Here is a 55844-nt window from a genome sequence, read left to right on the forward strand (position 1 = left end):
CGGCACGCCTACCACAACGACCCCACGAGCCTCCACGTCCAGTACGCCTACACCGAGATCGCCGACGAGTGCCGCCACACGGTCATGTTCGCGAAGATGGTGCAGAAGCTCGGCTGGGAGGCGCACCGTCTCGACCCGGTCACCTTCCACCTCGGCCGCGTGTTCAAGGCGATCGCGCACGGACCGTTGATCTTCGCGGGCGCGCTCTTCGTGGAGGAGGTCCTGGACCAGCTCCAGCGCGAGGCGGTCCCGGACGAGCAGATCCTCCCCCTGGTGCGTTCCGTGGCCCGCATCCACGTCACCGAGGAGGCGCGCCACATGCGCTACGCCCGCGAGGAGTTCCAGCGCGACTGGCCCGAGCGCGGCGCCCTGAACAAGGCCTACAGCCGGATCGTGCTGGGGCTGGTCACGTACTACTCCGCGACCCGGCTCATCAATCCGAAGGTCTACGAGCAGGTCGGGCTGGACCCGAAGGAGGCCTCCCGGGTCGCGAAGAACAACCCGTACTGGGTGGAGACCAAGACGTGGGCCGCCCGCAAGGTGGTCGACACGCTGGACACCGCGGGTGCGATCACGGGCCTGGGCCGGTACTTCTGGAAGAAGGCCGGGCTGCTCGGCCGCTAGTACCGTCCCACCGTGGCACCCGTGCCACGACCCACGAGAGGACCACCTCTCCCCCGAACACCGTCGTCGGAAGGCGCAACGCGCCACGTCTTCCGGCGGCGGCCCTGACGTCGGGGGCTGAGAGCGAACGCGCCACGCGCTCAGCCCCCGACCCCCTCCCCCCGGGGAACGTAACGCGCCACGTTCCCCGGGGGCCCATACTTACCGGTCGGTACACCAGCGTCCAGGGCCGCACCGAGCCCGTACGAAGGGAACAGCATCGTGACCGAAACAGTGCCGCACCACCGGGTCGCCATCATCGGCTCCGGGTTCGCCGGGATCGGCATGGCTGTGCGCCTCACGCAGGCCGGACTCCGGGACTTCGTCATCCTCGAACGGGCCGACGGGATCGGTGGGACCTGGCGCGACAACTCCTATCCGGGAGCCGCCTGCGACGTCCCCTCGCACCTGTACTCCTTCTCCTTCGCGCTCAACCCCGACTGGAGCCGCACCTTCTCCCCGCAGCCGGAGATCTGGGAGTACATGAAGCGGGTCGCCGGTGAACACGGTGTGGACCGGCACGTGCGCTACGACAGCGACGTCCGGGCCGCCCGCTGGGAGCCCGAGGCCAACCGCTGGCGGATCGAGACCTCCAGCGGCACCGTCACCGCCCAGTTCCTGGTCAGTGGCGCTGGACCGCTCGCCGACCCCACCTACCCGGACATCAAGGGCCTCGACTCCTTCGAGGGCAGGCTCTTCCACTCCGCCGAGTGGGACCACGACCACGACCTCACCGGGCGCAAGGTGGCGGTGATCGGCACGGGTGCGTCCGCGATCCAGTTCGTACCGAGGATCCAGCCGCTCGTGGGGAAGCTGTCGCTGTTCCAGCGCACCGCCCCGTGGGTGATGTTCCGCCACGACCGGGACATCACCAAGGCCGAGAGCTGGCTGTACCGGAACGTCCCCGGCGCCCAGCAGGTCGCCCGCAAGAGCATCTACTGGGGTCGTGAGACCTACATCCTCGGGTTCGCGAAGAACCCCAGGCTGCTCGGGGTGGTGGAGCGGCTCGGCCGGGCCAACATCAACCGGAGTGTGAGGGACCCCGAACTCCGGCGCAAGCTCACCCCGACCTTCCGCGCCGGGTGCAAGCGCATCCTGATGTCCAACGACTACTACCCAGCGCTGGCGCGGCCCAACGTGGACGTGGTCACCGACGGGATCACCGAGGTCCGGGCGAACTCCGTGGTCACCCGGGACTCCTCCGGCCGGGAGACCGAGCACGAGGTGGACACGATCATCCTCGGCACCGGCTTCCAGGTCACCGACCCGCCCATCGCGCACCGCGTGTACGACTCCTCGGGGCGCTCCCTCGCCGAGCACTGGGGATCCGACGTCCAGGCCTTCCGGGGAACCACCGTCAACGGCTTCCCCAACGCGTTCGTGCTGGCCGGGCCCAACACAGGCCTGGGGCACACCTCGCAGGTGTTCATGATCGAGGCGCAGATCCGCTACACCATGCAGGCGCTCAAGTTCGCCTGCAAGAACCGGGTCGACCGCCTGGAGCCCCGGCCCGAGGCCCAGCGCGCCTACAACGAGATGGTCCACAGATCCATGCGGGGAACCGTGTGGGTGACCGGCGGATGCGACAGCTGGTACCTGAACGAGCAGGGCCGCAACACGACGCTGTGGCCCACCTTCACCTGGAACTTCGCGCTGCGTACCCGCTGGTTCGACCCGCACAACTACAACCTGCGCCGCGCCCCCGGCGGACGGCGCCCGAGCCGGGTCCCGGAAGGAGCGGCCACATGAGCGGATTCGACGACGAGGAAGAGGAGTACCAGGGCACCGTCACGGTCCGACTGCTCCAGGAGACCTCCGACGCCCCGGACGCGGGGAGCTTCGAGGTCCGCGCGCACTTCGCCGGGCACTTCTCCCCGCTGACCGGCGACTACCGGTGGAAGGGACGCCTCTCCCCGGAGCCGGGCCTCACCAGGGCCTACGAGCAGGGTGCGCGTACAGTCGTCGTGCGCACCCCCGACGGACACGAGGGTGTCGGCAGGCTGGACACCCCCAACCTGTGGGGCGGGCACCCCGTGAACGGGTCGGGCACGCCGCCCTTCGCCGTCCCCCGCATCGACCTCGACGACGACTGAGGCCCCGCGCCCACCCGACCTGACTTCCCCCGAGTGAGAGGCAGACCCCCATGGCGATACGACACGTGGGACAGGCACAGGAACTCCGGGTGCGCTCCGCGGACGGCACCCGACTGCACGTGGAGGTGCGCGGTCCCTCGGACGGACCGACCGTGGTGCTCTCCCACTGCTGGTCGACGTCCCTGGCCTCCTGGGGCCCCGTGGTACGGGACCTCGACCCCGACCTCCGGGTGGTGCTGTACGACCAGCGCGGGCACGGCCGCAGTCAGACCCCCCTCACCCGGGCGGGGTACGGGCCGGAGAAACTGGCCGACGACCTGTGCGCGGTCCTGGAGGCGACCGTTCCCTCCGGCCGGAAAGCGGTGGTCGCCGGACACAGCATGGGCGGGATGACCATCATGGCCTCCGGGCCGCGTGCGACCTTCAAGGAGAAGGTGGGGGCGGTGCTCCTCACCAACACCGGGTGCACGGAGCTCGCCGACCGGGCCACCGCGATCCCGCTGCCCGGGGCGCTCGGCAGACTCGGTTCGAGGGCCTTCCTGACCACTCCGCTCCCCCTCGGGCCGGCCAACGCCGGGAGCGCCAACGTGCTCCGGTTCCTGGTCATGGGGAAGAGGAGCAGCCCGGCCGCCAAACGGCTCTGCGCCCGGCTCGTCCACGGGTGCGCCAGTGTTCCCCGCAGTGAGTGGGGCCGCGTCATCACCCAGCTCCACCTGGACGATTCCGTGCGGGAGATCGCGGTGCCCACCGTCGTGGTGGGCGGTGAGGAGGACAAGCTGACTCCCCCGTGGCACGCGCGGCACATCGGTGGTCTGGTCCAGAACCCGGTGGAGGTCCGGATCATCCCGGGGCTCGGCCACATGGGTCCGCTGGAGGCCCCCGGCACCCTGGCTGACCTGCTCGGGAAGCTGGTCGCCGGCCACATCAGCTCGGAGGCCTAGGGCTGCCCGCATACCGGGGCGCGGTGCAGAGGTGGCACCGCGCCCCTTCCTGTTCAGTGCTCGCGGCCGCCGGTGGGGATCACGTGCTCCGACACCTCGGAGTGCACCTGGTGGAGGCGGGCCTGGACCGACCGGCGCAGTTTGGCCAGGCACTCGACCAGCGTGATGTCGTCCCCCACCAGGCCGCCCTTGGCCACGACGGGGGTTCCGTCGAGCGGGCCTCCGCTGAGGTGGCCGTGGACGGCCAGCGGGACGATCTCCCCGCCCACGTCGAAGGCGTGCACGTCGAGTTCGTCCAGCAGGCTGGCGGTCAGATCGCCACCGGTCAGGTAGAGGCCGCTGGGCAGTGCCTGGGGCCCCACTGTGTCGGCGAGCTCGTTGACGACGTCGGCCACCATGCGGGCGACGCGGCCGGGCAGCTCGGCCCGGGCGTGGGCGGGTAGTTCGCGGACTCCTTCGGCGGTGGTGACCACTCTCAGCACGCAGAGTTCGGGGAAGCCGGAAGAGGACAGGTGGTCGGTGAGCTCGCGCGCCACCTGGTCGGCGTGCTCGCTGTCGGGATCGCTGAGCGCCACGGCGTCCAGGTCCACGAAGCGGACGGCTCCGGTGCGGGCCACCGTGGCGAGCTGGCGGCGGGTGAGGTCGGTGGTGCTCCCCGCCACGGCGAGGAGGGGCCCCCGCGAACCGGCCTGGCCGCGCAGGCGCAGGGCGTAGGCGAGCAGCGCCCCGGTGGGGCCGGGGTCCACTGCCACCCAGACGATCCCCTCGGCGTGGTGGGCGGCGGCAGCGGCCTCGGCGATGTCGGTGAGGTGCTGCTCGGTGCTGGCGTCGCAGAGCACGATCGGCTCGTCCCCGGCGAGGAGCTCTGCTGTGAGCATCTCCTGGGTGATCCGTCTCAGCGGCACGTGGCGCACGGCGAGGTCGCTCTGGGACCGGAGGATGTCCGAGACCACGCTGGTGGTCATCGGGCAGAGGGGATCGAGGGCCAGTTCGCTGCGTTCCAGCGGCACCCCGTCGAGCAGTTGCACGCCGTCCTCGGTGATGCGCCCGGAGCCGGGGAAGGCCGGGGCGAACAGCACCCGGACGCGGGTCCCGGCGGGCAGGCGCTCGCGGACGGCCGTGTAGGTGGCCTCGATCTCCGCGCCGACGTTGCCGCGCAGCGTGGTGTCGGTGCGCTTGACCACCAGACCCACGGGCCACACGGCTTCGACGACGTCGGTGACGAGGTCCGCCGCCTGCTCGGCGGGGACGTGTCTGCTGTCGAGGTTGGCGACCACCACGTCGTAGTCCCCGGCGACCCGGCTGACGTGCTCGGGTGTCACCGTGGCCACACGCATACCGGTGCGGGCGAACCGTGCGCCGGTGGCGTTGGCTCCGGTGAGGTCATCGGCGACCACGAGGACCTGGGCCACGGCGCTGCTCCTTCGATGTGGAAAACCCTGCACTCCAACATAGGGCCAAGGTGAGGGTTCGGGGGCCGGTCAGGTGGCTGGCAGGCGCACCACCGAGCCGGTCCGGGCGGCGCGGCGGGCCGCCTCGATGACCTCCAGTCCGTGGATGACCTCGTGCAGGTCGACCGGCAGTGGCTCGCCCTCGCCCACGGCGTCACGCACCCCGGCGTAGAACTCCGGGTAGGCGCCGCGTGCGCTGGGCACCGGTTCGGTCCGGCCGTCGCTGCCGAGGAGGCCCCAGTCCTCCCGGGGCACCACGCCCCAGTCGGCGGCGTCCGGGCGCTCACCCGCGGTCAGCCGGGCCTCCTGGCCGTCCAGTCCGCGGCTGGTGAAGGCGGCCTCGTCGCCGAGGACCCTGAACCGGGGGCCGGTCTGCGCGCTGAGGGCGCTCATCCACAGGTGGGAGCGGGTCCCCCGCTCGTGCCCCAGGGACAGGAACACGTCGTCGTCGGCGTTCACACCCGTGCGGCGGGCGTCGATCTCCGCGTAGACGGTGGACACCGGGCCGAACAGGTTGACCGCCTGGTCGATCAGGTGCGGGCCGAGGTCGTACAGCAGCCCCGCTCCCGCGTCCACGCCGCCGGTCTCGCGCCAGCTTCCCTTGGGTTCGGGCCGCCAGCGCTCGAACCGCGACTCGAAGCGGTGCACCCGCCCCAGGCTTCCCTCCTCGATCAGCTGCCACAGGGTGAGGAAGTCCGCGTCCCAGCGGCGGTTCTGGTAGACGGTGAGCACGTGGCCGAGCTTGTCTGCGAGGTCGGTGAGTTCCCGGGCCTGGTGTGCGGTGAGCGCGAAGGGCTTGTCCACGACCACGGCCAGCCCCGCCTCCAGCGCGGCCCGCGCGAGCGGCGCGTGGGTGTCGTTGGGGGTGCTGACGACCGCCACCTCGTAGCTCCCGGCGTCGGCCCACAGGTCGGCGGCGGTGGGGTACACGGTGATCCACGGGTAGCGCTCCCGTGCGGCCCGCGCGCGGTCGGCGGAGCCGGTGACCACGGCGGACAGGCGCAGTCCGGGTACGGCGTCGATGAGCGGCGCGTGGAAGACCTCACCGCCCTTGCCGTAGCCGACCAGGGCCACGTGCAGCTCGGGTCCGTCGTGTCCGGAGGCGCCCTGATCAGGGCTGGTGGGTGTGTCAGCCATGCCCCCAATGTACGGCTCCGTCGAACCCGCCGGGCGATCGGACCCGCCCGCCGGGCGACGGTGAGGACCGGCGCACCGCCCACGTGCGTCAGGTGGAGCGGAAGGCGGTCCGCGCGGCCTCCAGGGCGGTGGTCCGGTAGGCGGCGCCGAAGAGGCACACGTGCACGAGGAGCGGGTGCAGCTGGTGCAGGGCCACCCGGCCGCGCCAGCCCGCGGAGAGCGGGGCGACCTCGTTGTACGCGTCGCGGACCCGGTCCAGGTGGGGCAGGCCGAACAGCGCCAGCATCGCCAGGTCGGCCTCACGGTGGCCGCCGTGCGCCGCCGGGTCGATGAGCACCGCGTCGCGGGCACGCCACAGCACGTTGCCGCTCCACAGGTCCCCGTGGATGCGCGCGGGCGGTTCGGGTTCCCCTCCCAGCTCCTCGACGGAGTCGACCACCCGCTCGATCGCCCGGGCGTCGGTGGGCGTGAGCGCCCCCTGGTCCAGTGCCTGGCGCAGGTAGGGGCGCAACCGTTGTTCGGCGTAGAAGCGCGGCCAGTGCCGGGCGGGCGTGTTGTCCAACGGGAGCGGACCGATGTAGCCGGGCCAGTCCGCGCCGAAGGCGTCCGCCCCGGTCAGGTGGGTTCCGGCGAGTTGCCGGCCGAGCCGTTCGGCCGCGGCGGGCGTGGGCTCGTCCTGCTCCACCAGCGGCAGCACGAGCAGGCGTTCGTCCCAGCCCAGGGGCTGGAGCACCGGGGAGCCGAAGCACCGGCCGAGCCACTCCAGACCGCGCGCCTCGGCGGCCAGTGCGCCGGCCGGTTCGGGCCCGCGTGACTGGGACTTCACGAACAGCCGGGTGCCGTCGGCCAGTTCGACGTAGGACAGGGTCCAGTCATGACTGGTCCCCGCCTTGGCGGCGCGGCGGACCTCGGTGTCCAGCAGCGCCGCGACCCGGTCGGCGAGGGTGCCGGTCTGCGGGTCACGGCCCGGTCGGCCCGGCCCGTCTCCGGTACCCCCGAAGGACCGCACGATCGGCTCCCTGTCCATGCGACTAGCCCCGCAACCGGGTGACGAGTTCCCCTGTGAGGCCCTTGGACGAGGCCTCGACCATGTTCAGCACGGCGGTGAACCCGTCGTCCCCCCCGTAGTAGGGGTCGGGGACCTCCGGGTTGGGGCCGCCGCCGGGCGCGAAGGAGCGGAACAGGCGGAGCCGGTCCGGGTCGAAGCCCAGTTCGGCTCCGCGTTCCTCGACGACCCGGCTCAGGTCCCCGAGATTGTCCAGGTCCATGGCCAGGACGAGGTCCCGGGTGGCCAGGTCCTCGGGGTCGAACTGACGGGCGGTGTGGTGGGTGAGGTACCCGTGCACACGCAGGGTCGCCGAGGCGCGGGAGTCCATCCCGTCGCCGATGTGCCAGTGGCCCGTGCCGGAGCTGTCGACCCGTACGAGGTCGTTCATTCCGGCGCGTTCGAGGTCGGCGGTGAGCACCTTCTCGGCCATGGGCGATCGGCAGATGTTGCCCAGGCACACGACGCTGACACGGTAGGGACCAGTGGGGTCACGCGGTTCCGGCAGGCTCATGCCCCTAACCGTAACGAAAAACCGCCACACCCACCCGATCCGGCGCGGTGAGTGCCGGTTCCGTCCCCGGTCCGTTCACGGTTCAGCCCTTGGGCAGCCTCACCACGGTCACGAAGAAGTCGTCGATCTGCCGCACGACCCGGATGAACTGCTCGAAGTCCACGGGCTTGGGGACGTAGGCGTTGGCGTGCAGGCGGTAGCTGCGCAGCACGTCCTCCTCGGCCTCCGAGGTCGTGAGCACGACGACGGGGATGTGCGCCAGGTCGTCGTCGTTCTTGACCTCCTCCAGGACCTCCCGGCCGTCCTTGCGCGGCAGGTTGAGGTCGAGAAGGATCAGGTGGGGGCGGGGGGCGTCGGCGAACTCGCCCTCGCGACGCAGGAAGCGGAGCGCCTCGACGCCGTCCGAGACCACGTGCAGCCGGTTGCCCAGCTTGTGTTCCTCGAAAGCCTCCTTGGTCATCAGGACGTCCCCGGGGTCGTCCTCGACCAGCAGCACCTCAATGGGATGCACCAACATGACCTCGCTCAAGCTTCCAGACCCCTATACGGGTCCCGCCCCGTGACCGGGTGGAACCGTACCGCCAGCGCCGCCGGGCAGGGGACGCGGTTCCCCCTCGGGTTCTTGGCCCGTGGGGGACTCGGTCTCCGGCTCGGTGCCGCCGGACTCTCGTGTGGCCGTCGGTGCCTCGTCCGTGGGGGCGGGCTCGGCGACCTCGGTGCCCTCGACTCCGTTATCGACGTCGTCGGTCGGTTCGGTTCCCTCCACGGGAACCGACTCTTCCTTCTCCGCCTCTGTGTCTACGGGCAGGGTCCAGCATATGCGGGTTCCGGTCCGTCCGGAGTCCGTGTCGCCGGTGGTTTCGGCCCCTTCGGGGTTCTCGGCGCCCGTGTCGAGCCACATGCGACCGCCGTGGAACTCCACGATCTTCTTGCACATCGCCAGGCCGATGCCGGTGCCGGTGTACTTCTCCCTGGTGTGCAGGCGCTGGAAGATGACGAAGATGCGCTCGGCGTACTGCGGTTCGATACCGATGCCGTTGTCCGCGCAGCAGAACACCCACTCGTCGCCCTGGCGTTCGACGCTCAGGCGCACCTTGGGCGCGTCCTCGCCCCGGAACTTGACGGCGTTGCCCACCAGGTTGAAGAACACCTGGGTGAGCAGGGTGCGGTCACCCTGGACGGTGGGCAGGGGATCGCCGGAGATCTCCGCGCCCGCCTCCTCCAGACGTGTCTCCAGACTGCTCAGGGCGTCGTCCAGGGCCACGTTGAGGTCGACCGGGGCGAAGTTCTTCGTGCGCCCGACCCGCGAGAAGGCCAGCAGGTCGTTGATGAGGGTCTGCATGCGCTTGGCGCCCTCGACCGCGAAGTCGATGTAGGAGTCGGCGCGCTCGTCCAGCTGGCCGTGGTAGCGGCGCTGGAGCAGCTGGCAGAAGCTGGCCACCTTGCGCAGCGGCTCCTGGAGGTCGTGCGAGGCGACGTAGGCGAACTGCTCCAGCTCCAGGTTGGACCGGCGCAGCTCCTCGGTCTGGTGCTCCAGCAGGGTGGACTGCTCCTGGAGCTTGCGGCGCGCGGAGGCGACCTCGTCCAGGTCCTGCACGATGCGCTCACGCATGGCGTCCACGTCCTGGCCGAGCTGGACGATCTCGGGCGGCCCGTGCAGGGAGATGCGGTGGGCGTAGTAGCCCTCGGAGACCTGGCGCATGTGCCCGGCCAGCTCCTCCAAGGGGCGCAGCACCCACTGCTGGAGCATGACCCACAGGAAGACCGACAGGAAGACCACGACCAGGCCGACCAGTACCAGCAGGGCCACGACCTGCTGGGTGGCCAGGGTCAGGCCGCTCTGGGCCTCCTGGATCTCGTTGGCGAGGTAGTTGGTCGTGGCGTCGGCGGCCCGGTTGAGCTCCAGGAAGAGCACGCGCCCGCGCTGGAGGTCCTCCTGGGTGGGGGTGTCTCCGCTGCGGACCTCCTCCAGGACGGGTTCGGCGAACTCCTCGCTCCAGACGTCACCGGCCTCGATGAGCTCGTTGACCTTGGGTGCTATGTCCGGGTTCTCCTCGGCCAGGGTGGCCAGGGCGCTCCGGTGCTCGGCGAGCGACATGCGCTGCTCGACGAAGGGCTGGAGGAAGTCCCGGTCCCCGGTGAGGATGTAGCCGCGCAGGGCGTGGTCCTGGCTGAGGTAGGCCGAGCGGGTCTGCTCGACGGTGCTCAGCCCGGGCGTCAGGGAGTCGACCTGGAGCACCAGGGAGTCCCTGGCCTGGAAGGCCGCGAGGGTGATGACCGAGACGGCCACCACGAGGACGACGGCGACCACCGTCAGGAGGCTGGTGACCCTGCGGCGCAGGCTCCAGGAGTGGCGGCTGGAGTGGACGCGCTCATGCGGGGAGGCGTTCACGAAGGGGGCGCCGCCGACGGACGTCCGGGCCCCCTCCCCGTGTTCCGGTCCCTCGTCCTGGGCGTCCGCGATCCGGGACTCGGTGTCCATGGCGTGGTGTTCCTCCCCGGTGGGGCTCACTCCGGCTCTCCGTGGTTGATGAGCAGCATCGCCACGTCGTCCTGGAGCGGGCCTCCGTTACTGCGTTCGGCCTCGTCCACCAGGTGTTCGGGCAGGTTGTACAGGGCCACGCCCTGGCTGAGGACCCCGTTCACCATCCGGCGCAGGCCCGCGACCTCCAGGCGGGCGGGCGGACCGCCGTCGTAGGCGTCGACCAGGCCGTCGGTGTAGAAGAGCATGCTGGAGCCCTTGGGCAGGACGACCTCGGTCGACTCGTCCTGGTCGACGGGGAAGACGCCCAGGGGCGGCTGCGGGGCGGCCTGGATCTCCTCGGCGACCCCGTCCGTGACGATCATGGGCGGCGGGTGTCCGAGGACGCGCACCCGGGCGCGGTCGCTGCCGGTGTCGAGGCTGATCATGCACAGCGTCGCGTACATCTCCTCCTGGGCGCGCTCGCTCACCAGGAGGTCCTCCAGGTTGGGCAGGACGCGCTCCTCTGCGACGCCGCTCATGACCAGGGTGCGCCAGGCGATGCGCAGGCTGACGCCGAGGGCGGCCTCGTCGGGTCCGTGGCCGCTGACGTCGCCGATGATGACGTGGGTGGTGCCGTCCTTCTCGACGGCGTCGTAGAAGTCGCCGCCGACCAGGGCGCGTTTACGGCCGGGCCGATAGTAGGCGCGGTGGCTCAGGGGCGAGGCGTCGAGCAGCACCTGGGGCAGCAGGCCGCGTTCCAGGCGCATGTTCTCGCGGGCACGCATGCGGGCCTCGCGCAGCTGGCGGGCGTTCTCGTCGGCGCGGCGCCGCTCCAGGGAGTAGCGCAGGCTGCGGGCCAGCAGGGAGCCGTCCACCTGGCCCTTGACCAGGTAGTCCTGGGCGCCCGCGGCGACCGCGGCGATGCCCTCGTGTTCGTCGTCGAGGCCGGTGAAGACCACGACCGCGGCGGAGGGAGCGCCTTCGAGGACCTCGCGCAGGAGGCCGAGGCCGTGCCCGTCGGGGAGGTTGAGGTCCAGCAGCACACAGCCACGGAAGCCGTTGAGGTGCTCTCGGGCGGCCGCGAGAGTGGAGACCCAGGTGATCCTGGTGGCCAGCGCGGTGTCCGCGAGGAGTTCCTCGGCGAGGAAGGCGTCGCCGGGGTCGTCTTCGATCAGCAGGACGTCAACTGATTCGACAGTAGCCTCCACCCGGTCGTCCAGGACTGTGTCGTCACCCAGGGCGGCGCTGCCGTCTGTCGCAGCGCCGTCGGCGGCTCGGGCCGCGTCGTCGCCGATCACCGTCGAGTGATCGTGCCCTGTTCTCCTGGTATCCACTCATCGCCTCAAGGTCCACTGTGCCGTGGGGGCCCGTCACTCCGGGTTCCGAGGCGGGCACCTCGGGTCCCACCAGTGGTTCGGACCGCACGACACCCAAACGATAAACGCCCCGGCGACCAGTTGACCAGCGGACGAGACGAGACACATCCAACGCCGAGGGACGGAACCTCCCTCGTCCGCGCGTGTCGGAAGGGTCGAGCGGGTGGGGCCGCCCGGCGTGGCTCGGGGGTCGCGCAGGTGGTCAGCGCGTGCGGGTGCGCGTGCGAAAGCACGTGAAGCCTGTGACGCAGGACACTTCGAGTGGGCGTTGTGTCACATTTTTTCTGACAGGGTGTCGTATCGATCTTGACAACCCGAGCCACCTAAATGACATCATGTCATAAAGATCCCGGAAAGAGAGGTGAAGGTGACGATGAGCGCCACGGTCGAGGCCCCCACGACGGCGGACCCCACAGCCGAACCGTTCTCCGCGAGGTTGAAGGCCGCCACCTGGAACGACCACGCGGCCGCCGAACACCACGGCTTCACCAAGGCCCTCACCGAGGGCGAACTCCCCCTCGACGGCTACACCGCGATGGTCGCCCAGCACTACTTCGCCTACGTCGCCCTGGAGCGGGTCGGCCGCGAGCTGGTCGGCGACCCCGTGGCGGGCCGGTTCCACTACCCCGAACTGGAACGCGTCCCCGCGCTGGAGACGGACCTCACGCACCTGCTCGGCGCCGACTGGCGCGACCGCGTCGCCCCGACCCCGGCCACCCGGACCTACGTGGCGCGCATCGAGCAGATGGCCGACCACCCAGCGGGCTTCGTCGCGCACCACTACACCCGCTACCTGGGCGACGTCTCCGGCGGACAGTTCATCCGGCGGATCGCGGCCGGGGCGTACGGCCTCACCGATGACGCGGGCGTGGCCTTCTACGTCTTCGACTCCCTCGGCAGCCTGCCCAGGTTCCGCACCGGGTACCGCGAGCGCCTCGACTCCCTGGACCTCGACGAACGCACCGCCGACTTCCTCGTCCGCGAGACCCGACTGGCCTACCAGCTCAACACCGAGGTCCTCGCCGACCTCGGCAGGCGGTACGCCTGACCCGCCCCCGCCTCCCCCGGCCGCGCCTCGGGGAACGTTCGGCACTCCCCTGGCGTGCCACCATAGGAGTCATGCCCAAGATCACGGCTCCGACCATCGCCGCTCACCGTGCCCGCACACGGGAGCGCATCATGGACGCCGTCGAGGAGCTGACCAGGTCACAGGGGATCGACCGCATCTCCATGACCGACGTGGCCAACGCGGCGGGTATCACCCGCACCGCGTTGTACAACTACTTCCCGGACAAGCCCGCGCTGCTCCTGGCCTTCACCGAGCAGGTCAGCACCGCGTTCGTCGAACGCTACAAACGCGAGCTCCCCTCGGGGGTCTCGGCCGCCCGCCGCCTGTCAGCCTTCGTCCGCCTCCAGCTGGAAGGCATCGTCGCGCACCCGCACCCGCCCGCCGCCGAACTGGGTGCCAGCCTGGGACCCGACGCCTACCAGGCACTGGCCGCGCACGTGGCTCCGATGCAGCGCCTGCTCACCGAGATCCTGGAGGAGGGCACCGCCGCGGGCGAGTTCGACCGCTTGCCCTCCGAACGCGTCGCGGGGCTCACGTTGTCCATGGTGGGCTCGCAGCGGCTGCCCCTGGTCAACGGTGAGGTCGACATCGACGGGACGCACGCTCTGGTGACCCGTTTCGTGCTCCGGGCCCTCGGCGTGAGGACCGAAACGGTGGACACGATCCTGCCCTCGACCACCCAGGAGAACACCCAGAGTTCCGACTGAAACACCCTCAGTAATAAGGGTCCGGTTCTAATCGGATGCTGGCCGTTAGCGGCCAACGCCCCACTGCATGAAGCGACGGAGGCGGGGAACGACCCGCACTGCCCGACCCCCACCCGGGCGTACCCATCCGACCGCCGCCGAGTTCAGTAAGGCCCTCCTCTCTCGTGTCCCTCACACTGATCGCCGTCGGCGCCACCCTGGTGTCGATCGCCCTCTTCAACAAGGTGCCCCGCTTCGTGCCCGGACGCCTCCCCGATCCACGCTCCGCCGGTGGGGTCGCCACCGCCCAGCGGACCAGCGTGCCCCCACGGGTGTGCCTGGTCTCCGCCCGACTGACCGAACAGGGGCGCGCCCTGTTCACCGCGGTGGGCGGAAGCGCGCTGATCGTCGCGTTCTTCCTCAGCCTGTCCGGACTCTGACCGAACCGGCCGGGCCCGGCCGGTTCAGTTCGCGCGACCTCCGAGGCCGCGACCTCCGGCCATGCGCACCAGCAGACCGCCCGCGACGGTGGCCGCGATCCCTCCGGTCACCGCCGCGACCGCGGCCACCCGGCTCCGCAGCCGGAACTCACGCCGTGCGGCGGACTCCGCGACCACGCGCTCCGTGGCGCGGAACGCGCCGCCGCACAGCGCCGCGTCCAGCTCGGAACCGCGCCAGCGCGCCTTCCACGTGTTGAGGGGGTCCAGGCCGCCGGGCGACGGGGTGGTCCGCGGCTTCCAGCGCACCGGCTCCTCCAGGAGCGCGTCCTCGTGCGGGGACACGTCGACCCGAAGGACGCGGGGCTCCGGGCCGGTGTAGCGCAGCTCGCCGGGGGCGTTCGCGATCATCTCCACGAGCAGTCGGGCGCACGCACGCGCGTCGCCGAGCGCCGTGTGCTGACCTGTGGGCCACTCCCCGCTCAGCAGGTGGGTGGCGCGCGGCAGCGAGTAGCGCGGCAGGTCCAGCTGGGAGCGCAGGGCACGCAGCGTGCACAGCCCCGAGAGCCCGCGCGGCAGCCCGGCGGGCACCAGCTCGGAGGAGAGGAAGCGCTCCTCGAAGTCCAGGTTGTGGCAGACCACCACGGCGCCGGAGAGCAGCTGGGCGATCCGGGGCACGATCGACTCCACGCGCGGGGCACCGACGACGTCGCCCTCCCCGATCCCGTGGAACTCCTGGCCGCTGACGGGTGCCCGCGGGTCCACGAGGGTGCTGAACTCCTCCACGAGGGTGCCGTCCCCACGCACCCGCACCACGGCGATCTCGACCAGCCGCGCGCCCTCGCGCGGGTCGAGCCCGGTCGTCTCGACGTCGAGTACCGCGTACTCCAGGTCCGCCGCTCGCGTGCCGACCCTTCTCCGGGTCAGTGCGCCCGTCCGCAGCGTTCCCATCGTCTGTCCCTACTCCCTGTGGTCGATCAACGTCGGTTCACGACCCTACTGCCCGTGCCCGACACCGACCGCCCCACGGCGTGGGGGTTCACGGACGGCACACCGGCGGACGGGAAGAAGGAGGGGGGTGTGTACGTTTTGACGCGTGTCCGGCACCAACGGGCACTCACCGCACAGCCTCAACGGCGAGGAGAAGCCGCATGAACCAGTCACCGCTGCCCAGCTACGCCCCCCTGGCCGAGGTCGTCCGGTCCGGGATGCGCGAGGGCGTGCACTACGGAGCGGTGATCGGTCTCTCCGCCGAAGGCGAGATCGCCTACGCGCGCGGCCCCGTGCACGACCCCATGTTCCCCCGTTCGTCCGCCAAGCCCTTCCAGGCGCTGGCCATGCTGCGCGCGGGCGCCGAACTGACCGGCCCCTCCCTCGCGATCGCGGCGGGCAGCCACGGCGGCGAGGAGTTCCACGCCGCCGAGGCCGAGCGGATCCTGACCTCCGTGGGGCTCACCACCGACGCCCTCCGGTGCCCGCCCGATGCCCCCGGCTCCCCCACCGCACGCCGGGCCTTCGTCGCCGCGGGGCGCGAGCCCGAGCCCCGGTACATGAACTGCTCCGGCAAGCACGCGGGCATGCTCGCCGCCTGTGTGGCCGGGGGTTGGAGCACCGACGACTACCTCGACCCGGAGCACCCCCTCCAGTTGCTGGTGCGCGAGGCCATCGAGGACATGTGCGGGGAGACGATCGCGCACACCGCCGTCGACGGCTGTGGCGCGCCCCAGCTGGCCGTGACCCTCGCCGGTCTGGCCCGGGGCGTCCAGGGGATGCGCCTGTCTCCGGAGGGCACGCACGAGCACGACATCATCGAGGCGATGAGCGCGCACCCCGAGTACGTGTCGGGCCCCGAGCGCGTCGACACCGACCTCATGACCCGGCTGCCCGGCCTGGTCTCCAAGATCGGCGCGGACGGCGTGCTCGTGCTCAACGCCCCCACCGGCGAGACCGTCGCCGTCAAGATCAGCGACGGTGACGCCCAGGAGCGTTCCCGCGTGGTGGTCGGGCTGACCGCCCTGCGTGCCCTGGGCGTGGACGTGAGCCCGGTGGTCGACCGTCTGACCACCCCCGTGAGCGGCGGCGGGGCGACCGTCGGTGAGGTGCGGGCCCTGTAGCTCCCGCTCCGATGGCGCCTCGGCCCGTGTTCGCCGCCCTTGGGCCTGGGACGGGCAGGAGGGCACCGGGTGGGACAGAGGGCGGACGTGCGTGCGGAGGACCCCGGGACAACGGGACGACTGGAGGAGAGATCGGTGTCGGACACCCTGAACGAGATCGTCATCGCCGGTGCGGGCATGGCTGGCCTGCACGCGGCCGAGGCCCTGCGTGAGCGGGGGTACGAGGGGCGTCTGACCCTGGTCGGGGAGGAGGCCCACCGGCCCTACTCCCGGCCCCCGCTGTCCAAGGAGGCCCTGACCGGTGTCGGTCTGGAACCGACCGGCGGCGACCCGGGCTGGCTGGTCGGGCACCGGGCGCTCCAACTGCGTGAGGACTCGGTCATCGACGGTCTCGACCTCGACTTCCGGCCCAGCACCCGGGTGGTCGGACTGGACGCCGCGGCACGGGAGGTTCGTGTGGAGGGCCCCGGCGAGCGGGGCGCGCTGCGTTACGACGGGCTGATCGTGGCCACCGGGGCGCGGGCGCGCCGCCCGGACACCGACCTGGCGGGCGTGCACGTCCTGCGCACCCTGGACGACGCCGAGGCGGTCCGGGCGGCCTTCGACTCCTCCGGGCACCTCGTGGTGGTCGGTGCCGGGTTCGTCGGCGCCGAGGTGGCCGCGAGCGCCCGCGCCGTGGGCATGGAGGTCACGCTCGTCGAGGCGGCGTCCACTCCGTTGACCCGGGTGGTCGACCCCCGGATCGGCGAGGTCCTCACCGACCTGCACAGGGAGAACGGCGTGGACGTGCGCCTCGGTGTGGGTGTGAGCGGGTTCGAGGGCGCTGGACGGGTGGAGCGGGTCCGGTTGGCGGACGGCTCCGCGATCGAAGCCTCCCTGGTGGTGGCCGGTGTGGGTGTGCACCTGAACACCGAGTGGCTTCGCGGTTCGGGGGTCGGGCTGTTCGACGACGGCTCGGTGGTGTGCGACGAGTACTCCGCGACCTCGGTGCCGAACGTGTACGCGGTCGGAGACCTGGCCAACTGGCCGCACCCGCGCTTCGGCGGTCGGATCCGGCTGGAGCACTGGACCAACGCGAGCGAGCAGGGCGAGGCGGCCGCCAGCAATCTGCTCGCCGGATCGGGGCGGACACCGTTCACCCCGGTGCCCTATTTCTGGTCGGACCAGTACCGGAAGAAGATTCAGCTCCTCGGGCAGGGCGCGCCCGCGGATCAGGTCAGCTTCGTGCACGGTTCGCCGGAGGACCGAAAGTTCGTCGCGTTCCTGGGGCGCGGGGGGATGCTCACCGGTGTGCTGGGGCTGCGCTCCACCCCACGCACCATGCGCTACCGCGGCCTGCTGGAGAAACCCACCACCTGGGACGAGGCGCTGGCCGCGGCGGGCGTCACCCCGTCACGGTGACGGCCTGCTTGGGGCACAGGCGCTCCGCCTTGAGGACCTTCTCGCGGAGTTCCGGGCCCGGCTCCTCGGTCAGGAGGTAGAGGAAGTCGTCATCCCTGACCTCGAACACCTCCGGGGCGGCGGCCATGCACAGGGCGTTGCTCTCGCACTGGTCGTAGTCGACCTCTACTCGCATGTCGTCCTTCTCTCCTGGGCCGTGGGCCCCTGGGGTCTGCGGGTGGCAACACCCTAACCACATCCCACCGCGTCGCCGATCGTCCGCCCGATCCCCGCTCCCGGCCGCCCCGCTGTGGCTGTCGGCGTGGGGTCGCGCCCGGCCGGGCGCGACCCCACCCGCTACTTGGCGAAGCGGTCGGTGGTCTCGATGAGGAGGTCGAGGATGCCGGGCTCACTGAAGGCGTGGCCCGCGTCGTCGACGATGTGGAAGTCCGCCTCCGGCCAGGCGCGGTGCAGGTCGTAGGCGGTACGCACCGGTGTGCACACGTCGTAGCGCCCCTGGATGATCACGCCGGGGATGTGCCGGATGATCTCGGCGCCCTTGATGAGCTGCTCGGGGCTGAGGAAACCCCTGTTGTGGAAGTAGTGGTTCTCGATCCGCGCGAAGGCCAGCGCGTAGTCCTCGTCGGCGTGGTGCTCCCGCAGCGTCGGGTTGGGCCGCAGCGTGATCGTCGACCCCTCCCACACGCTCCACGCACGGGCCGCCTCCAGGCGCACCTCGCGGTCCGGGGACTCCAGACGGCGGGCGTAGGCGCTGATCAGGTCATCCCGCTCCTCCTCCGGGATGGGCTCCAGGTAGGAGTCCCACAGGTCCGGGAAGAGGTTCGAGGCGCCCTCCTGGTAGAACCAGCGCAGTTCCTGGTCGCGCAGGGTGAAGATGCCGCGCACGATCAGCTCGGTGACGCGCTCGGGGTGCTTCTGGGCGTAGGCCAGGGCCAGGCAGCTGCCCCAGGAACCGCCGAAGACCTGCCAGGCGTCCACGCCGATCATCTCGCGCAGCCGCTCGATGTCCTCGACCAGCGACCAGGTGGTGTTGGTGGACAGGTCGGCGTCCATCCGGCTGGCGTGCGGGGTGGACCGGCCGCAGTTGCGCTGGTCGAACAGGAGGACGCGGTACCGCTCCGGGTCGAAGAGCCGTCGGTGGTCGGGGGTGCAGCCGCCGCCCGGGCCTCCGTGCAGGAACACCACAGGCTTACCCGTCGGGTTGCCGCACAGCTCCCAGTAGACGCGGTGTCCGTCGCCGACGTCGAGCGTGCCCGAGTCGTAGGGCTCGATGGGCGGGTACAAGGTGCGCAAGGCATGGCCCTTTCGTGGTGTTCGTGGCTGGGTGGTTCCCGGGTCAGAGCCGGTCGAGGAGTTCGGCCTTCTTGCTGCTGAACTCGCTGTCGGTCAGCAGCCCCTCGGCGTGGAGGCTGCCGAGCTCGCGGATCTTGGCGAAGATCTCGTCACTGCCCTCGGCGGGGGCCGCCGCCTCCAGCTCGGGGGCTCGGGCCGCCGGCTCTTCTGCGGTGTCCCCCCTGGCCAGGGCGATGTGGGTGTTGACGGTGGCGGCCATCAACAGGCTCTCCTCACTGCCCTTGAGGCCGTGCGAGGCGAGCGTGAAGAAGTCGTTCTCCAGCCCGGAGGCCTCGGGCATGGTCACCCCGCGCAGCACGACCCGGAGGAATCCCTCGTCGAAGTCGCGCTGGGGGAACCACTGGAGGGACTCGATCTCGGAGAGGGGGAACTCGCGCGACTTCTCCTGCCCCTTCGCGGTGCTGGCCATCCAGCCGTCCCACACGAGGCGCACCCGGTCCCCGTCGAAGGAGACCGCACCCTCCCCGGTACGGGCCTGGTAGGGCAGACCCACCACGAGGGCTCTGGCGACCTGTGCGAGGTCCAGCGGGCCGGTGAAGGTCTCGCGGGCGTAGCGGGCCGACTCGGTGATCCGGTCGGCACAGTACTCGGCGACCAGCTCCCGCTCGTGGGGGCCGGTCAGCACCAGCGGTGTCGCGGCTCCACCGGCACCCGCGGTCTCCAGGGGCGCGTAGGGGTCGGCCCCCTCCACCAGGCGCAGCCGGATCCGCCACCCGTGCTTGCGTTCGCCCGGATCGAACTCCACGTCGCGGACGGCGGCCAACGGGACGGAACAGTGTCCCAGCGCCTTGTACAGGGCCGGAACCCTGCGACCGGTACCGAAACCGATGCGCACCGTCTCCTCGTCGAAGCGCCAGATGGCGTGGTGTCCGTGCAGTTCCTCCATGGGACACCATCCTAGGGCGCCGGGTCGCGAACGGACATCCCCGCCTCCGGGAGCCCGGGCCGACCGGTCCGGACCGGAGCCGACGGTCGCGATGGGTCGGGATGTCCCGTTCCGGGTAGAACCGCAGGGGCACACCTCGTCCCGCCACCCTTCCGGTGGCCGGGAGCCCGTGGCGGTGCGCCCGGCGCGCCGCCCCCGAACCGGAGGCCTTCGATGTCGCACGAGATGACCGAGGGGGCACGGGAGTTCCGCGCCGCGCGGGACCTGCTCCTCGAGCACCGGGAGGACCAGGAGACGGCCCACCGGGAGTTCACCTGGCCCAGGCCGGAACGGTTCAACTGGGCGCTGGACCACTTCGACCACGTGGCCGCCACCCGACCGGACCGCACGGCGCTGTGGCTGGTGGAGGAGGACGGGACCGAGGCCCACCACACCTACCGTCAGCTGTCCGAACGCTCCAACCAGGTGGCGAACTGGCTGATCGGCCAGGGGGTGCACCCGGGCGACCGCATCATGCTCATGCTCGGCAACCAGGTCGAACTCTGGGAGATCCTGCTCGCCGCCGTGAAGCTGGGCGCGGTGATCACCCCGACCGCCACCAACCTGTCCGAGGCCGACCTCGTGGACCGGCTCGACCGCGGGGAGGTCGCGCACGTGGTCTGTTCGCCCGAGCAGACCGAGCGGTTCGAGCACCTGCGCGGCCACTGGACCCGGATCTGCGTGGGCTACATGGACGGATGGCTCAGCTACCCCGACTCGGAGCACTCTGGCCTGGAGTTCACCCAGCCCAGACCCACCGGCCCCGACGACCCCCTGCTGCTGTACTTCACCTCCGGCACCACGGCCCGGCCCAAGCTGGTCACCCACACCCAGAGCTCCTACCCGGTGGGGCACCTGTCCACCATGTACTGGCTGGGTGTCCGGCCCGGGGACGTGCACCTGAACGTGTCCGCGCCCGGCTGGGCCAAGCACGCCTACAGCAGCGTGTTCGCGCCGTGGAACGCGGAGGCCACGGTGCTGGTGGTCAACCAGGAGCGGTTCGATCCGGCGACCCTGCTGGACGCGGCGGTGCGGTGCGGGGCGCACACGATGTGCGCGCCGCCCACGGTCTGGCGGATGCTGGTCCAGGCGGACCTGGCGGCGTGGAAGGTACCGCTGCGCGAGGTGGTGGCGGCGGGGGAACCGCTCAATCCGCAGATCGTGGACTACGTCCGTGAGGCGTGGGGGCTCACGGTACGGGACGGGTTCGGGCAGACCGAGACCACCCTGCTCGTCGGCAACGGTCCCGGCCAGGAGGTGGCCCGCGGGTCCATGGGACGCCCCATGCCCGGCTACGACGTGGTCCTGGTCGACCCGGAGACGGCCCGGCCCTCCGACACCGGTGAGATCTGCGTGGACATGAGCGACGGTCCCGTGGGAGTGATGCGCGGCTACGCGGACGCCCCGGACACCACCCGGGACGTGACGCGGCTCGGGCTGTACCGCACCGGCGACATCGCCACGCGGGATTCGCGCGGTTCCATTACCTATATCGGCCGGTCCGACGACGTGTTCAAGGCCTCGGATTACCGCATCTCACCATTCGAGCTGGAAAGCGTTCTGGTCGAGCACGAATACGTGGCCGAGGCCGCGGTCGTGCCGTCACCGGACCCGCTCCGGCTCTCGGTGGCCAAGGCGTACGTGACCCTGGCCGAGGGCGTGGCACCGGACGCCCTGACCGCCCGCGCCATCATGGAGTACGCGCGGAGCCGTCTCTCTCCGCACAAGAGGGTCCGCCGCCTGGAGTTCGCCGACCTGCCCAAGACCGCCTCCGGCAAGATCAGGCGGGTCCGGCTGCGCCGCGCCGAGACCGAGCGCGGCACGGTCGCCGACGGGGTGCGCAACCCGCGCGAGTACTGGGAGGAGGACCTCCCCGGGCTGAAGGACTGATCCCCCGGGCGCTCGGGGCACCCGGCGGAATGGCGGCCGGGGGCCATTGTGTCTCGCTGGTTGGGACGGCTTCCCGCGAAATGCGCTGGTGTGGCCTTTCCCATCCCGGGTTCGCACGTCGAATTCCACCGCGACCGTGTCCGCCCCGCCGGACCGCGCTACGGTCAAGGTGCGGCACGAGCATCTGTCGCCAGGCGATCGACGTGATGGGACCAGGGGAGACGATGACGAGCACCAACGACACACGGGTGGCGAGCTACAAACCGCTCATCGCCCCCCAGGACCTGCTCGCCGAGCTCCCCATGAGCGAGGAGAGCACCGCCCTCGTGGAGAGCTCGCGCGCCGAGGTCAAGCGGGTGCTGGACGGCGCCGACGACCGCCTCCTGGTCGTCGTCGGCCCCTGCTCGGTGCACGACACCGAGTCCGCCCTGGACTACGCCCGTCGCCTACGCGACCTCGTCCCGTCGGTCAGCGACGAGCTGTGCGTGGTCATGCGCGTGTACTTCGAGAAGCCGCGCACCACGGTCGGCTGGAAGGGCCTGATCAACGACCCGGGCCTGGACGACACCTACGACGTGCACCGGGGCCTGCGCACCGCCCGTGAGCTGCTGATCGACATCAACGCCCTCGGTCTGCCCGCCGGAACCGAGTTCCTCGACCCGATCACCCCGCAGTACATCGCCGACGTGGTCTCCTGGGGCGCCATCGGCGCCCGCACCACGGAGAGCCAGGTGCACCGCCAGCTCAGCAGCGGCCTGAGCACCCCGGTCGGCTTCAAGAACGGCACCGACGGCGACGTGCAGGTGGCCGTGGACGCCGTCGGCGCGGCCGCCGCCTCCCACACGTTCTTCGGCGTGGACCCGGCCGGCGCCGGTTCGGTCGTGGTCACCGAGGGCAACCCGGACTGCCACGTGATCCTGCGCGGCGGGCGCAGCGGCCCCAACCACGACGCCGCGTCGGTGGCCTCCGCCCTGGATGTGATCGAGGGCTCCAAGCTGCCGCGCCGCCTGATGATCGACGCCAGCCACGCCAACAGCGGCAAGGACCATGTCCGCCAGGCGGGCGTGGCCCGGGAGATCGCCGCCCAGGTCGCCGAGGGTCAGAAGGGGATCGTCGGCGTCATGCTGGAGAGCTTCATCGTGGAGGGCGCCCAGAAGCTGGGTGACCCGGACCAGCTCACCTACGGCCAGTCCATCACCGACAAGTGCATGAGCTGGGAGACCACCGAGGGCGTCCTGGAGAACCTGGCCGAGGCGGTCCGCCAGCGCCGCAAGAACGCCGCCTGATCCCGGACACACGCGGGGCCCGGCGCGCGGACGACGTGCCGGGCCCCGCTCCTGTCCGCCCGGCCCCAGGGTCGGCGGACCGGGCCGGTCGGCGCCCGGTCAGGCCCGGGTGTCCTTGACGACCTCGCCGCCCTGGACGACCAGCACCACGTTGGCGCGGTCGCCCAGCAGTGAGACGTCGGCGAGGGGGTCGCCCTCGCACACCACGAGGTCGGCGAACTTCCCGGCCTCGACCGTGCCCGTCGTGTCGGCGGTGCCCACCAGCTCCGCGGCGTTGCTCGTGCCCGCCCTGATCGCCTCCATGGGCGAGAGCCCCACGGACACCAGCTGGGCGAGTTCGCGCAGGTTGCGGCCGTGCTCGGAGATACCGGCGTCCGTACCCATCGCGATCCGTACCCCGCGGCTGACCGCGTGGGAGATCCGGCGGTAGGTCTCCTCGGCCAGGGCCCGCTTGGTGTCGACCGCCTTCCGGGTCATCAGGTGGACCCGGTCCTCGAAGTCGAACGTGGTCAGGGTCGGCACGAGGAAGGTGCCGCGCTCCAGCATGAGGTCGATGCCCTCGTCGTCGATGAGGTAGCCGTGCTCGATGCTGGCCACCCCGCCGCGCACCGCGTTCCTGATCCCCGCCGCGCCCTGGGCGTGCGCCGCCACCGGCCGACCGCCGTGCTTGGCGGTCTCGGCCACGATCACGGCGATCTCCTCCTCCGTGACGCCCTCGTCGGTGGGGCCGTCCGAGGGGCTGGAGAGCCCGCCGGTGGCGCACACCTTGATGACGTCGGCGCCGTCCCGGACCAGCCTGCGAGTGGCCACCCGGGCCTCTTGCGGCGAGTCGACGATCTCGGCGGCGGTGTGCTCGCAGTCGTGCGGGTTGGCGCCGGAGGGCAGCGTGAAGTCGGCGTGGCCGCCGGTGTGACTCATCAGCCGCAGCGCCATGCTCAGGCGCGGCCCCCGGATCAGACCGCGTTCCCGCGCGATGCGGAAGCCGGTGTCGGCCCCGCCCAGGTCGCGGGCGCCGGTGACGCCCGCTTCCAGGGTGACCCGCATCCGCTCGGCGGACTCGAACGCGTGCAGGCTGCGGGAGACGTCGGCGTTGTTGGTGGCCAGGGCACGGCCGTCGGAGAACCCGAAGTGCACGTGGGTGTCGATGAATCCGGGCAGCAGGGTGCGCCCGCCCAGGCTCTCCACGGTGTCCTCGGGGCGGGGCGCGGGCGCGTCAGCGGCGGGCCCGGCGTAGGCAATCAGCCCGTCCTCGACCAGGACGGCGGCGTCGGCGACCGGGGCGGCTCCGGTGCCGTCGATGAGGGTGAGGTCCCGGTACAGGGTCCTGGCGCCGGTCATGGGTGGTCTCCTTACGTCGGTGTGCGTGCGGGGTGGCGGGCCCGGTTGCCCGGGCCCGTGGTCTACAGCCGCGGGTACATGCCGGGGCCGATGGGCAGGCCCCCGAAGTAGAACACCGCGAAGACGGCGACCCACATGACCAGGAAGACCAGAGAGAAGGGCAGGCAGCGCGCGATCACGGTGCCGATGCCCGCCTTGGGCTCGTAGGACTTGAGGAAGCCGAGGACGATGATCACGTACGGGTTGAGCGGCGAGAGCACGCTGGAGGTGGAGTCGCCGATCCGGTAGGCCGCCTGGACGAAGCCGGGCTCGTAGCCGAGCAGGGCGAACATCGGCACGAACACCACGGCGAACAGGGCCCACTGGGCGGAGCCGGAGATGATGAAGAAGTTGATCAGCCAGGCCAGCAGGATGAAGCAGAGGATGGCCCCGAACCCGGTGAACCCGGTGGCCTCCAGCGCCTCCGCGCCCTTGATCGCGATCCACGTGGACAGGCCGGTCCAGTTGAACAGCTCCAGGAACTGCGCCATCACGAAGGCCAGGACGACGAAACCGGACATCTCCTTGACGGTGTGGCCCATCATCCGCGCGACGTCGGCCCCGCCCCGGATCGCCCGGGTGGCCAGACCGTAGGCGACGCCGGGCACGGCCAGGGTGAGGAAGACCAGGAAGACCACGGAGCTGAGCAGCGGGGACTCGGGCAGGAACGCGCCGTCCTCGTTACGCATGGGCGCGCCCGGCGGGAGGGTGACCAGCAGGACCGCGACGACCGTGAGGACCAGGGCGATCCCGGCCCAGCGCATTCCGCCGCGCTCGCTCGGGGTGAGCTCGGCGTCCATCTTCAGGTCGGGGCGCTCCTCGGCGGTCCCGTTCGCGGCGGAACCGTCCTCGGCACCGGTCTGCTCGCGGCTGACCCCGCGCCGCACCAGGGCGGGTTCGAGGACGCGGTCGATGAGGAAACCGGCCACGACGCTCAGCACGATCGCGATCGTGAAGGTGAGGAAGTGGTTGGAGATCGGGCTGACGTGGGTGGTGCCCAGCCCCTCCACCGGCGCGGCGGCGGTGTTGGTGATGCCGGACAGCAGCGCGTCGGTGCTCGTGATGAAGGGGCTACAGCTGAACGCGGCCATGGCGGCGGCGAAGGAGCCGAGCAGACCGGCGACGGGATGGCGCCCGGCCGCCTTGAAGACCATCGCGGCCAGCGGCGGGATGACCACCATCGCGGCGTCGCTCATGATGCTGCCGGAGACCGCGACCAGGGCGGCCACGTACGGGAGCAGCCACTGGGGCGCACCGCTGAAGGCCCGGCGGACCAGGGTGTTGAGCAGACCGGTCCGCTGCGCGATGCCGACGCCCAGCAGGATGGTCAGCACCACGCCCAGGGGCGGGAAGCCGATGAAGTTGGGGACCAGGTTGGTGGTGAGCCAGGTGAGTCCCTCGGCGGTGAAGAAGCCCTTGATCTCCTGGGCTCCGTCCTCGCTGCCGGGCACCACGTAGGTGGCGCCCAGAGCCGACAGGGCCGAGGAGGCGACGGCGACGAGCGCGAAGAGCAGCAGGAAGAGGACGAACGGGTCGGGGATCTTGTTACCGAGGCGCTCGATGTTGTCGAGGGAGCGGGTGAGGAAGCCGGGGCGCGTCTCGACCGCGCCTCCCTGCTGGGAGCGTGGGGTGCTCATGGGTCACCTCCGGGACGAAGGGGTGGCGGGTGGGGCCTGGTCAGTGCGCGGTGCCCGGTCGGGTTCCGGTGGTGTCCTTGTGGACCGCACCGTCCTTGATGACCACGGTGACGTTGTCGGGCTCGCCGAGCAGGGTGATGTCGGCGAGGGGGTCCCCCGAACAGACGACGACGTCGGCGCGCTTGCCGGGTTCGAGGGTGCCGATCTCCTCGCTCCGCCCAAGGAGCGCGGCGGCGTCGCGGGTTCCGGTGAGCAGGGCCCCCATGGGACTCATGCCGTGCTCCACCAGCAGGGCGAGTTCGCGCAGGTTGCGGCCGTGCGGACAGATACCCGAGTCGGTGCCGAGGGCCACACGGACCCCGGCCCGGACGGCGGCGGTGATGTTCTCGCTGAGGTGTTCCTGGAGCCTGAGCTTCTTGGCCACCGCGTAGTCGGCCGACTTCGCGGGGTCGGGCGGGGTGGTGGCGGTGGAGAGGGTGGGCACCAGGAAGGCGCCGCCGTCCAGCATGAGCTGGATGCCCCGCTCGTCGATCTCGTAGCCGTGCTCCACGCTGGTGACCCCGGCGGTGAGGGCGTTGCGGATGCTGCGGGCGCTCTGCGCGTGGGCGGCCACGGGGATGTCGTGGCTGGCGGCCTCGCGCACGATCACGGACATCTCCTCCACGTTGAGCCCGTCGTGCCAGGGGGTGTCCTGGGGGCTCCACACGCCTCCGCTGGCCATCACCTTGATGACCTTGGCGCCCTTGCGCATGACCTCACGGGTGGCGCGCAGGGCCTCGGCGGGGCCGTCGGTGTTGACTGAGACGGCGCCGTCGGGCCCCAGGATCGCGCCGTAGTCGAAGCCGCAGCAGGTGCGGAAGTCGCCGTGGCCTCCGGTGGGGCCGAGAGCCCGGTAGGCGGTGGTGAGGCGGGGGCCGGGGATGATGCCCTCGTCGACGGCGCGGACCACGGCCTGGTCGAGCCCGGCCAGGTCGCGAACGCTGGTGACCCCGGCGTCGAGGGTGGCCCTCAGGCGCGGGATGGCGGTGAAGTAGCCGTAGTGGGGAGGCTGGTTGATCAGGTCGGCGGGGTTCATGCCGTCGCCGGACATGGTCATGTGCACGTGGGTGTCGACGAACCCCGGCAGGATCGTGCCCCCGGCCGCGTCGACCACCCGGTGCGGCTCGCCGATGTGCGGCGTCTGGTCGGCGGGGCCGATCCAGTCGATCCGGCCGTCGCGCAGGACGAGGGACCGGTCGCGCTGGGGGCCCTCCCCGGTCCCGTCGATCACGGTTCCGTCGCGGACCACGAGGGTCCTGCCAGCCGAGGTCATCGACGCCACCTTTCTCACCGCACCCGGTCCCTGGTTCCGCGAGGCGGACACCCGGACGCGACGGTGCGCAATCCAACGGAGACTCGCAGCTCAGGGCCGCGCTTCTGATCTTGCGGAAACCTACGTGGACCCTCCGGTAACCTGCGGGAATCGCCGGGAACCGCCATGAGGGAGGTGGATTTTGCCGGAATCGAGCATGCCCAACGAGTTCGACCTGACCCTGATCAACGCGCTCCAGCTGGCTCCCAGGGCCACCTGGGCCGAGCTCGGGCCGGTCCTGGACGCGGACCCCACCACGCTGGCCCGCCGGTGGAAGCGGTTGGAGGACGAGGGGCTGGCGCGCATAGCCGCGTTCCCACGCCGCCGGGTGATGGCCCGCCGGTACCTCAGCTACGTGGAGCTGAGCTGCCGCAACGGGTCGGTGGAGCGGGTCGCGGCGGCCCTGGCCGAGGACCGCGACACCCTGAGCATCCAGTTCGTGGCCGGGTCCCACCAGCTCATGCTCACCGTGGTGCCCGGCGGAGGGCTGGCGGACTACCTGCTCAACTGGGTGGGCGGCATCCCCGACGTGGTCTCCTACCGGGTGCACGTGGTCACCGAGGTCCCCCGGGAGGCCTACCTGTGGCAGGTCCGCGCCCTGTCACCCGGGCAGCGGCGCCGGCTCCGCGCCCTCTCCCCCACGCTGCGCGCCCCGGTGGGCAACGAACGCGTCACCGAACTGGACCAGAGCATCGTGGATTTGCTGTGCGCGGACGCGCGGCTGGGTTACCAGACCATCGCCGAACGACTGGACATCGCGCCCACCACCGCCGCGCGCCGAATCAACCGGCTGCTGCGCGACGGGCTCCTCGGGCTGCGTTGCGACATCTCACGCGCGCACATGGGCTGGCCGAGCGCCGCCACCCTGTGGGGAACGGTGGACCCCGAGGTTCTGGACGGCGTGCCCGACCTGGGGGAACGCATCCCCGAGGTCCGGTTGTGCACGACCATCGCGGGTCCGGAGAACACCCTGTTCATCCTGTGGCTGCGCGACGCCCCCGACCTCACCCGTGTGGAGCGCAGGCTGTTGGAGGAGCTGCCGGGGCTGCGCATCGCCGACCGCCGGATGACGCTGCGCACGTTCAAGTTCATGGGCGGGGTGACCGACTCCGAACAGCGCTTCGTGCGTTCGGTCCCGATCCAGCTCCGCTCCCCCGACGATCCCTAGGCGGCCTGGCGGGGGACGCGGAGCGGACGCGTCAGGCTGCGGGAAGGACGTCGAGGGCGACCAGCAGTTCACGGCCCAGCGACTCGCGCAGCTCCGCGTCCTCCTGGTCCTCGACCTCCAGACGCAGCGCGAACGTGTGCAGGTCGGAGCCCTGCTCGACCCAGCCCACCCACCAGCCGGGCACCGGGTCCACGTCCACACCCAGGCCGGTCCGGGCGAACAGCTGGTGCCCGGGCCCCTCCTCGACCAGCAGCAGGTCACGCAGGGCGCGCTGGTGCTCGACGTCCACGGGCAGTTCCTCGCGGGCGAGTTCGGCGACGAAGGTGGCCTGTTCCATGGCGGAGATCTCCAGGGGACCCTCCAGCCAGAACCGGTCCATCGCCCCCTCCTCGCCGACGTTCCGGTTGCCGTAGTCGAACCGGTCCACCCAAGTGGACATCCGGTCGAACCCGATCCGGTCGGCGACCTCCTGGTGCACCGGGACGTCGGAGGTGGGCAGGGCCTCGCGCAGACTCAGGTCGTCGCCGGACTCGGGGGAGATCACGTCGTCCACGTCGGACACCTCACCGGTCTGGAGGGCGATCAGCGTGTTCGGCAGCTTGAAGGTGGACGCGGGCACGGCGCGCTCGCTCGCCTCGTCCAGATTCACCACGACGGCGGACCGGTCACCGGCGTCGAAGAGCACGAACGTCCCGTTCACCCCGACCTCGGCGAAGACCGCCTCGAGGTCGTGGCGCTCCACGGTCTGCACGTCGCCCAGTTGGACGGGGTTGCCGACCGTGCCCTGCGCGGGCTCGGGTTCGTCCGTCGTCGCGCAGGCGGCCCCGCTGAACAGGGTGATGGCACAACCGGCGGCTCCGAGGGCGAAGCGGCCGGGGGCGCGCCCGGACCTCCCGGGAGCGTGTTCGGTGTCGGTACGCACTCGTCTCCTCCACAGGCTGTCCGCGGGAACGTCCACCCACAAAGCTAGGGCATGCCCGGTGGTCACACACCCCGCTCGGCCGCCTCCGACGACCGTGTCGCGAAGGTCGTCCCCAAGCGTCCGGGCATGGGCGTCCTGGTCGTCCACAAGCGCCCGGGCTGTCTTGGGCGCCCCAGGTCGCCGCTGCTAGGCTGAGCGTGTTGCTGACCCCGTACGGGAGAGTGTCCGCGTATCCAGCGTGGGCCGCCGAAGGAGCAATCCCTCCCCGAAGACAACCTCTCAGGCACAGCGGACCGTACGGGCGAGACCACTCTGGAAAGCAGGGACGCGTTCCCTCGCCGAAGGTGCAAACCACGCCGAGCGCGCGGTGAAGCTCTCAGGCACCCATGACAGAGGGGGAGGATGGCAACGCCTTACGCACGACACCCATCCTCTCGGGAGTGCCCATGTCAGACTCCGCGACCGCGCCGCGCCTCACCGCGCTGCACAAGACCCACGAAGAGGCCGGGGCGACGCTCGTCGACTTCGCCGGATGGCTGATGCCCCTCCGCTACAGCAGCGAGACCGCGGAGCACACCGCCGTCCGTGAGGCCGCCGGGCTCTTCGACCTCTCCCACATGGGCGAGATCCGGCTGACCGGCCCGCAGGCCGCAGAGGCCCTCGACCACGCGCTGGTCGGCTTCCTGTCCAAGGTCAAGGTGGGCCGCGCCCGCTACACCATGATCACCGCCGAGGACGGCGGCGTCCTGGACGACCTCATCGTCTACCGGCTCGGTGAGCAGGAGTACCTGGTCGTGGCCAACGCGGCCAACGTGCCCGTGGTCGCCTCCGCCCTGGCCGAGCGGGCCTCCGGCTTCGACGTCGAGGTCGCCGACGAGTCCGCCGACTACTCGCTCATCGCGATCCAGGGCCCGCGCGCGGTGGAGATCCTCGCACCGCTCACCGACGCCGACCTGGACGACATCCGCTACTACGCGGGCTACGAGCACACCGTCGCCGGGGTCCCGGTCCTGCTCGCCCGCACCGGCTACACCGGCGAGGACGGGTTCGAGATCTTCGTCCGGCCCGCCGACCGCGCGCCCGAGGTCTGGGCCGCCCTCATGGCCGAGGGAGCGCCGCACGGGCTGGTCCCGGCCGGGCTCTCCTCCCGCGACACCCTCCGTATGGAGGCCGGCATGCCGCTCTACGGCCAGGAGCTCAACGCCGGGCTCACGCCGTTCGACGCCGGCCTGGGCCGCGTGGTCAAGCTCGACAAACCCGGTGACTTCGTGGGCCGCGCCGCGCTCGAGGAGGCCTCGCGCACCGCTCGCGAACGGCGCCTGATCGGCCTCGTCTCCCGTGGCCGCCGCCCTCTCCGCAAGGGCCAGGACGTGCTGCGCGACGGCACGGTCATCGGAGTCACCAGCAGTGGCGCCCCCTCCCCCACCCTGGGCCGCCCCATCGCCATGGCCTACGTGGACGGCGACCTCGACACCGCGACCGGCACGTTCACCGTGGACGTGCGCGGGCGGGGCGAGGAAGTCGACGTGGTCGAGCTGCCGTTCTACAAGCGGCAGTCGTAGGAAGCGGGTACGCCCCCGGGCGGACCCGAGAACCTGCACGTCCCGCACGGCCGGATCCCCACGAGGGACCGGCACGGACGGGGCGTGGCCAGGCGTAGGCCGGGCCGGGTCGCCGTACGGGCGCACGGCAGACAAATGGAACACCTCCAAGGAGAGTTGAAGTGAGCGTTCCCACGGAGCTGGGTTACACCGCCAAACACGAGTGGATCGCGGTCAGGGACGGGATCGCCACCGTCGGGATCACGGCGTACGCGGCCGAGTCGCTGGGTGACATCGTCTTCGTCGAGACCCCCTCGGTCGGCGACGACGTCACCGCCGGTGAGACTGCGGGCGAGGTGGAGTCCACCAAGTCCGTCAGCGACATCTACTCCCCCGTCACCGGAGAGGTCGTGGAGGTCAACGAGGCGCTTGAGGACGCCCCGGAGACCATCAACTCCGACCCCTTCGAGGGTGGCTGGCTGTTCAGGGTGCGCGTGTCCGAGGAGCCCGCGGACCTGCTCTCCGCCGAGGAGTACACCAAGCTGACCGAAGGCGAGAACTAGCATGACCAGCGACAACCTTCTCAACCAGACTCTGGGCGAGCTGGACCCCGAGGTGTCGGCCGCGGTCGACGCCGAACTGGCGCGCCAGCGCGACACCCTGGAGATGATCGCCTCCGAGAACTTCGCCCCCCAGGCGGTTCTGGAGGCCCAGGGCACCGTCCTGACCAACAAGTACGCCGAGGGCTACCCCGGCCGCCGCTACTACGGCGGCTGCGAGCACGTCGACGTCGTCGAGCAGCTGGCGATCGACCGCGCCAAGGAGCTGTTCGGCGCCGAGCACGCGAACGTGCAGCCGCACTCGGGCGCGCAGGCCAACACGGCCGTGTACTTCGCGCTGCTCAAGCCGGGTGACACCATCCTGGGCCTGGACCTGGCCCACGGCGGTCACCTGACCCACGGCATGCGGATCAACTACTCCGGCAAGATCCTGAACGCCGTGGCCTACCACGTGCGCGACGAGGACGGCACCGTCGACTACGACGAGGTCGCCGCCCTGGCCAAGGAGCACCAGCCGAAGATGATCGTCGCGGGCTGGTCCGCCTACCCGCGCCACCTCGACTTCGCGAAGTTCCGCGAGATCGCCGACGAGGTCGGCGCGCTGCTCATGGTGGACATGGCGCACTTCGCCGGTCTGGTCGCTGCCGGACTGCACCCCAACCCGGTGCCGTTCGCCGACGTGGTCACCACCACGACCCACAAGACCCTCGGCGGTCCGCGCGGCGGCATGATCCTGTCCAAGGCCGAGCTGGCCAAGAAGATCAACTCCGCGGTCTTCCCGGGCATGCAGGGCGGCCCGCTGGAGCACGTGATCGCGGCCAAGGCGGTCTCGTTCAAGGTCGCCGCGAGCGAGGAGTTCGCCGAGCGCCAGCGCCGCACGGTGGCGGGTGCCCGTATCCTCGCCGAGCGGCTCACGCAGCCGGACTCGGCGAAGGTCGGGGTCAAGGTCCTGACCGGCGGCACCGACGTCCACCTGGTCCTGGTGGACCTGGTCGACTCCCAGCTCAACGGCCAGGAGGCCGAGGACCGGCTGCACTCGGTCGGGATCACGGTCAACCGCAACGCGGTCCCGAACGACCCCAGGCCGCCGATGGTGACCTCGGGTCTGCGGATCGGCACGCCGGCCCTGGCCACGCGCGGATTCGACGAGGGTGACTTCACCGAGGTCGCCGACGTCATCGCCGAGGCGCTCAAGCCCGAGTTCGACGAGGCCGCCCTGCGCGACCGGGTCAGCGCTCTGGCCGCCAAGCGTCCGCTCTACCCGAACCTGTAGCAGTCTCCGCCGTGTGGGCCGCGCGGGCCCACACGGCGCCGGTCACCACGGCCCCATCCCTGTGCTCAACGAGGAGGACAGCCATGGCCATCAGTGTCTTCGACCTGTTCAAGATCGGTATCGGACCGTCGAGTTCCCACACCGTCGGCCCGATGAAGGCGGCCCGGACGTTCGTGTCCGGTCTGCGCTCCGAGGAACTCCTCTCGCGTGTGACCCACGTGCGGGTGGAGCTGTACGGCTCACTGGCACTCACCGGCAAGGGGCACGGCAGTGACACCGCCGTGGTCCTGGGGCTGATGGGGCACACCCCGGAGGGTGTGGACGTGGACGCCGTCCCCCACCTGGTTGAGGGGGTCCGGTCGGACCGAAGTCTCCTCCTTGGCGGCGCGGACGGTCCGGCGGTGGACTTCGACCCCGCCGTCGACGTCGACTTCCGCCGCAAGGAGAGCCTGCCCGACCACCCCAACGGGATGCGCTTCCTGGCGTTCGACCACGCGGGTACCGAGGTGGCCGCGAAGGTGTACTACTCGGTGGGCGGCGGCTTCGTCGTGGACGAGAGAGCCGCGGGCGCCGACCGGATCAAAGCCGACGACACCGTCCTGCCCCACCCCTTCTCCTCCGCGGAGGAGCTGCTGGAGCTGTGTGAACAGACCGGCATGTCCATCAGCGCGCTGATGCTCGCCAACGAGCAGGCCTTCGGGCGTACCCCGGACCAGATCCGCGAGGAGCTGCTGGAGATCTGGGCGGCGATGCGCCAGTGCGTGCGTCGCGGTGTGTCCACCGAGGGCAGTCTGCCCGGGGGGCTGAAGGTGCCGCGCCGGGCCCACCGGCTCTACCGCCAGCTGGGCGGCAACTGCGACGAGCACGGCCTGCTCGCCCCCACCCACGTGGACCCGGACCCGATGCGCGGCAGTGACTGGATCACGCTGTACGCACTCGCGGTGAACGAGGAGAACGCGGCCGGGGGCCGAGTGGTGACCGCGCCGACCAACGGCGCGGCCGGTATCGTCCCGGCGGTCCTGCACTACTACCTGCACTTCAGCCCGGGCGCGGGCGACGACGGCGTGGTCCGCTTCATGCTGACGGCGGCGGCCATCGGCATACTGTTCAAGCAGAACGCGTCGATCTCGGGCGCCGAGGTGGGCTGCCAGGGCGAGGTGGGTTCGGCCTCCTCCATGGCGGCGGCCGGCCTGGCCGAGGTCCTGGGCGGTTCGCCGGCGCAGGTCGAGAACGCCGCCGAGATCGCCATGGAACACAACCTGGGACTGACCTGCGACCCCATCGGCGGCCTCGTCCAGATCCCCTGCATCGAACGCAACGCGCTCGCCTCGGTCAAGGCGATCAGCGCCACCCGCATGGCCCTGCGCGGCGACGGCAGCCACTTCGTGAGCCTGGACAAGGTCATCAGGACCATGCGCGACACCGGCCGCGACATGCACGACAAGTACAAGGAGACCAGCCGCGGCGGCCTCGCCGTCAACGTCATCGAGTGCTGACCCGATGCCGGGAATGTCCCGGTTAATCCCTTGGTTGTACCGAGTGCACGGCCGATGACCGGGCTCGAGCTCCCACCCGCTCGCCCTCGTCGGTCGTCACCCCGGGTCTGGTGGCTTGAGCTCTGCTCGCCACCAGACTCGCCCCTTCCTCCCCCGCCCGTCGGTTCCGGGCTCAGGCCAGGCTGCGGCGGGGGTTCTTGGCGGGGGCGGTCATGGACATCCGGATGACCGCGGGCACCTGGTCGAGTTCGAGGGCGCCGCGCAGGTTGGTGATGGCCTCCGAACGCACGCGCCGCCAGATCCCGGCCACGTCGGCGTCCTCCTCCAGTGTCAGCGCCAGCCGCAGGTGCGGGCGGTCGCCGGACTCGGTGAGACGCGCACGGGCACGGCGCACCCCGGGGTAGTCGGTGACCTCCTGCTCCAGGGCACCCCTGGCCGCGCTCTCCGAGATCTCCACGTTGCCCGCGTCGTCGCGCGCCAGGTGCATACGGCCCACGGTGTCGTTCATGCCCTGCACCATCAGCCACCGCAGGGCCAGGTAACCGGCCACGAACGCGACGGCCACCGCCACGTACGGGACCCACTGCTGGGCGAGCACCTCGTTGACCCGGTCCCCGAGCAACGGCGTGGCGGCGAGTTCGCCGCCGAGGAGGCCCTGCCCCGTGGCCAGGGCCGCCACGCCCGCCACGAGCAGCACGATCCCCACGATCACCAGGCCCAGGCGGTTGCCCCGGGCCGACCTTCGAGACCTCTCGCGTGCCATGGTCAACCCTCCGCGTATCGAACGTGCGTGGCGATCCGCATGCTGCGCAGCGGGGCCAGCTCCTCCAGTCGGGTCTCCACGGCCGAGGTGACCTCGGCGGGCAGCCCGTGCGACTCACGCATCCCGGTGCGCACGTGGACCCGGATCCGGTTCCCACGCACGACCACGTGCACGTGGTCCACGCCGCTCACGTCCTGCGCGGCGGCCGCCACGGCCCGCCGCAGAGCGGGCCGGGTCAGTCCCACCACCAGGGCCGGGTCGTCGGTGCGCAGCGCCGTCCACCGGCTCCGCCCCGGGGCCAGCGCCACCACGATCAGGGCCAGTCCAATCAGCGCCAGAACCGCCGAGGCGATCTGCACCGAGGGCTCCGACCAGGTCGTGGCGGCGGCGTAGTCCGTGGCAGGGCCGACCGGGATCAGCCGCAACGGGTTGCCCGCGAGGGCGGCGATGACCTCGGCGGCCGCGACCACGGCCACCACCAGGATCAGCAGTCCGACGAGTACCGCGGGCCACGACCTGCGTGGGCGGAACGTGTGGACGGCGACGCGCTTGGCGCGGCGGTCGATCCCCTGGCTCGGACGGCCGAGCGCCTCTTCCACGGTGGTCATGTCAGCGCACCAGCTCCGCGATCTCGATGTCGATGTGGTGGACCTGTTTGCCGGTGATCCGCTCGACCCGGTCCCTGACGTGGCCGCGCACCTCCTCGGCGACCTGGCGCGCGGGCCTCGGGTAGCGCACCCCGACGCGCAGGCGCAGGATGACGATCTCCCCGCTCACCCGGGCGCGGGCGGTCCTCGACCGCACGGCCCGGGCCCCGGAGACCTCTCCGACAGCCCTGGCCGCCACCTTCTCGATGACGGCCCCGGGGATGTCCGTGCGGCCCCCGGGGTCCCGTCCGCGGGTGTGCCCTGTGGCCTCACCCTCCGGAACGGGACCCCTCTGACGAGGGACGGTGTCCGTGCGAACCCCGACCACGACCTCACCCCTGTCTACGCCGACCGCCGTGTGAACATCTCGGCCAGGTCGATCTCACCCTCCATCGCCCGGCCCGCGACGAACCCGACGAGTCCGAGGACCAGTACCAGCGCGAAGGCGGGGAACCCGCCGAACGCCGCCGCGAGCCCGAGCACCGTCCCGTAGGACAGTCCAACGATGGGCCACATGGCTACCCCCTCTGATCAGAACGCCCCTGCTTGTAGGTCTAGCTGACGGTGCGTGCGCCGTCACCGAGTCCGGCGACCACGTCCTCCACTGACACGTGGACGGCGCGGCCGCCGGACAACGGGGCCAGGCCCCGCCGGATCTCGGCGGCGATCTCCGGCAGCGGACGCCCGTAGCGGAGCACCACGCCGACCTCGACCTGGTCCTCGCGCACCGCGACCCCCCGGACACGTCCCCCGGGCACAGCGGTGCTCAGGGTTCCGAAGGAGCCGGAGGACAGTTCCACCACGTCGGAGAAGCGCAGCGCGCCCTCCGCGATGGCTCGTGCGGTCGCTCCAGGATCGCCGCCGACCACGGCTACTGGACCCTGGGTTCGGAGTCGCGGTCGTCGGCGGACTCGTCGTCCTCGGGCAGGTGGATGTCGTCCACCCGGATGTTGATCTCGGTGACCTCCAGGCCCGTCATCCGCTCGACCGCCTGGGTGACGTTGCGTCGTACGGCGGAGGCGAGGTCCTGGATGGCGGCCCCGTAGTCGACGACCAGGTCGATGTCGACCGCCGCCTGGCGTTCCCCCACCTCGACGGAGACGCCCTGCGCCACCGACCCGGAGGAACCGCCGCCGCTCACGGCGTCGCGTACCGCGCCGACCATGCGGGCGGCCCCGCCGCCCATGGCGTGGACGCCACCGATCTCGCGGGCCGCCTTGCCCGCGATCTTGGCCACGACGCCGTCGGCGATCTGGGTGTGTCCCTGTTCGTTCGTGCTCGCGGAGTCACGTCCGCCCCTGGACTCACGGGCGCTCGGTACCGCGGATTCGGTCTTCAAGTCCGACACTGGTCCCCCTACACAGTGCGCAATCCGTCCTGGACGCTCTACTTCTTCTTGAAGACGCCCTTGATCTTGTCCTCGGCCTTGTCCTTGAGGTCCTCGGCCTTGTCCTTGGCCTTGTCGGCCTTGTCCTTGGCCCCGGCCTTGGTCTGGTCGAGTTTGCCCTCGGCCTCGGTGCGCTTGTCGCCGGTGGCCTTGCCGAAGGCTTCCTTGCCCTTGCCGGCGGCGTCGTCGAAGTGCTTGCCCATTTGTGCCCCCTGATCAGAGCCTGTGCGGCTCAGGGTTGATGGTCCGAAACCCGTGTCGCCCCGGGTCGGGACGACCGGAGCGGTTTGGACCTCATCACACCTTATACGCACTCTATGTAGCCAACAAGACACTTCTGGTCATGATTTGCAGGTCAGAAGGGTCACGGTCATACCATCCGTGCCCCAAAAACACATCCGGAACCCCGGCTGCGCAGGAAAAACGTCAGGGGTGCCCGTGGGCACCCCTGCGCGTCCGAAATCGTGTTGTGCCTGCCCGCGTCGCGCGAGCCAGGCGGTTCGCCCTAGCCGAAGATGACCGTCCTGTCCCCATTGAGCAGGACCCGGCGCTGGGCGTGCCAGTTCACGGCGCGTGCCAGGGCCACGGACTCCAGGTCCCGGCCGATCGCGGTGAGCTGCTCCGGGCTGTGGGTGTGGTCGACCCGGGAGACCTCCTGCTCGATGATCGGGCCCTCGTCCAGGTCCGCCGTGACGTAGTGGGCGGTGGCGCCGATCAGCTTCACACCGCGCGCGTGCGCCTGGTGGTAGGGGCGGGCGCCCTTGAAGCTGGGGAGGAAGGAATGGTGGATGTTGATGATGCGTCCGGACATCTTGGTGCACAGCTGCTCGGAGAGCACCTGCATGTACCGGGCCAGCACGACCAGGTCCACGTCGTAGGAGTCGACCAGCTCCAGGACGCGCCCCTCCTGCTCGCCCTTGCTCTCGGGGGTGAGGGGCAGGTGGTGGAAGTCCACGCCATAGGAGTCGGCCAGGAACTCCAGGTCGGCGTGGTTGGAGATCACCGCCGCGATGTCGATGTCCAGCAGGCCGCTGCGCTGGCGGTAGAGGAGGTCGTTGAGGCAGTGTCCGAACCGGGACACCATCACGATCATGCGCGGGCGCACGTCCCGCGCCTGGAGGTCCCACTCCACGAACGAGCCCTCGGAGCCGCCGCCGAACCCACCGGCCAGAGCGGCGAAGGCTCCGCGCAGAGCGTCCTCGCCGACCACGCCCGTGGGTCCCGCCTCCGCGACGAACTGCGTCCGGAGGAAGAAGCGACCGGAGAAGTGGTCACCGTACTGCTGACTCTCGGTGATGTTGCAACCGTGGTCGGCCAACAGGTTGGCGACGGCGGCCACGATGCCCCGGCTGTCGGGGCAGGAGAGGGTCAGGACGTACTCGCGCTCGTTCATGAAAGGAACAACTCCCGGGGTCGACCGGCTGATCAGCCGTGACGCCCCAGGATATCCAGCGGGCGCGACCGGCGGGGCCGCTCCCCGCGTATCCCGCGTCACCCGCGACCGACCCGAAAGGCACGAGATCGGACCCCCGGGCAATATGAAGCACATTCATGTTCTGGCATCCTCAGGAACATGACGAGACTGCGTGAGAAGTACGAGTCCGCGACGCGCGACATCCAGGCCCCCTTCGCCATGGTCGATCTGGCCGCCTTCCGCGCCAACGCCGCCGACCTGACCCGCCGCGCCCACGGACGTCCCATCCGCGTGGCCAGCAAGTCCGTGCGCTCCAGGGACCTCCTTCGCACGGTGCTCGACCTGCCCGGATACGCGGGCGTCATGGCCTTCACCCTCCCCGAGGCACTCTGGCTGGCCACCGGCGACCCGGAACCGCTCAGCGACGACATCCTCGTCGCCTACCCCACGGCGGACACCGACGCCCTCGCTGAACTCGCCGCCTCCCCCACCGCCGCCCGCGTCATCACCCTGATGGTCGACGACCCCGCCCACCTCGACCTCGTGAGCGCCGCCGTCGCCCGGGCCGACCGCGCCCCCGACGCACCCCCCATCCGGGTCTGCCTGGACATCGACACCAGCTGGCAGCCGCTCGGCTCCGGCATGCGCGTGGGCGCCTACCGCTCCCCCGTCCGCACCCCGGCACAGGCGGCGGCTCTGGCCCGCGCCGTCGTGCGCCGCCCCGAGCTGGAACTGGACGGAATCATGGCCTACGAGGGACAGATCGCCGGAGTGGGAGACGCGCCGCCCGGCCGTCCGCTCTACGGTCGGATCCTGCGGGCCGTGCAGCGCCGCTCGGCCGTCGAGCTGGCCAGACGCAGAGCCGCGATCACCAGAGCCGTCCGGGACGTCGCCGACCTGCGCTTCGTCAACGGCGGCGGCACCGGCAGCCTGCACACCACCGGACGCGAACGCGCCGTGACCGAACTGGCCGCCGGTTCCGGCCTCTACCAACCGCACCTGTTCGACCAGTACCGGTCGTTCCGTGGCCGTCCCGCCGCCCTGTTCGCCCTTCCGGTCGTCCGCCGCCCCGCCCCGAACGTGGCCACCGTCCTCGGCGGCGGCTACCCGGCCTCCGGCCCCGCCGACGCGCACCGCCCGCCGGTCCCCCACCTGCCCGGGGGCCTGACCTACAGCCCCACCGAGGGCGCGGGCGAGGTCCAGACCCCCCTGATCGGCGAGGCCGCGCGCGGGCTCGCCGTCGGCGACCGCGTGTGGATGCGCCACGCCAAGGCCGGGGAGCTCTGCGAGCGGTTCGACACCCTGCACCTGATCGACTCCGAAACCGGCACCTACGAGGGCGCCGTACCCACCTACCGGGGCGAGGGCCGAACCTTCCTCTGACTCCCGGGGACACGGCACCACGCCGACATGACGACGGGGCCCGCGCGAGTGTTCGCGCGGGCCCCGTCGTCGTCGCTCGGTGCGGCTACTTCCGTCTGCGGCGGACCGCCCAGGCCACGACGCCCACCGCGACGACCGTACCCACCCCGGCCATCAGGATGAGCGCCTCGGGCGGCAGCTGACCGCGCGACTGGTAGGTGGTCACCACCTTGTCGTCGCCCTTGACCACGATGCTGCCCTCCTCGGGCTGCACCAGGCGGCTCTCCACGCGTACGGCGCCGCCGCCGAACACGAGGGCCCGCGCCTCGTCGAAGATCCGGGTCCCGCGATCCTTGGCCCTGTCGATCTGCCTCCGCGCGATGTTGGCCGGACGGGCCTGCACGCCCAGCTCCTCCAGCGTCTCCGCCAGCCGGCGCTGCTCTCGGTTGATCTCGGCCTGGAGTTCGGCGGGGGTCTGGCGCGGTTCGGTCTCGTGTCCCGTCATAGGGTGCCTCTCTTCACTAGCGCACGGTTGTCTGAGAGTCCGAGTCCGAGCCGGTGTCCCGACCCTGTTCCTCCGCGCCGTCGAACGGACCGGAGAATCTCAGCGCGCCATCGATTCCGTCGACCACACGGAAGAAGTCCCGCGTGGACAACCACAGTTTATAGATGATGGCGATCTCGAAGGCGAGCAGCAAAACGCCGACGACCGCGGTGATCCAGCCGATGACCGGGGGCCCGAACACGACCGCCGCGACCGGGGCCACCACGAAGACCGCCATCTGGAACTCGATCCCGCCCACCAGGTGGGTGCGGACCCGGCGCGCGTTGAGCGCCGCCCAGAACCGCTGGTACCAGGGGAAACGGCTCCGGAACTCCTGGTGCAGATCCACCTTGGGCAGTGTCAGGTCCGGCTGTTTGCCCGCCGTTCGCTGGTTGCGGGCCTCCCGCTCGTTCTGGCTGCGCAGGATCTGTTCCAGGACGCCGATGCCGTGGCGCAGCACCGCCTGCTCTCCGCCGTCGCTCATGGTGCGGCCGCCGCCACCGGTCGCGTCGCCGGTGGCGTCGCGCTCGGGCTCCAGCATGGAGAGGGTGGCACGGGCCCGCTCCAGGGCGGCCGCCAGGTGCGAGCGCATCTCACGGCGGACCTTGTACACCTGGAGGGCGTTCAGGTAGCGCAGCATGTCCAGGAAGACGACGGCCAGCGCCAGCCACACGAACGCCACGTGCCCGGTCTCCCGGTACTGGCCGCCCATGAGGGCGACCACGCACACCAGGACTCTGAACCGGTCCGAGACGTAGTCCATCCACGCCCCGAAGAGCGACTCCGAACCGGTGAGGCGGGCGAGCTTGCCGTCCGTGCAGTCCACGAGGAAGCAGGCGTAGTAGAGCAGGGCTCCGAGGAGCAACAGCTGCCAGTAGCCGAACGCGAAGCACACGGCCGCGCCCAGGCCCAGGAAGAGGGCGACGACGGTCAGCTGGTTGGGGGTGACGGACGTCCGGTTCGCGAACAGACGCACGAGCCGGACCGCGATCGGGTCGACCAGGTACACCGTCAACCAGGAGTCGCGCTCCTTGAGGGTACGAGCCCTGACCTCGTCGAGTGTGTATCGAGGCATCGTGACGAACTACTCCCAAAGCGAAGCGGATGTGTCCCGGTCCGTGGTCGTCGGACACACCATCGGGTCACGGGCGACCCGCGCACGCTGCGCCATGTCCCAGAGGACGACCAACCTATAGCACAGGGTCAACAATAGGTGATCGAACCGTTGGTCGATCCCAAAGCGGATGAACCGAACCGGAATCGCAACCGAAGATCATCGGCGTCCGCGACCAGCGCCGACGAACCGGCCCTCCCCCCACTCAGACCGGTCTCGTACTGTGAGGCGTGAAACGACGCGGACCGTCGCACGCGGTCCGCCAGCAGCAGACAGGAAGACACAACGTGAGCGACCCCATCCGTCTGGAGCCCGGCGACCAGGCTCCCGACTTCACCCTCAGCGACGCCGACGGCCAGCCCGTCACCCTGAGCAAGGTCCTGGCCGACACCGGCAAGAGCGTCGTCCTGTACTTCTACCCGGCCGCCATGACGCCCGGGTGCACCACGCAGGCCTGCGACTTCCGCGACAACATCGCCGAGTTCGCCGCCGCCGGCTTCACCGTCCTGGGTGTCTCCCCGGACAAGCCCGAGAAGCTCGCCCAGTTCCGGGAACAGGAGAGCCTGACGTTCACCCTGCTCGGTGACCCGGACAAGGACACCCTGCGCGCGTACGGCGCCTTCGGCGAGAAGAAGAACTACGGCCGCGTCGTCCAGGGCGTCATCCGCTCCACGGTCATCGTGGGCACCGACGGCAAGGTGGCCAAGGCGTTCTACAACGTGAAGGCCACCGGCCACGTGGACCGGATCAAGAAGGAACTGGGCGTCTGATCCCGCCGACCGGCCGCCCGGAGAGCACGGGCCCGGACGGCCGGTCGAGTCCCCGATCCCGGTAGAGTGGCCCCGGCGGGGCCGTAGTCCAACGGCAGGAGACGGCAGCTTTAGGTGCTGTACAGTGCGGGTTCGAATCCCGCCGGCCCCACTCCGCTCCCGGCGGCTCCCCGGAGAGTCCCGGCGGACCCCCGTGAACGACGAGAGGCGCGCGAACACCGGTTCGCGCGCCTCTTCGTGTGTCCGGTGGTCAAAGACCGAAGAGCGCCCACATGACCAGAGCCAGCAGGGCGACCACGCCCAGGCCGACGCCGGCCGCCACCGTCAGGTGGCTGCGCTCGGAGTGCTTGCCCGACTTGGTGAGCCCCAGCGTCTCCGTGGACTCGCGGATGGACAGCATGATCGAGTTCACCGCCTCCGGGCTGTTGCGCAGCCGTTCGCTGATGGACTCGGCCAGCACGTGCGCTCCCGCGCGGAAGTGCTCGCGAGCCGACTCGCGCTCCTCCGCCCCCTCGGTGTCGGCGCCCGTCTCCTCCTCGGAGGCGTCCCCCTCCGCTGGGGCGCGCTCCGCGTCGGAACGATCGGGTGCCCAGGGCGCGAGCGCCGCGATCCGCAGCATCTTGGCCGCGTTCTCCGCGCTCAGCCGCTCCCCCGGCTCCACCCGCAGCATCCCGGCCAGCACCGGGGCGAGCGGACCAGCGTTGGTGGCCTCCTTGGGCTCGTCCAACGGTTCCTGGCGCAGGATCTTGATGTAGCCCTTGCGGTCGTAGGGCGGATACCCCTCGACCGCCGCGTACAGGGTGGCGCCCAGGGACCAGATGTCGGACTCCGGCCCCACCGGACCGGCCTTGGCGCGCTCCGGTGGGATGTAGGCGGGCGAACCTATGATGCGTCCCGAGGCGCTCAGCGCGGACTCGCCGTTCCAGGCGGCCAGGCCGAAGTCGGTCAGCACCACACGTCCGGCCTCGCTGATCATCACGTTGTCCGGCTTGACGTCGCGGTGGACGATGCCCTCGTTGTGCGCGACCTTGAGCGCGTCGATCAGCTGGAGCCCGATCTCGGCCACGCGCTGGTAGGGCAGCGGGCCGCCCACCTGGATGATCTCCTCCAGGGTGGAGGCCTCCAGCAGCTCCATGACGATCCACGGCCGCTCGTCCTCGTCCACGACGTCCAGGACGGTGACGAGGCTGGGATGGACGAGGCGTCCGGCGACCCGGGCCTCCCGCGTGGTGCGCTGGACCAGGGACTCGCGTTCGTTCCGGCTCAGGTCCGAGGGCAGGCGGAGCTCCTTGACCGCCACCTCGCGCTTGATGACCAGGTCGGTGGCGCGCCAGACGGTACCGACGCCGCCGCGCGCGATCTCGGAGGTCAGCTGGTAGCGAGCCTTGAGCAGCCTGCCACCGCCCTCCGGCTCAGCCACGGCCGCCTCGGGACGCGCGGAATCGAGCGACGCCTGGGGCCGCTGCGTGTGCGGGTTTTCTAGGGAGGACACGGTTATCCACGGGTCCATTCACCGGCCATGGTGGCCTCCTGCGGAGCATTGCGGTCGCTGTCACCACTTAGGTGCACGGATCACTCGTTATACCAGGATGACGCCGGGGTCACGCCGCTGGTTGTCTGATGGCTGACACATAGGTTCGGTTTCGTTATGTCCGAGGGAGGGCCACACATGCGGCGACGGGGCCCTCCCTTACCAATCCTTGACCCGGGCGGCCCCACGTGCACGTGCGTGCTCGCGTGCGCCGCCCAAGGGATCAGCTCCAGAGGGACTCGGGGCTGCGTACCTCGACCGGCCCGACACCGGTCTTGGCCAGCGGTTCGCGCAGGCTGTCGGCGTCGCCGACCACCACCACGACGGCCTCCTCAGGACGAAGGTACTCGACGGCGGCGGAGTTCAGGTCCTCGGCGGTGAGCTTCTCGTATCCGGCGCGGATGCGGTCCACGTTGTCGTCGGGCAGGTCGTGGACGACCATGTCGACCAGCGCGCCCGCCATGGCCCGGGCCGTGGAGTAGGCGACCGGCAGCCCCACGGTGTTGGACTCGCGGACCGTGGACAACTCGTCCTCGGTCACTCCCTGGTCGCGCAGCTTGTTCACCTGCTCCAGCGAGGAGGTGACCGAGTGCGCGGTGGTCCCGGCCTCGACCTGCGTGCTCATGAAGAACACACCGCTGTCGCGGCGCAGGTCGAAGCGGCTCCCGGCGCCGTAGGTGTAGCCCAGGCGCTCGCGCAGCTCCATGTTGAGGCGGGAGGTGAACATGCCTCCCAGGATCTCGCCGATGCCCTCGGCGCGCGGCAGGTCCACCTGCGAACGCGAGGGTGCACGGTGCGCGATGACCAGGGCCGACTGCACGGATCCGGGGCGGTCGACGATCAGCACGCGCGGCAGGTCCCCGGGCGGCGGGGCGTGCTCGGTGACCGGGCGCTCGGGCGCGGGAGCGGCGTCGCCGAACACGATCCGGCCCAGCTCCTCCAGGTCGACGTTGGCCAGGTCGCCGACGACCACGAGGGTTCCGGCCACCGAGGCGATCGAGTCCGCGTGGAAGCGCGCGACGGTCTCGGGGCTGATGTCAGCCAGCTTGACCGGCCCGCCGGCCAGCGGCGTGGCGTAGCGGCCGGTGAACAGCTGACCGCCGAGGCTGCGCATGGCCAGGGTGGAGGCGGAGGAGGCATCCAGCCAGAAGCGCTCCAGGAGCTGCTCACGACGGCGAACGACGTCGTCGGGGTTCAGGGCCGGATTGCGCACGGCGTCCGCGAACAGGTGGACGGCCTCGCCCAGGCGGTTGGTGGGCGCGTCCAGGCCGGTGATGAAGCCGTCCCAGTTGACGCGGGCGATCCACTCGGCGCCGTGGCGCTCCAGGGCCGGGGCCAGGGAGCTGTTGCCGCCGGGGCCGTCCTCCAGGGCCTCGCTGGTCAGGGCGCTGACGCCCATGGCGTCGAGCGGTTCGACGGCACCGCCGAAGGGGTGCACGAGGCGGAGGGAGGCCAGCTGCTGGCCGGGGACGTCGAGGGCGACGATGGTGCCGCCGCCGACGGTGATCCGCTGGGGCTTGGGAAAGGTGAAGGACGCGGGGGCGCCGAGGTCCGGGCGGTTCTGCATGCTCTGCGGCTCTTTCTGCGGCTGGGCGGGAACGGGGCGGTTACGCCTGCTGGGCTTGGGCCGCGGCGTCGGCCTCGGCTTCCGCCTGGAGCGTCTCGGCGGCGGTCTCCGGCTCGGGGTCGAACCGGACGACCAGCATGTTGTCTTCACCGAGCAGGTTCGCGGCGGCGGCGCGGACCTCCTCGGCGGTGATGTCCGCCCAGCGCTCGGGCCAGGTGAAGGCGAGCTCGGGGTCGCCGAGCAGCTGTGTGCAGCTGCCGATGGTGTCGGCCAGGCCGGAGGGGCTGGCGATGGAGTGCAGGTGGTCGCGTTCCAGGACGGCGCGGGCCCGGTCGAGTTCCTCGTCGGTGACGCCGTTGGCGAGCTTGGCGACCTCCTCGCGGATGGCCTGCTCCAGGACGTCGCCCTCCACGCCCTCGCGGGCCAGCATGTTCACCAGCAGGAGGCTGTCGGTGTAGCGGAAGGGCAGGATGTCGGCGGAGCCCCCGCCGTCGTCGGCGGCGATGGGCCGGTCCACGACCAGCGACCGGTACAGGCGGCTGCCCTGGCCCTGTCCGAGGACGGCGGCGGCCAACTGGGCGGCGTCGTGTCCGCGCTCGCCGTAGGAGGGGACGCGGAAGCCGATGAACACCCCGGCGGCCGGGACCGTCTCGGTCACGGCGTCCCGCACGGGGCCGCCCAGGGGGGCGCGCAGTGTCGGGTCGGGGGTCTCGGGGAGGTCCTCGCGGGCGGGGATGCCGCCGAAGAACTTCTCGACCCTGGCCAGGACGTCCTCGGACTCCAGGTCGCTGACGATGGTCAGCACGCAGTTGTCGGGGCCGTAGTGCGCCTTGTGGAAGGACTTGACGTAGTCCAGGTCGGCGGCGTCCAGGTCGGCCATGGAGCCGATCGTGGAGTGGTGGTACGGGTGGCCCTCGGGGTAGGCCAGGCGCAGGATGCGCTCCAGGGCCGTGCCGTAGGGCTGGTTGTCGTAGCGCTGGCGGCGCTCGTTCTTGACGACGTCGCGCTGGTTGTCCAGGACCTCCTGGGTCATGCCCTCGCGCAGGGTCGCCAGGCGGTCGGCCTCCAGCCACAGGACGGTGTCCAGGGCGTGGGTGGGGACCGTCTCGTAGTAGTTGGTGCGGTCGGTGGAGGTCGAGGCGTTGATGTCGCCGCCCAGCCGCTCGACCACGTCGAAGTGCTCGCCCTTGGTGACGTTCCCGCTGCCCTGGAACATCAGGTGCTCGAACAGGTGCGCGAACCCGGTGCGGCCGGTCACCTCGTGCCTCGACCCGACCCCGTACCAGAGGTTGACCGAGGCGACCTGCCCGGTGGAGGCCGGAGCCGTCACCAGACGCAGTCCGTTGTCCAGCGTGTACTGCTCGACCCGTCCCGCCGTTCCCATGGTGGTCACCTGCGCATGCACCCCATCAAGTTCCGTTGACTGCTTCACCGAACACGACCCTATGTCCTCAGGGCCCTTCGGGAACACTCGGTTGGAGTAATCCACAGGTGCGAAACCCGGCCGCCGTCCGGCCCGCGGCCGCGGGCCCGCCGGTCACCCCGGCCACGGCCCCTGAGCACGGCCCCGGCTACCCGTTCCGGTACTCCGTGGTGTCCATCGACTCGGCGATCTCGTCGTAGACGGCGCTGTACTGGGCGTCCACGGACCACACGTAGAGGAGGACGTCGCTCTCCGGCAGGAACCACATGCGCACCTCGAAGGTGTCGTCGTTGTCGCAGGTGACGGACCAGATGGAGTAGTGGGACTTGCGGCCGTCGGCGTGCTCGAAGACGCTTCCCGCCCCGGTCTCCAGGCTGGCGTCGGCGACCCCGATGTTGCCCGAGGCGGCCGTGTTCAGGCTGCGGCAGCTGCCGGTGTCGTCCGCCCAGCCGTCGTCGTCGTTGAAGGACTCGTCCTTCTTCGGCCAGCTCTGCGGGTGATTGTCGGCCTGCTTGGGGACGAGCCGGATGGAACCGTAGGCGCAGGAGCTCTGCCCGGGCGGGGTCATGCACAGCTCGGAGCCGTCGTTCTGGACGTCCCAGTCCTCGGGGGTGTCGATCCGCACGCCCATCACGTCGGCGTTCTCGAACCCCTCCGGGCCGGGCGGCTCGATCGCGGGCATCATGCCGCTCTCGCCGCGCTGTAGTTCGAGCTCTCCGGGGGCGTCCTCGGAACCGCAGGCGGTGAGCGCCAGCAGGGCCGTCGCCGCGACCGCGGCGACACGACCGCCCCTCAACCGGTCCCGAACCAGGTCCGTCGTGCCCGCCATTGTGCGTTCCGCCCTTCTCATACGGTCCCCGAACTCGCGTCCGACAGATCGGAGCACAGTCGACCATAGCGCCCCCGACACACCCTCCGCGCCGGACCACCTCCCCTACTACTCTGGGTCCATGGTGGACCTCGCGAAGATCACTGAGCCCTTGTCCCTCAACCGGTTCGGGGCCCGACCCCGGGGACCGTTGGTCCTGGAGCTGGACCTCACGGAGGGTGTCGCCGACGAGGCGCCGGGCGACCCTCTCAGCCAGATCATGAACAGGCGCAAGCAGCACTACCTGGAGGTGCTGGAGGGCATCCGCAGAGGTGCCCGGGACCCGGAGGTGGGCGGGCTGGTCGTGCGCGTGGACGCCCGCTCGCTGGGGATCGCGAAGATCCAGGAGCTGCGCGACACCGTGGCCGACTTCCGCGCCACCGGCAAGCCCGCCGTGGCCTGGGCTGACACCTTCGGGGAGGCCGGGGACGGCAACCTGCCCTACTACCTGGCCACCGCCTTCTCCCGGGTGGTTCTCTCCCCCACCGGCCTGGTGGGGCTGAGCGGCCTGATGTCGCGCACCACGTTCCTCAAGGGCGCCCTGGACAAGCTCGACGTCACGTTCGAGGCCGGGGCGCGCCACGAGTACAAGAACGCGATCAACCCGTACACGCAGACGGGGTACACCGACGCCCACCGTGAGGCGGCGGGACGGCTCGTGGCGTCGATGAACGACCAGATCGTCGCGGCGGTCGCCGAGAGCCGCGGGCTCTCCGAGGAGCGTGTCCGGGAGCTCGTGGCCACCGCGCCGATCCTGGGCCAGGAGGCGCTGGACGCCGGGCTCGTCGACCAGCTCGCCTACCGCGACGAGGTGTACGCCGAACTCAACGCCGAGGTGCGGGCCAAGGCCGAGGGCTCCCCCGAACCCGCCCTCCAGTTCGTCACCCGGTACCACCGCAGGCACGTCCCGCCGCCCCGGCCGCGGTTCGCCGACAACGGCGACCACATCGCCCTGATCTCCGCCAACGGCGGCATCAACCTGGGGAAGAGCCGCCGTTCGCCGCTGGGCGGCACCGTGATGGGTTCGGACACCGTCTGCGCCGCCTTCCGCGCCGCCCGCCAGGACCCCCGGGTCCGGGCCGTGGTGTTCCGGGTGGACAGCCCCGGCGGTTCCGCCATCGCCTCGGACCTGATCCGCCGGGAGAGCCAGCTGACCCGCGAGGCGGGCAAGCCGGTCGTCACGACCATGGGCGACGTCGCCGGGTCGGGCGGCTACTACGTCGCCATGGGGTCGGACGCGATCGTGGCCCAGCCCGCCACCATCACCGGGTCCATCGGCGTGCTGATCGGCAAGCCGGTCATGGGCGCGCTCCGGGAGCGGTTCGGGATCACCTCCGACTCCGTGAGCGAGGGCCCGCACGCGGGCATGTTCGACACCCTGACGGGGTTCAGCGACTCCGAGTGGGAGCGGATCAACACGCTCCTGGACACCATCTACGAGGACTTCGTGGCCAAGGCCGCCGCCGCGCGGGGACGTACCTGGGACGAGATCCACGCGGTCGCCAAGGGCCGGATCTGGACCGGGGCGGACGCCCTGGAGAACGGCCTGGTGGACGAGTTGGGCGGGGTGGAGACGGCGGTCCGGCTGGCCCGCGCCAAGGTGGGGGCCGGGGCGCTCCCGGTGCGTGTGTTCCCCCGTGCGCACCCGCTGGACCGGCTCCGCCAGCACGAGTCCAGCGACGACGTGGCCTCCGCCGAACCGCAGACGGTGTTGAGCGCCTGGGGCCCGCTGGAGCACCTGGCGGCCCGGCTGGGGCTGCCCGCCTCCGGTCCGCTGAGCATGCCCGGCTCGTGGGAGATCCGTTGAGCGTTCCGAGCGGCGCCTACCTGGAGGCGATGGCGCTGCTGCCGACCGGTGTGACCGTGGTGACCGTCGCGGACGGCCGCGACGACATCGGGGCGACGGTGAGCGCCCTGGTGTCGATCTCCACGGACCCGCCGGTGGTGATGTTGAGCGTGGCCGGGGAGGGCTACGTGGCCGAGGTGGTGGAGGAGGTGGGCGCGTTCGCGGTGAGCGTGCTCGCCGCCGACCAGCGCGCGGTGGCGGGACGGTTCGCCGCCGAGGGCCGCCCGAGCGCCCGACACCTGGTGTCGGGGCTGTCCCACCACCGGGGCGGGCACACCGGCGCGATCGTGTTGGACGACGCGCTGGCCGCGCTGGAGTGTTCGGTGCGCCAGCGCGTGGAGGTAGGCGACCACGTGGTGTTCTTCGCCGACGTGGTGGGCCTGCCCGAGGTGGGCGCGCGGCAGCGTGGTCCGGCGATGGTCCGCTGGGACGGTCGGTACCACGCCCTGGGCTGAGGGCCCCGCGGACACATGAGGGCCCACGGACACATGAGGGCCCCGGAACCGGGCGACGGTTCCGGGGCCCCGTTGTGTCAGCGGGCGGGTCAGACCAGGCCCTGCTCCTCCAGCCACTCCTGGGCGACGTCGGCGGCGTTCTCGTTACCGACCACGACGCGCTCGTTGAGCCGGGTGAGCTCCTCCGTCGTCAGCGCCTCGGAGACGGCGTTGAGGGCGCCCCTCGCGGTGTCGTCGACCTGCTCGGCGTTGATGAGCGGGGTGATGTTCTGCGAACCGAAGAGGTTCTCCGGGTCCTCCAGGACCACCAGGTCCTCCACCTCGATCTGCGGATCGGTCGTGAAGAGGTTGGCCGCCTGGATGTCACCGTCCTGAAGCGCCTTGGTCAACAGCGCGACCTCCAGCGAGCGGAACTCGGCGAACTCGATCCCGTAGACCGACTCCAGGCCCACCACGCCCTGGTGGCGGGTCTCGAACTCGGGCGGCCCGCCCAGCACCAGCTCGTCGGCCACGTCGGCCAGGTCGGTGAGGCTGGTCAGGTCGTGCTCCTCGGCCACCTCTCTGGTGACGGTGACCGAGTCCTTGTTCTCGGCGCTGGAGGAGTCCAGGATCTCCAGCCCCTCCGGCAGGGCCTCCTCGACCAGGGCGTTGGTCTCCTCGGCGTCGGCGCTGGGCGCGTCGTCGTCGAGGTAGGCCAGGGTCGCCCCGTTGTACTCGGGGAAGACCGAGAGGTTGCCCGACTCGATCTGCGAGTAGTACACCTCGCGGCTGCCGATGTTGAGCTGGTACTCGACGTCGACGCCCTCGGCCGCCATGGCCCGGCCGTACAGCTCGGCGAGCAGGGTGCTCTCGGGGAAGTCGGCTGAGCCGATGACGACCGTGCCCGACTCGGCGCCTCCGCCGCCGTCCTCCTCGAAGGGGTCGCTGCCACCGCACGCGCTGAGGAGCAACACCAGGGGTAGCCCGATGAGGGCGAGCTTCTTGTGCATGTCCGAACCTTCTCTCTGGGGAGTCCTACTTGACAGGCGGTGCCCGAAGACCGCCCGGTCAGCGCGCCACCGCGGATTCGGCACGCAGTCCGGGAGCGACGAGGACCTGTCGCAGCCCGGCGAACAGGAGCGTGGTGGCCACGGCCAGCGCCACCACGAGCAGGGAGCCGCCCAGCATCATCGTCAGGTCCTGGCGGGCCTGGCCGTCGACGATGTAACGTCCCAGGCCGCCCACTCCCACGTAGGCGGCGATGGTGGCGGTGGCCACCACCTGGACGGCGGCGGTGCGCATCCCGATGAGGATGAGCGGCGTGGCCACCGGGAGTTCGAGTTTGAACAGGACCTCGCGACCGCGCATGCCCATGCCCAGGGCGGCGTCCCTGAGCCGGGGTTCGACGGCCCGGACCCCCTCGTGGGTGTTGACGAGGATGGGCGGGACGGCCAGCGCCACCAGTGCGGCGACGACGGGCACCAGGCCGATCCCGGCGGCCAGCACGATCAGGAAGAGCACGCCGATGGTGGGCAGGGCGCGGGCGAAGTTGGCCAGACTCGCGGTGAGGAAGCCCCCCACTCCGGTGTGTCCGGTGAACAGGCCGATCGGCACCGCGATGACGGCGGAGATCAGCAGGCCCAGCAGCGAGTAGTAGACGTGTTCGCCCAGCCGGGCGGGGATACCCGCCGAGCCGCTCCACTGCGCGGGGTCGCTGAACCACGCCACGAGTTCGTTCAGGATGTCCATGGTTACTCCCCCGCCGTGGCTGGGCTCGGGTTAGCGGGCGCGGCGCCCGGGGCGCCGGCGGGTGCGCCGGTGGGCGCGGTGGCCCCGCGGCGCGCTCGTGCGCGCCGTCCGCCGCCCGGCCGTCCGTTGCCGCGCGTCCAGGGGGTGAGCAGGTACTGGGCGATCACCAGCAGGGCGTCGGTGACGAAGGCCAGCAGGACCACCAGCACGATGCCGACCACGATGGGCGCGTCGAACTGGCGGCGGAACCCGTCGCTGAGGATGAGCTGGCCCAATCCGCCCAGGCCCACCAGGGAGGCGACGCTGACCATGCTGATGGTGGCCACTGAGGCCACGCGCAGCCCGGCGATGATCACCGGCACCGCCACCGGCATCTCCACGGTCACCAGGCGTCGGAGCGGGCTGTAGCCGATCGCCACGGCCGCCTGGCGTACGTGGTCGGGGACCTGGCGCAGCCCGTCCACCACGTTGGGCAGCAGGATCACCAGGGTGTACAGGGACAGCGGGATGATCGCGGTCCAGTCACTGAACCCGGTGTAGGGGAGCATGAGGAAGAACAGGGCGATGGACGGCACCGCGTAGAGCACGTTCACGCCGGTGAGCACGGGCGGGTAGACACCGCGCCAGCGCGCGCACGCCAGCCCCAGCGGCACGGCGACGGCCAGCCCGATGAGGATGGACAGGTAGGCCAGGCGCATGTGCTCCAGGAGCCGGGGCCAGATCCCGCGGTTGGGCTCGCCCGGGTAGCTCCAGTTGGCCACGCCCCAGTCGGTGACCCGGACGGCCCACTCCCAGGCCCCGACGGCCCAGTTCCCGCCGTCGGCGGCGATCACTCGGACACCGACCAGATCGCGGAGCCGAGGTCGTCCTGGGAGACCACGCCGACGACCCGGCCCTCGTCGTCCACGCCGACGGCGCGGCCGGCGGGCGAGAGCACGGCGGCGTCCAGGGCGGCGCGCAGGGAGTCGACCGCCACGTCGAAGGTGTGGCCGTAGGGCGCCAGGTCCAGCGAGCCGAGCGGCACCCCGGTAGGTGCCCGGTCGAGCTGCGCCGCGCTGACCCACCCTCGGGGCATCCGGTCGGCGTCCACCACGAGGGCCCAGGGTTCGGCGTCCCCGGCGACGACGTCCTTGGCGCGCTCGACGCGGTCCTCGTCGTCGAACACGACGTCCTCACGCAAGGAGAGTCCGCTGGCGGGGAAGAACGAGAGGCGCCGCACGCCCCGGTCGTAGCCGATGAACGACTCCACGAACGCGTCCACGGGCTCGGCCAGCAGGCGTTTCGGGGAGTCGTACTGGGCGAGTTCGCCGCCGGGGCGGAAGACCGCGATCCGGTCCCCGAGGCGCACGGCCTCGTCGATGTCGTGGGTGACGAACACGATCGTCTTGTTCAGTTCCTGCTGGAGTCGGATCAGCTCGTCCTGGAGGCTGGTGCGCACGACCGGGTCGACGGCGCTGAACGGCTCGTCCATGAGCAGGATCGGCGGGTCGGCGGCGAGGGCGCGGGCGACGCCCACCCTCTGCTGCTGGCCGCCGGAGAGCTGGTGCGGGTAGCGCTTGGCCTGGGCGGGTTCGAGGCCGACCAGTTCCATGAGCTCGGCCGCTCGTGCGCGAGCCTTGGTGCGCCGCCATCCCAGGAGCAGTGGCACCGTGGCGATGTTGTCCAGGACGGTGCGGTGCGGGAAGAGCCCCGCCTGCTGGATGACGTAGCCGATGGAGCGGCGCAGCTGGGCCGGGTCCTGTTCACGGATGTCCGCGCCGTCGACACGGATGGTTCCGGCGGTGGGCTCGACCATGCGGTTGATCATCCGCAGGGAGGTCGTCTTGCCGCTGCCGGAGGGTCCGACGAAGACCGTGGTCCCGCCGGACTCCACGGTCAGGTCCAGACTGGCGACGGCGACCGTGCCGTCTGGATAGGTCTTGGCGGCGCCCTCGAATGTGATCATCGCGGGGTCGTCTCCGTTCGGGGGCCGGTTGGGTTACCGCGGGGAGCCGCGCAGGTACGCGGCCTTCCCCTGAGCTCGGGGACCAAACGGGTTGAATCGGGCACCGTGACCGGACCGCGACCCCGGTCGGTCCCTGGGCGTGCCGGGAAGGGTACCCGAGGCCAGGAGGTGGTTGAACAGACGACACGCCGCCCGGATTCGAACATGAGTATGACCCGACACACCTCACGCGCCGGTCGGGCTCAGCCCTGGTCGGAGATCCAGTCGGAGAGCTGGTGGAGGTCGTCCACGACCACGTCGGCCCGTTCGGCGTCGGGGGTGGCCGCGTGGCGGTACCCGTAGATGCCCCGGCGCAGCAGGGCGGTGCGCATTCCGGCGCGGCGGGCGGGGAGGACGTCGTTGTCGACGCGGTCGCCGACATAGAGGATCTCCCCCGCGGTCACACCCGGGCGCACGCGGTCGGCCAGCTCCAGGACGCGGTCGAAGAACTCGGGCTCGGGTTTCTGCGTTCCCCACACGTCGGAGATACCGATGCCGTCGACACCCAGACCCATGGCGTCCAGGGTCGGACCGGCCTCGGGCGGCTGGTTGCCCGCGATCACCAGGGACAGCCCGGCCTCGTTCATGGTCTTGAAGGCGGGGCGGACGTCGGAGTAGAGGTCGCGCTCGTCGAAGTGCTCGCGGGCGCCCTCGGGGTCCTCGGCCCGCCAGCGGGCGCTCTCGGCATCCAGGTCGAATCCGGGCACGAGCAGCCGAAAGCCGTCGGTGAGCGTGCCGCCGGAGGCGATCACCGCACCGATGGTGCCGAAGAACGCCATGTGCGGGATCGCGAACCGGTCCGCCCAGCGCGCGAAGATCCGCGTCTCGTCGATGAGCGTCTCGCCGACATCGAACACCACAGTACGAATTGCCACGGTTAGGGAGTGTACAAGGCGTTCTCCGGCACGGGCCCGGGCCGGAGCGGCCCGGGCCCGCGACGCACGGGGCTCAGGTGCCGGGCGGGCGCAGCACGGCGAAGGCGTCGGTGACCTCCAGTTCGCGCGCCCGGAAGCGGAAGAGCGCCGCGGGCCGACCGCCCGAGCGGCCGGAGGGCACCGAGCGACCGGTCTCCTCGATCTGGCCGCGCCGGAGCAGGACCCGGCGCAGGTTGGTGGCGGCCACGTCGTGCCCGAGGGCGGCCCGGTAGTGGGCCGACAGCTCCGACATCGTGAACTCCGGCGGAGCCAGGGCGAACCCCAGGTTGGTGTAACTGAGCTTGGAGCGCAGTCGTCGGCGACCCGAGAGGACGATGGAGGCGTGGTCGAAGGCCATCGGGGGCAGGTCGGCGGCGGGGTGCCAGTCGGTGTCGGCCGGAACCACCGGGTCGATGTGCGCCGGGACCAGCCCCAGGTAGGCGGTGGCCAGGGTGCGACGCTGGGGGTCGCGGTCGGGATCGCTGCGGGTCTCCAGCTGTTCCATGTGGCTCAGGTCCCGGACGTCGACCTTCTGCGCGAGCTGTCGGCGGATCGAGGCGCCCAGGCTCTCGTCGGCGCCGAGCCGGCCGCCGGGCAGCGCCCACTCGCCCTCACAGGGCGGGAGGGCCCGCCGCCACAGCAGGACGCACAGTTCGCCCGAGCGGATCTGGAGGACGACCGCGATCGCCTCGTGCGCCGAGAGCACCGCGGCCCCTCCCCCCCGCTCGGGGTCGGCCGTCGCGGTCGGGCCCGCCGCGGCCACCATGGCTTGTCCGTTTGCTTCCGGGATATCCACCCTGTCCCTTCCGTTCCACGCCATGTTAAGCTTCACCAGGTTTGTGCCTGGCAGACAAAAACTTGGTCGGCGCACTCATCTCCCCTGGCACGGCGCCCGCACGGCGTGCCCACAGCCTCAAGGAAGTAGTAGGACATGGCATCGGTCACCGCGACGGCGGACACCATGACCAGGCAGGAGTGGGCCACCGAGGTCCGCCGCCTGGCAGAGGAGCGCGACGCTGTCATCCTCGCGCACAACTACCAGCGCCCGGAAATCCAGGACGTCGCCCACCACACCGGCGACTCCCTGGCGCTCTCCCGGCTGGCCGCGAGCGTGGACGCCAGCACCATCGTCTTCTGCGGCGTGCACTTCATGGCCGAGACGGCCAAGATCCTCGCACCGGAGAAGACCATCCTGCTGCCCGATCCCAACGCGGGGTGCTCGCTCGCCGACACCATCACCGCCGAGGACGTGCGCGCCTGGAAGGCCGAGCACCCCGGTGCGGTCGTGGTCGCCTACGTCAACACCACGGCGGCGGTCAAGGCCGAGACCGACATCTGCTGCACCTCCTCCAACGCC

Annotated in this window: 56 protein-coding genes, 1 tRNA gene and 1 riboswitch (1 of these 58 cut by a window edge); of the genes, 22 read left to right on the top strand and 35 right to left on the bottom strand. The window is 71.0% G+C overall.

Annotated elements, in window-relative coordinates:
- The 4 genes from BDW27_RS02355 to BDW27_RS02370 form a co-directional block, all read left to right on the top strand.
- Window positions 1-624 (top strand): diiron oxygenase (locus BDW27_RS02355; RefSeq protein ID WP_110048028.1); only part of this gene is annotated, 624 nt, incomplete at its 5' end.
- 261 nt (window positions 625-885) lie between these two features.
- Complete coding sequence (locus tag BDW27_RS02360) at window positions 886-2412, top strand: NAD(P)/FAD-dependent oxidoreductase (RefSeq protein ID WP_110048029.1); 1527 nt, start codon at window positions 886-888, stop codon at window positions 2410-2412.
- A complete protein-coding gene (locus BDW27_RS02365) occupies window positions 2409-2756 on the top strand; it encodes a DUF4873 domain-containing protein (RefSeq protein ID WP_110048030.1) in 348 nt (115 codons plus the stop codon). Before BDW27_RS02360 ends, BDW27_RS02365 begins: the two co-directional genes overlap by 4 nt.
- A gap of 50 nt (window positions 2757-2806) precedes the next feature.
- A complete protein-coding gene (locus BDW27_RS02370) occupies window positions 2807-3697 on the top strand; it encodes an alpha/beta fold hydrolase (RefSeq protein ID WP_110048031.1) in 891 nt (296 codons plus the stop codon).
- Between the two features lie 53 nt (window positions 3698-3750).
- Here the strand turns inward: BDW27_RS02370 and BDW27_RS02375 are convergent, their stop codons facing one another.
- The 7 genes from BDW27_RS02375 to BDW27_RS02405 all read right to left on the bottom strand — a co-directional run bounded on the left by BDW27_RS02375 (window position 3751) and on the right by BDW27_RS02405 (window position 11606).
- On the bottom strand, window positions 3751-5109 hold the full coding sequence (locus BDW27_RS02375; RefSeq protein ID WP_110048032.1) for a four-carbon acid sugar kinase family protein: 1359 nt from the start codon (window positions 5107-5109) through the stop codon (window positions 3751-3753).
- A 69-nt stretch (window positions 5110-5178) separates the two neighbouring features.
- Window positions 5179-6285: a Gfo/Idh/MocA family oxidoreductase gene (locus BDW27_RS02380; protein WP_017547221.1), complete on the bottom strand. Its 1107-nt coding sequence runs from the start codon at window positions 6283-6285 to the stop codon at window positions 5179-5181.
- Window positions 6286-6373: 88 nt separating this feature from the next.
- Window positions 6374-7312: a fructosamine kinase family protein gene (locus BDW27_RS02385; RefSeq protein WP_110048033.1), complete on the bottom strand. Its 939-nt coding sequence runs from the start codon at window positions 7310-7312 to the stop codon at window positions 6374-6376.
- Window positions 7313-7316: 4 nt separating this feature from the next.
- On the bottom strand, window positions 7317-7844 hold the full coding sequence (locus BDW27_RS02390; RefSeq protein WP_110048034.1) for a low molecular weight protein-tyrosine-phosphatase: 528 nt from the start codon (window positions 7842-7844) through the stop codon (window positions 7317-7319).
- Between the two features lie 82 nt (window positions 7845-7926).
- Window positions 7927-8361, bottom strand: a complete 435-nt coding sequence (locus BDW27_RS02395) for a response regulator (RefSeq protein WP_026129711.1) — start codon at window positions 8359-8361, stop codon at window positions 7927-7929.
- A 24-nt stretch (window positions 8362-8385) separates the two neighbouring features.
- The gene (locus BDW27_RS02400; RefSeq protein ID WP_110048035.1) at window positions 8386-10356 is read right to left on the bottom strand and encodes an ATP-binding protein; all 1971 of its coding nucleotides are present in this window, start codon (window positions 10354-10356) and stop codon (window positions 8386-8388) included.
- A complete protein-coding gene (locus tag BDW27_RS02405) occupies window positions 10353-11606 on the bottom strand; it encodes a PP2C family protein-serine/threonine phosphatase (protein WP_017547226.1) in 1254 nt (417 codons plus the stop codon). The genes BDW27_RS02400 and BDW27_RS02405 overlap by 4 nt, the downstream gene beginning before the upstream one ends.
- A gap of 451 nt (window positions 11607-12057) precedes the next feature.
- On the opposite strand from BDW27_RS02405, the gene BDW27_RS02410 reads away from it, so the two are divergent.
- From BDW27_RS02410 to BDW27_RS02420, 3 genes are all read left to right on the top strand, one after another.
- Window positions 12058-12732, top strand: a complete 675-nt coding sequence (locus tag BDW27_RS02410; RefSeq protein WP_110048097.1) for a heme oxygenase (biliverdin-producing) — start codon at window positions 12058-12060, stop codon at window positions 12730-12732.
- A 71-nt stretch (window positions 12733-12803) separates the two neighbouring features.
- Window positions 12804-13460: a TetR/AcrR family transcriptional regulator gene (locus BDW27_RS02415; RefSeq protein WP_110048036.1), complete on the top strand. Its 657-nt coding sequence runs from the start codon at window positions 12804-12806 to the stop codon at window positions 13458-13460.
- Window positions 13461-13624: 164 nt separating this feature from the next.
- Window positions 13625-13879, top strand: a complete 255-nt coding sequence (locus BDW27_RS02420; RefSeq protein ID WP_017547229.1) for a hypothetical protein — start codon at window positions 13625-13627, stop codon at window positions 13877-13879.
- Between the two features lie 24 nt (window positions 13880-13903).
- Here BDW27_RS02420 and BDW27_RS02425 read toward each other — a convergent pair whose 3' ends face one another.
- The gene (locus BDW27_RS02425) at window positions 13904-14827 is read right to left on the bottom strand and encodes a PolC-type DNA polymerase III (RefSeq protein ID WP_110048037.1); all 924 of its coding nucleotides are present in this window, start codon (window positions 14825-14827) and stop codon (window positions 13904-13906) included.
- Between the two features lie 200 nt (window positions 14828-15027).
- On the opposite strand from BDW27_RS02425, the gene BDW27_RS02430 reads away from it, so the two are divergent.
- Both BDW27_RS02430 and BDW27_RS02435 read left to right on the top strand, forming a co-directional pair.
- Window positions 15028-15990 carry an asparaginase gene (locus tag BDW27_RS02430; protein ID WP_110048038.1) on the top strand — a complete coding sequence of 321 codons (963 nt, stop codon included), beginning with the start codon at window positions 15028-15030 and terminating at the stop codon, window positions 15988-15990.
- A gap of 135 nt (window positions 15991-16125) precedes the next feature.
- Window positions 16126-17391 (top strand): NAD(P)/FAD-dependent oxidoreductase, encoded by a 1266-nt coding sequence (locus tag BDW27_RS02435; protein ID WP_110048039.1) that lies wholly within the window; start codon window positions 16126-16128, stop codon window positions 17389-17391.
- On the opposite strand, the gene BDW27_RS02440 is transcribed toward BDW27_RS02435, so the two are convergent.
- The 3 genes from BDW27_RS02440 to BDW27_RS02450 all read right to left on the bottom strand — a co-directional run bounded on the left by BDW27_RS02440 (window position 17375) and on the right by BDW27_RS02450 (window position 19630).
- Complete coding sequence (locus tag BDW27_RS02440) at window positions 17375-17566, bottom strand: ferredoxin (RefSeq protein WP_017547233.1); 192 nt, start codon at window positions 17564-17566, stop codon at window positions 17375-17377. The genes BDW27_RS02435 and BDW27_RS02440 overlap by 17 nt on opposite strands.
- 161 nt (window positions 17567-17727) lie before the next feature.
- Window positions 17728-18684: a prolyl aminopeptidase gene (pip, locus tag BDW27_RS02445; protein WP_110048040.1), complete on the bottom strand. Its 957-nt coding sequence runs from the start codon at window positions 18682-18684 to the stop codon at window positions 17728-17730.
- Between the two features lie 43 nt (window positions 18685-18727).
- A complete protein-coding gene (locus BDW27_RS02450; RefSeq protein WP_110048041.1) occupies window positions 18728-19630 on the bottom strand; it encodes a DUF4429 domain-containing protein in 903 nt (300 codons plus the stop codon).
- A gap of 213 nt (window positions 19631-19843) precedes the next feature.
- Between BDW27_RS02450 and BDW27_RS02455 the strand changes: the two genes are divergently transcribed.
- Together BDW27_RS02455 and BDW27_RS02460 are read left to right on the top strand one after the other, a co-directional pair.
- On the top strand, window positions 19844-21559 hold the full coding sequence (locus BDW27_RS02455) for an AMP-binding protein (RefSeq protein ID WP_110048042.1): 1716 nt from the start codon (window positions 19844-19846) through the stop codon (window positions 21557-21559).
- A gap of 224 nt (window positions 21560-21783) precedes the next feature.
- A complete protein-coding gene (locus tag BDW27_RS02460) occupies window positions 21784-22845 on the top strand; it encodes a 3-deoxy-7-phosphoheptulonate synthase (RefSeq protein WP_017546430.1) in 1062 nt (353 codons plus the stop codon).
- A gap of 99 nt (window positions 22846-22944) precedes the next feature.
- On the opposite strand, the gene BDW27_RS02465 is transcribed toward BDW27_RS02460, so the two are convergent.
- From BDW27_RS02465 to BDW27_RS02475, 3 genes are all read right to left on the bottom strand, one after another.
- Window positions 22945-24183: an amidohydrolase family protein gene (locus BDW27_RS02465; RefSeq protein WP_110048043.1), complete on the bottom strand. Its 1239-nt coding sequence runs from the start codon at window positions 24181-24183 to the stop codon at window positions 22945-22947.
- Between the two features lie 62 nt (window positions 24184-24245).
- Window positions 24246-25859 carry an AbgT family transporter gene (locus BDW27_RS02470; protein ID WP_110048044.1) on the bottom strand — a complete coding sequence of 538 codons (1614 nt, stop codon included), beginning with the start codon at window positions 25857-25859 and terminating at the stop codon, window positions 24246-24248.
- 40 nt (window positions 25860-25899) lie between these two features.
- Window positions 25900-27171, bottom strand: coding sequence for an amidohydrolase family protein (locus BDW27_RS02475; protein WP_110048045.1), 1272 nt, complete (start codon window positions 27169-27171; stop codon window positions 25900-25902).
- A gap of 196 nt (window positions 27172-27367) precedes the next feature.
- Here BDW27_RS02475 and BDW27_RS02480 point away from each other — a divergent pair, with 196 nt between their 5' ends.
- Window positions 27368-28378, top strand: coding sequence for an Lrp/AsnC family transcriptional regulator (locus tag BDW27_RS02480; RefSeq protein ID WP_233515597.1), 1011 nt, complete (start codon window positions 27368-27370; stop codon window positions 28376-28378).
- 31 nt (window positions 28379-28409) lie between these two features.
- Here BDW27_RS02480 and BDW27_RS02485 read toward each other — a convergent pair whose 3' ends face one another.
- Complete coding sequence (locus tag BDW27_RS02485) at window positions 28410-29300, bottom strand: penicillin-binding transpeptidase domain-containing protein (RefSeq protein ID WP_110048047.1); 891 nt, start codon at window positions 29298-29300, stop codon at window positions 28410-28412.
- Window positions 29301-29504: 204 nt separating this feature from the next.
- Window positions 29505-29606, top strand: a riboswitch (glycine riboswitch).
- A 140-nt stretch (window positions 29607-29746) separates the two neighbouring features.
- Between BDW27_RS02485 and gcvT the strand changes: the two genes are divergently transcribed.
- The 4 genes from gcvT to BDW27_RS02505 all read left to right on the top strand — a co-directional run bounded on the left by gcvT (window position 29747) and on the right by BDW27_RS02505 (window position 34170).
- Window positions 29747-30862 (top strand): glycine cleavage system aminomethyltransferase GcvT, encoded by a 1116-nt coding sequence (gene gcvT / locus BDW27_RS02490; RefSeq protein ID WP_017546424.1) that lies wholly within the window; start codon window positions 29747-29749, stop codon window positions 30860-30862.
- Between the two features lie 161 nt (window positions 30863-31023).
- On the top strand, window positions 31024-31404 hold the full coding sequence (gene gcvH / locus BDW27_RS02495) for a glycine cleavage system protein GcvH (protein WP_017546423.1): 381 nt from the start codon (window positions 31024-31026) through the stop codon (window positions 31402-31404).
- 1 nt (window position 31405) lies between these two features.
- Window positions 31406-32674 carry a serine hydroxymethyltransferase gene (gene glyA / locus BDW27_RS02500; RefSeq protein ID WP_110048048.1) on the top strand — a complete coding sequence of 423 codons (1269 nt, stop codon included), beginning with the start codon at window positions 31406-31408 and terminating at the stop codon, window positions 32672-32674.
- 83 nt (window positions 32675-32757) lie between these two features.
- Entirely contained in the window at window positions 32758-34170 is a 1413-nt protein-coding gene (locus BDW27_RS02505) for an L-serine ammonia-lyase (protein ID WP_110048049.1), read from the top strand.
- 172 nt (window positions 34171-34342) lie between these two features.
- Here the strand turns inward: BDW27_RS02505 and amaP are convergent, their stop codons facing one another.
- From amaP to purU, 8 genes are all read right to left on the bottom strand, one after another.
- A complete protein-coding gene (gene amaP / locus BDW27_RS02510; RefSeq protein WP_110048050.1) occupies window positions 34343-34933 on the bottom strand; it encodes an alkaline shock response membrane anchor protein AmaP in 591 nt (196 codons plus the stop codon).
- A gap of 2 nt (window positions 34934-34935) precedes the next feature.
- Window positions 34936-35541 (bottom strand): DUF6286 domain-containing protein, encoded by a 606-nt coding sequence (locus tag BDW27_RS02515; protein ID WP_110048051.1) that lies wholly within the window; start codon window positions 35539-35541, stop codon window positions 34936-34938.
- Window position 35542: 1 nt separating this feature from the next.
- Window positions 35543-35908, bottom strand: a complete 366-nt coding sequence (locus BDW27_RS02520; RefSeq protein ID WP_110048052.1) for a hypothetical protein — start codon at window positions 35906-35908, stop codon at window positions 35543-35545.
- A 14-nt stretch (window positions 35909-35922) separates the two neighbouring features.
- Window positions 35923-36096: a hypothetical protein gene (locus BDW27_RS27365; RefSeq protein ID WP_017546417.1), complete on the bottom strand. Its 174-nt coding sequence runs from the start codon at window positions 36094-36096 to the stop codon at window positions 35923-35925.
- Between the two features lie 38 nt (window positions 36097-36134).
- The gene (locus BDW27_RS02525; protein ID WP_110048053.1) at window positions 36135-36449 is read right to left on the bottom strand and encodes a hypothetical protein; all 315 of its coding nucleotides are present in this window, start codon (window positions 36447-36449) and stop codon (window positions 36135-36137) included.
- A gap of 2 nt (window positions 36450-36451) precedes the next feature.
- Window positions 36452-36928, bottom strand: a complete 477-nt coding sequence (locus BDW27_RS02530) for an Asp23/Gls24 family envelope stress response protein (RefSeq protein WP_017546415.1) — start codon at window positions 36926-36928, stop codon at window positions 36452-36454.
- 38 nt (window positions 36929-36966) lie between these two features.
- Window positions 36967-37170 (bottom strand): CsbD family protein, encoded by a 204-nt coding sequence (locus tag BDW27_RS02535; RefSeq protein ID WP_017546414.1) that lies wholly within the window; start codon window positions 37168-37170, stop codon window positions 36967-36969.
- A gap of 302 nt (window positions 37171-37472) precedes the next feature.
- Complete coding sequence (purU, locus tag BDW27_RS02540) at window positions 37473-38360, bottom strand: formyltetrahydrofolate deformylase (protein ID WP_110048054.1); 888 nt, start codon at window positions 38358-38360, stop codon at window positions 37473-37475.
- A gap of 180 nt (window positions 38361-38540) precedes the next feature.
- Between purU and BDW27_RS02545 the strand changes: the two genes are divergently transcribed.
- Window positions 38541-39764 carry an alanine racemase gene (locus BDW27_RS02545; RefSeq protein WP_110048055.1) on the top strand — a complete coding sequence of 408 codons (1224 nt, stop codon included), beginning with the start codon at window positions 38541-38543 and terminating at the stop codon, window positions 39762-39764.
- Between the two features lie 85 nt (window positions 39765-39849).
- On the opposite strand, the gene BDW27_RS02550 is transcribed toward BDW27_RS02545, so the two are convergent.
- Complete coding sequence (locus BDW27_RS02550) at window positions 39850-40248, bottom strand: DUF3618 domain-containing protein (protein ID WP_017546411.1); 399 nt, start codon at window positions 40246-40248, stop codon at window positions 39850-39852.
- A 16-nt stretch (window positions 40249-40264) separates the two neighbouring features.
- Window positions 40265-41362: a CDP-alcohol phosphatidyltransferase family protein gene (locus BDW27_RS02555; protein ID WP_026129588.1), complete on the bottom strand. Its 1098-nt coding sequence runs from the start codon at window positions 41360-41362 to the stop codon at window positions 40265-40267.
- 326 nt (window positions 41363-41688) lie between these two features.
- Between BDW27_RS02555 and bcp the strand changes: the two genes are divergently transcribed.
- Both bcp and BDW27_RS02565 read left to right on the top strand, forming a co-directional pair.
- Window positions 41689-42171, top strand: a complete 483-nt coding sequence (gene bcp, locus BDW27_RS02560) for a thioredoxin-dependent thiol peroxidase (protein ID WP_017546409.1) — start codon at window positions 41689-41691, stop codon at window positions 42169-42171.
- Window positions 42172-42248: 77 nt separating this feature from the next.
- Window positions 42249-42322: transfer RNA gene (locus BDW27_RS02565), tRNA-Leu, on the top strand.
- 99 nt (window positions 42323-42421) lie between these two features.
- On the opposite strand, the gene BDW27_RS02570 is transcribed toward BDW27_RS02565, so the two are convergent.
- From BDW27_RS02570 to BDW27_RS02585, 4 genes are all read right to left on the bottom strand, one after another.
- Window positions 42422-43591 (bottom strand): serine/threonine-protein kinase, encoded by a 1170-nt coding sequence (locus BDW27_RS02570; protein ID WP_110048056.1) that lies wholly within the window; start codon window positions 43589-43591, stop codon window positions 42422-42424.
- A 334-nt stretch (window positions 43592-43925) separates the two neighbouring features.
- Window positions 43926-45269: a pitrilysin family protein gene (locus BDW27_RS02575; RefSeq protein WP_017546408.1), complete on the bottom strand. Its 1344-nt coding sequence runs from the start codon at window positions 45267-45269 to the stop codon at window positions 43926-43928.
- 40 nt (window positions 45270-45309) lie between these two features.
- The gene (locus BDW27_RS02580; RefSeq protein ID WP_051061351.1) at window positions 45310-46653 is read right to left on the bottom strand and encodes a pitrilysin family protein; all 1344 of its coding nucleotides are present in this window, start codon (window positions 46651-46653) and stop codon (window positions 45310-45312) included.
- 187 nt (window positions 46654-46840) lie between these two features.
- A complete protein-coding gene (locus tag BDW27_RS02585) occupies window positions 46841-47521 on the bottom strand; it encodes a hypothetical protein (RefSeq protein ID WP_110048057.1) in 681 nt (226 codons plus the stop codon).
- A gap of 121 nt (window positions 47522-47642) precedes the next feature.
- Here BDW27_RS02585 and BDW27_RS02590 point away from each other — a divergent pair, with 121 nt between their 5' ends.
- Window positions 47643-49367, top strand: coding sequence for a S49 family peptidase (locus BDW27_RS02590; RefSeq protein ID WP_017546405.1), 1725 nt, complete (start codon window positions 47643-47645; stop codon window positions 49365-49367).
- Complete coding sequence (locus BDW27_RS02595) at window positions 49364-49861, top strand: flavin reductase family protein (protein ID WP_233515599.1); 498 nt, start codon at window positions 49364-49366, stop codon at window positions 49859-49861. Before BDW27_RS02590 ends, BDW27_RS02595 begins: the two co-directional genes overlap by 4 nt.
- An 89-nt stretch (window positions 49862-49950) precedes the next feature.
- On the opposite strand, the gene BDW27_RS02600 is transcribed toward BDW27_RS02595, so the two are convergent.
- The 6 genes from BDW27_RS02600 to BDW27_RS02625 all read right to left on the bottom strand — a co-directional run bounded on the left by BDW27_RS02600 (window position 49951) and on the right by BDW27_RS02625 (window position 55253).
- On the bottom strand, window positions 49951-50850 hold the full coding sequence (locus BDW27_RS02600) for an ABC transporter substrate-binding protein (RefSeq protein ID WP_110048058.1): 900 nt from the start codon (window positions 50848-50850) through the stop codon (window positions 49951-49953).
- A 58-nt stretch (window positions 50851-50908) separates the two neighbouring features.
- Window positions 50909-51589 (bottom strand): ABC transporter permease, encoded by a 681-nt coding sequence (locus BDW27_RS02605; RefSeq protein WP_110048059.1) that lies wholly within the window; start codon window positions 51587-51589, stop codon window positions 50909-50911.
- 2 nt (window positions 51590-51591) lie between these two features.
- The gene (locus BDW27_RS02610) at window positions 51592-52422 is read right to left on the bottom strand and encodes an ABC transporter permease (protein WP_017546401.1); all 831 of its coding nucleotides are present in this window, start codon (window positions 52420-52422) and stop codon (window positions 51592-51594) included.
- Window positions 52419-53534 (bottom strand): ATP-binding cassette domain-containing protein, encoded by a 1116-nt coding sequence (locus BDW27_RS02615; RefSeq protein WP_017546400.1) that lies wholly within the window; start codon window positions 53532-53534, stop codon window positions 52419-52421. The genes BDW27_RS02610 and BDW27_RS02615 overlap by 4 nt, the downstream gene beginning before the upstream one ends.
- Window positions 53535-53776: 242 nt before the next feature.
- A complete protein-coding gene (locus BDW27_RS02620) occupies window positions 53777-54448 on the bottom strand; it encodes an HAD family hydrolase (protein WP_233515600.1) in 672 nt (223 codons plus the stop codon).
- 73 nt (window positions 54449-54521) lie between these two features.
- Window positions 54522-55253, bottom strand: coding sequence for an NUDIX domain-containing protein (locus BDW27_RS02625; protein ID WP_017546398.1), 732 nt, complete (start codon window positions 55251-55253; stop codon window positions 54522-54524).
- A gap of 165 nt (window positions 55254-55418) precedes the next feature.
- Between BDW27_RS02625 and nadA the strand changes: the two genes are divergently transcribed.
- Window positions 55419-55844: the beginning of a quinolinate synthase NadA gene (gene nadA, locus BDW27_RS02630; protein ID WP_017546397.1), read on the top strand. Its footprint extends 573 nt past the window's final position; the window shows 426 of its 999 coding nt (coding positions 1-426); it begins with the start codon at window positions 55419-55421; its stop codon lies beyond the right edge, outside the window.

The sequence above is a fragment of the Nocardiopsis sp. L17-MgMaSL7 genome, assembly GCF_003182025.1.
In the GTDB taxonomy this organism is placed as follows: domain Bacteria; phylum Actinomycetota; class Actinomycetes; order Streptosporangiales; family Streptosporangiaceae; genus Nocardiopsis; species Nocardiopsis prasina.

Excerpts from the sequence above, each read along its gene's own strand:
- BDW27_RS02365 (WP_110048030.1), top strand. The coding sequence starts at position 2,409 with ATGAGCGGATTCGACGACGAGGAAGAGGAGTACCAGGGCACCGTCACG.
- BDW27_RS02370 (WP_110048031.1), top strand. The coding sequence starts at position 2,807 with ATGGCGATACGACACGTGGGACAGGCACAGGAACTCCGGGTGCGCTCC.
- BDW27_RS02380 (WP_017547221.1), bottom strand. The coding sequence starts at position 6,285 with ATGGCTGACACACCCACCAGCCCTGATCAGGGCGCCTCCGGACACGAC.
- BDW27_RS02385 (WP_110048033.1), bottom strand. The coding sequence starts at position 7,312 with ATGGACAGGGAGCCGATCGTGCGGTCCTTCGGGGGTACCGGAGACGGG.
- BDW27_RS02390 (WP_110048034.1), bottom strand. The coding sequence starts at position 7,844 with ATGAGCCTGCCGGAACCGCGTGACCCCACTGGTCCCTACCGTGTCAGC.
- BDW27_RS02395 (WP_026129711.1), bottom strand. The coding sequence starts at position 8,361 with ATGTTGGTGCATCCCATTGAGGTGCTGCTGGTCGAGGACGACCCCGGG.
- BDW27_RS02410 (WP_110048097.1), top strand. The coding sequence starts at position 12,058 with ATGAGCGCCACGGTCGAGGCCCCCACGACGGCGGACCCCACAGCCGAA.
- BDW27_RS02415 (WP_110048036.1), top strand. The coding sequence starts at position 12,804 with ATGCCCAAGATCACGGCTCCGACCATCGCCGCTCACCGTGCCCGCACA.
- BDW27_RS02425 (WP_110048037.1), bottom strand. The coding sequence starts at position 14,827 with ATGGGAACGCTGCGGACGGGCGCACTGACCCGGAGAAGGGTCGGCACG.
- BDW27_RS02430 (WP_110048038.1), top strand. The coding sequence starts at position 15,028 with ATGAACCAGTCACCGCTGCCCAGCTACGCCCCCCTGGCCGAGGTCGTC.
- BDW27_RS02440 (WP_017547233.1), bottom strand. The coding sequence starts at position 17,566 with ATGCGAGTAGAGGTCGACTACGACCAGTGCGAGAGCAACGCCCTGTGC.
- BDW27_RS02450 (WP_110048041.1), bottom strand. The coding sequence starts at position 19,630 with ATGGAGGAACTGCACGGACACCACGCCATCTGGCGCTTCGACGAGGAG.
- BDW27_RS02455 (WP_110048042.1), top strand. The coding sequence starts at position 19,844 with ATGTCGCACGAGATGACCGAGGGGGCACGGGAGTTCCGCGCCGCGCGG.
- BDW27_RS02460 (WP_017546430.1), top strand. The coding sequence starts at position 21,784 with ATGACGAGCACCAACGACACACGGGTGGCGAGCTACAAACCGCTCATC.
- BDW27_RS02465 (WP_110048043.1), bottom strand. The coding sequence starts at position 24,183 with ATGACCGGCGCCAGGACCCTGTACCGGGACCTCACCCTCATCGACGGC.
- BDW27_RS02470 (WP_110048044.1), bottom strand. The coding sequence starts at position 25,859 with ATGAGCACCCCACGCTCCCAGCAGGGAGGCGCGGTCGAGACGCGCCCC.
- BDW27_RS02475 (WP_110048045.1), bottom strand. The coding sequence starts at position 27,171 with ATGACCTCGGCTGGCAGGACCCTCGTGGTCCGCGACGGAACCGTGATC.
- BDW27_RS02480 (WP_233515597.1), top strand. The coding sequence starts at position 27,368 with ATGCCCAACGAGTTCGACCTGACCCTGATCAACGCGCTCCAGCTGGCT.
- gcvT (WP_017546424.1), top strand. The coding sequence starts at position 29,747 with ATGTCAGACTCCGCGACCGCGCCGCGCCTCACCGCGCTGCACAAGACC.
- glyA (WP_110048048.1), top strand. The coding sequence starts at position 31,406 with ATGACCAGCGACAACCTTCTCAACCAGACTCTGGGCGAGCTGGACCCC.
- BDW27_RS02505 (WP_110048049.1), top strand. The coding sequence starts at position 32,758 with ATGGCCATCAGTGTCTTCGACCTGTTCAAGATCGGTATCGGACCGTCG.
- amaP (WP_110048050.1), bottom strand. The coding sequence starts at position 34,933 with ATGGCACGCGAGAGGTCTCGAAGGTCGGCCCGGGGCAACCGCCTGGGC.
- BDW27_RS02515 (WP_110048051.1), bottom strand. The coding sequence starts at position 35,541 with ATGACCACCGTGGAAGAGGCGCTCGGCCGTCCGAGCCAGGGGATCGAC.
- BDW27_RS27365 (WP_017546417.1), bottom strand. The coding sequence starts at position 36,096 with ATGTGGCCCATCGTTGGACTGTCCTACGGGACGGTGCTCGGGCTCGCG.
- BDW27_RS02535 (WP_017546414.1), bottom strand. The coding sequence starts at position 37,170 with ATGGGCAAGCACTTCGACGACGCCGCCGGCAAGGGCAAGGAAGCCTTC.
- purU (WP_110048054.1), bottom strand. The coding sequence starts at position 38,360 with ATGAACGAGCGCGAGTACGTCCTGACCCTCTCCTGCCCCGACAGCCGG.
- BDW27_RS02545 (WP_110048055.1), top strand. The coding sequence starts at position 38,541 with ATGACGAGACTGCGTGAGAAGTACGAGTCCGCGACGCGCGACATCCAG.
- BDW27_RS02550 (WP_017546411.1), bottom strand. The coding sequence starts at position 40,248 with ATGACGGGACACGAGACCGAACCGCGCCAGACCCCCGCCGAACTCCAG.
- BDW27_RS02555 (WP_026129588.1), bottom strand. The coding sequence starts at position 41,362 with ATGCCTCGATACACACTCGACGAGGTCAGGGCTCGTACCCTCAAGGAG.
- BDW27_RS02575 (WP_017546408.1), bottom strand. The coding sequence starts at position 45,269 with ATGCAGAACCGCCCGGACCTCGGCGCCCCCGCGTCCTTCACCTTTCCC.
- BDW27_RS02580 (WP_051061351.1), bottom strand. The coding sequence starts at position 46,653 with ATGGGAACGGCGGGACGGGTCGAGCAGTACACGCTGGACAACGGACTG.
- BDW27_RS02585 (WP_110048057.1), bottom strand. The coding sequence starts at position 47,521 with ATGGCGGGCACGACGGACCTGGTTCGGGACCGGTTGAGGGGCGGTCGT.
- BDW27_RS02590 (WP_017546405.1), top strand. The coding sequence starts at position 47,643 with ATGGTGGACCTCGCGAAGATCACTGAGCCCTTGTCCCTCAACCGGTTC.
- BDW27_RS02600 (WP_110048058.1), bottom strand. The coding sequence starts at position 50,850 with ATGCACAAGAAGCTCGCCCTCATCGGGCTACCCCTGGTGTTGCTCCTC.
- BDW27_RS02605 (WP_110048059.1), bottom strand. The coding sequence starts at position 51,589 with ATGGACATCCTGAACGAACTCGTGGCGTGGTTCAGCGACCCCGCGCAG.
- BDW27_RS02615 (WP_017546400.1), bottom strand. The coding sequence starts at position 53,534 with ATGATCACATTCGAGGGCGCCGCCAAGACCTATCCAGACGGCACGGTC.
- BDW27_RS02625 (WP_017546398.1), bottom strand. The coding sequence starts at position 55,253 with ATGGTGGCCGCGGCGGGCCCGACCGCGACGGCCGACCCCGAGCGGGGG.